The organism is Plantactinospora endophytica (genome assembly GCF_016862915.1).
GTDB lineage: Bacteria > Actinomycetota > Actinomycetes > Mycobacteriales > Micromonosporaceae > Plantactinospora > Plantactinospora endophytica.
In genome coordinates this window covers 57,250-112,885 of the sequence record NZ_BONW01000041.1, presented here as the reverse complement: position 1 = coordinate 112,885, position 55,636 = coordinate 57,250, and the positions used below count along the sequence as shown (strand labels likewise).

Here is a 55,636-nt window from a genome sequence, read left to right as displayed (position 1 = left end):
CGACTACTTCAAGGCGGACGCCGTCGCGTACGCCTGGGAGCTGCTGACCCGGCACTACCAGCTCGACCCGGACCGACTGTGGATCACCGTGTTCACGGACGACGACGAGGCGGTCGAGCTGTGGCGCCGGACCGGGGTGCGGGACTCCCGGATCCAGCGCCTCGGCCGGGCCGACAACTACTGGTCGATGGGGGTACCCGGGCCGTCCGGACCGTCCTCCGAACTCTGCTACGACCGGGGTCCGGCGTTCGGCGCCGAGGGCGGTCCGGCGGTGGACGGCGAACGCTACGTCGAACTGTGGAACCTGGTGTTCATGCAGCACCTCCGGGGCGAGGGCGACGGGAAGGAGGACTTCCCGATCCTCGGCGACCTGCCGACCCGCAACATCGACACCGGGCTCGGCCTGGACCGGCTCGCCATGGTCCTCCAGGACGTCGAGACGATCTGCCAGACCGACCTGCTCGCCCCCACCCTGGCGCTGGTGCAGGAGTTGGCCGGGCGCCCGTTCCCCGGCCGGGACGGCAGCCCGGAGTCGGTCTCGTTCCAGGTGGTCACCGAGCACGCCCGGACCGCCGCGTTCCTGATCGCGGACGGCGTACTGCCCGGGAACGAGGGGCGGGGCTACGTGCTGCGCCGGATCCTGCGCCGGGCGATCCGGCACGCCCGGACGCTGGGCATCGACGCGCCGGTGCTGGGTGCGGTGACCGGCAGCGTACTGGCGAACCTCGGCGACGCGTGGCCGGAACTCACCGCGCAACGCGAGCTGGTCGAGGCGGTCACCGCACACGAGGAGGAAACCTTCGGCGGTACCCTCCGGCACGGCGGCCGGCTGCTCGACGCGGCGATCGGCCGGGCCCGCGCGACAGGATCCGGCCGGCTTCCCGGCGAGACCGCGTTCGAACTGCACGACACGTACGGATTCCCGATCGACCTCACCGTCGAGGCGGCGCGGGCGGCCGGGCTCGACGTCGACCGGGACCGCTACGCGACCCTGCTCGACGAGCAACGTCGCCGGGCCCGGGGCGGTGACCGGGGCCGGAACGCGACGGCGCTGCGCCGGACCGAGACGTATCGGGACCTGCTGACCCGGCACGGCCGGACCGAGTTCGTCGGCTACACCGACCAACGGGCCGAGACCGAGCTGCTCGCGGTGCTGCGGGACGGCCGGCCGGTGGACTCGGCCGGCGAGGACGACCGGGTCGAGCTGGTGCTGCGGCACAGCCCGTTCTACGCCGAGTCCGGCGGCCAGGTCGGCGACGGCGGGCGGGTCCGCACCGCCGACGGCACGCTCGTCGAGATCACCGACACCCGGTACGGGCTGACCGGCCTGCACGTGCACGAGGGTCGCGTCGGGCACGGCGAACTGCGGCCCGGCACGCGGGTCAGCGCCGAGGTCGACGGTGCGCGCCGGGCGGCGACCGAGCGGTCCCACTCGGCGACGCACGTACTGCACGCGATGCTGCGCCGGGTGCTGGGCGAACACGCCCGGCAGCAGGGCTCGCTGGTCGCGCCCGGTCGGCTGCGGTTCGACTTCGCGCACTTCGCGCCGGTCGACGAGACCGGACTCGACACCATCGGCACGCTTGTCAACGACTACCTGCTCGACGACCCGGAGGTACGGGTCTGGCAGGCGAGCCGGGCCGAGGCGGAGGCGGCCGGCGCCACCGCGTTCTTCGGCGACCGGTACGACGAACAGGTCCGGATCGTCGACATCGGCGACGCCTCCCGCGAGCTGTGCGGTGGTACACACGTCGGCCACGGCACCCAGGCCGGCCCGGTACGCCTCCTCGGCGAGTCCTCCGTCGGTGCCGGCGTACGCCGGATCGAGGCCCTCACCGGCCGGGACGCCCTCCGGTACGCCGACACCGAACGGCGGCTGCTCGCCGAGGTCGGCCGGCTGGTCGGCGCCCGCCCCGACGACCTGCTGTCCACCCTGGCCAAGCGACTCGGCGCGCTCGGCGAGGCCGAGGCGGCACTGCGCCGGCACCGGCAGGCCGAACTCGACTCGATCGTCGACACGCTGCTCGGACAGCGCCGGGCGATCGGCTCCGGCTGGCTGGTCAGCGCGCTGCGCGACGACCTGACCCCGGCCGAACTGCGGACCGTGGCCGGCGGCGTACTGGCCCGGGGTCCGGCCGGCGCGCCGACGGTGGTGCTGCTGGCCACCTCGGACGGCGGGCGGGCGCAGCTCGTCGCCGGGCTGGACCGGACCCTGCTGGACCGGGGCGGTCAGGCCCGTGACCTGCTCACCGAGGCGGGCCGGCTGATCGGCGGCGGTGCCGGCGGGACCGGTGGCCTGGCCAACGCGGGCGGCCGGCGGGCGGACCGGATCGGCGAGGCGCTGTCCCGGGCCGAGGCGGCGGCCGGCGACCTGCTCACCCGGCACCCCGGTTAGCGGTACGCAGCGGTCCCTTCCGGTCGTGCCCCGGACCGATCGGAAGGGACCGCGGCTCCGGAACTAGCGGCGGGCGTGTCGGAGGGTGCCGAACAGGAGCGCGATGCCGAGCAGGGCAAGGGCGCAGCCGCAGACCAGCAGTGGTCCCGGGCCCGCCGGGCGGCCGTCGAGGCGTACCGCGCCCATGGTGTCGAGCGCGGCGATGCCGTTCAGCGCCGAGTACCAGAGCGCCAGGTAGCCGACCTGGAAGAGCCGGTGCGTCCGGCTCGACACCCCCGCCGCCAGGGCGAGCGAGGGCACGAAGAGCGCCCCGGCGACCCCGGCCGCCAATCCGGGGACATCCAGGTCGATCAGCATCCGGAGCATCGGTACCAGGCCGGTCAGCCCGGCCAGCGCCACTCCGGCGAGCCACTCCGCGAGCATCCGGCGCCGGAGCCCCGGGTACGCGCCGAGCAGCCCGGTCAGGCCGTACTCGTGGCTCCGGCTGCCCAGCCGGGACCAGAGCAGCACCGGCCAGATCCAGGCCAGCGGCAGGGCCACCGCCGGTACGGCCTCGATCGGTGCCACCGCGCCGACCAGCGCCAGCAGCCCGGCGCCGAGCCACCACCAGCGGGACGCGGAGCGGCAGAGTACCCGCAACTCGCCCGCGAACAGCCGACCGAACCCGGCCGACGCACCGCGCCCGGCCGGCCGTACCGGTGCGACCCCCGAAGCCGCGTCGGCGGTTGGTGGGCCGGCGGACCGCAACCAGGACGGTGCCGCGCCCAGGAGCCGCATCCCGGCCGGCGCGGAGAGGTCGGGGCCGGCCAGCGACAGATCCGGCCCGGTGTCCGAGACCAGTCCCGCCGGGCGCAACCCGTCGCCGATCGGCGGCCACGACACGCCCGGATACGGCACCGTCGGAACGGGTGCATTCGGATACGGCACCGCCGGAACGGCCGCATTCGGATACGGCGCCGGAACGGCCGTATTCGGATACGGCGCCGGAACGGCCGCATTCGGATACGGCGCCGGAACGGGCGGGGTCGGAACGGGTCGGGCGGGGCGTCGGCGTCGGGCGGTGCGGGACGGGTCGAACCGGCCGAACCAGAGCGCCGGCAGTACCGCGATCCCGGCCGCGACCAGGAACAGCAGCAGCCGCTGGGCGACGAAGCCGGCATCCGGGTCGAGCCCGGACCACTCGAACGTCCGCAGTGGATCGTCGAGGTACATCAGCCCCAGGCCGAACTCGCCGGCCGGCCGCAGCCCCGCGTCGGCCAGCCCGGCCCGCAGCGACCGGGCCACCTCGGCCACGCCGAGCCCGCCCAACGGAGCGTCCGGGCCCTGCCCGACGACCGCCCCGACCATCGCCGCGAAGAACCAGACGACGTTGCCGAAGCCGCCGCGCAGCGGCCGGACCGTCTCGAACAGCACCGCCAGCGCGGCGGTCACCGCCAGCACCGGCAGCGCGAGCAGCCCGAACGGCAGCAGCAGCGCGATCGGGTCCACCGCCCGGTCCTCGCCCCGGGCCAGCTGCATCAGCACGGCGGTGCCGGCGAGCACGCCGAGCATCGAGGTCAGCACCAGCAGATTGCTGAGGAACTTCCCGGCCAGGTAGCCCCGGCCGGAGAGCGGGGTGGCGGCGAGCAGTTGCCCGACCCCGCCGCGCGCGTCCCGGACGATGGCGCCGCGTACCACGTAGAAGCCGGCGATGGTCAGCCAGAGCGCTCCGGCGAGCGCGGTGACGGTACCGACGTAGGCGCTGTCGTAGACCCCCCGGTACGTACCGGCGTTCACGATCACCCAGCGGCCGTCGACCTCCGGCACCGCCAGGTAGCCCAGGCCGACGGCGGCGGCCAGCACCACCGCGTACGCCGGTCGGCGTACCCGCTCCCGGAAGTCGGCGACGGCGATCGCGACGGGTGCGCGTACCGCCGTGGCGCCCGGGGCGGTCATCGGGGCACCGGCCACGGACCGTTGCCGGCCGACCGGATCGGCTGGTGGATCGCGTCCAGGTAGGCGTCCTCCAGGTCGGGCGGTACCCGGCTGGCGGCCGGGCCGGGCGACTCCGGCGACAGCAGCCGGACCCGTACGCCGGAGGTGGTCCGGACCAGGCGGCTGAGCACGTACCGGGTCTGCAGCCGGGGTACCTCGGCCGGGTCGGCGAGCAGCTCCCACACCCGCCCCTCGGCCGCCCGAAGCAGTTCCTCCGGCGTACCCCGGCGGCGGATCCGGCCCTGCGCGACGACGGCGATGTCGCCGGCCACCGACTCGACGTCCGAGACGATGTGCGTGGAGAGCACCACCACCCGGTCGACCGCCAACTCGCCGAGCAGGTTGCGGAACCGGACCCGTTCCCCGGGGTCCAGCCCGGCGGTCGGCTCGTCGACCACCAGAACCCGGGGATCGGCCAGCAGGGTCTGCGCGATGCCGACCCGGCGCAGCATCCCGCCGGAGTACCCGCCCAGCGGGCGTTTGCCGGCGCCGGTCAGGTTGACCAGCTCCAGCAGTTCGTCGATCCGGCTGCGGGCAATCCGCGCCGGCAGCCCCTTGGCGGCGGCGAGACAGCCCAGGAACTCCCGGGCGGTCAGGTTCGGGTAGACCCCGAAGTCCTGCGGCAGGTAGCCGAGGGTCCGGCGCAGCAGGTCCGGCCGGGCCACCACGTCGGCGCCGTCGAACAGTACCTGTCCGCTGGTCGGCCGGGTGACGGTGGCGGCGATCCGGATCAGTGAGGACTTGCCGGCCCCGTTCGGGCCGAGCAGGCCCAGCACCCCGGCGCCGAGGCGCAGGCTCACGCCGTCGACCGCCCGGTGGCCGCCCCGGTAGACCTTCACGATGTCACGCAGTTCGTACACGTCCCTCTCCCCTACTTTCCGGTCCGGACCTGGGCCCGGCCGTTGTCGGCGACGGCCCGGACGACCCGCTCGCTGGCCGGGTCGCTGACCGGCCCGGAGCCACCCGACCCGGCCTGCCCCACGGTGCTGATCCGGTACGTCTCCGGCCCCGCCGGCAGCGCCACGTCCACCGAGCCGAGTTCGGCGGTCGCGGTCACCCGGCGCGGCGCGACCGCGAAGGAGAGCCGGACGTCTCCGCCGGACGACCGGGCCGTGACGTCGGTCGAACGCGCCTCGGTGACCTCCAGTGCGAGTCCGGCGGTCAGCCGGAGCAGTCCGGCCGGCCGTTCGACCCGCAGCCAGCCGTGCCGGACCTCGGCGGTCAGGTCACCGGTCAGCCCGACGGTGCGGACGGCACCGTCCCGACTCGTCACCCGGACGTCCGTGCCGGCCGGTACGCCGACGACGTGGCTGCCGCCGCAGTCCGGCACGAAGCCGCTGCACGTGACGGCCAGCCGCAGGGTGTCGCCGGTCAGCTCCCAGCCGGCGTTCTCCGGCAGGGTCGCCTTACCGGTCAGCGACCGCCGCACCTCGACCTCGGGACCGTCGCCGGCCACGACCCGCAGGTCGGCGCCGTGAGTGTCGATGGTGAGCGCCGGCCCGGCCAGCGTGAACCTGCGCTCGTCGGTACGGGCCGAGTCGACCGCGCGCAGGTCGGCGCAGCCGGTCACGCCGGCCAGGACGGCCGCGCCGAGCAGCACGGCGGCTCCGTGGCGGGGGCGGACGAGTCGCCGCCAGCGGTGCGGTGCGGACGGGTGGGCATGCACAGGGGCCTCCAGAGGGGTCGACTGCGGCCGGAAACGGTGATCGGCGGGCGGTCGTCGGCGCCGCCCCGCCTGCTCACGGATCTCCTCGGCGGCGAGCAGCCGGTGTCGTGCCGCCGCCGGTCGAGCAGACCATCGGGACGGGGTCGCCGGCACGGGCAGCACGCCCCGGATTCGGGGTAGGGCTGGGCATACCCGGGAACTATCGCCAGCCGCCTGGGTTGGCCGGGGCAGGCGCACTAGCGTGGTGGCCGTGTCCCGGCCAAGCCCTCGTACGCTGCTGGAAGCGTGGAGCCGGCGGCGGTTTCCGCTGACCGGCTGGCCGTGGCGGGCGCTGGCGTACCTCGGCAGCACCCCGCCGGTGGCGCTCGCCGCCGCGGCCCCGCTCGGGCTGCTCGGGCTGCCCTGGCTCTACCTGCTCACCCGGGGCACCGGCATCACCGAGCTGTCGCCCGGCACGCTGGCGTTCCTGCTGCTGCTCGGTGCGGTACTGCTCGCCGGGTTCGGGCCGCTGGTCGCACTGCCGGTGGCCGGGGTGGAGCGGCTCCGGCTGCGCCTGGTCGACAGCCGGCCGGTCCGCTCCGGGCACCGCCCTCTCCCGGCCCCCGACCCGTGGTCCTGGCTCCGGACCCGGTACGCCGAGCCGGCCACCTGGCTGGCGCTGCTGCACACCGTCCTGCTGGCCACGGTCGGGCTGCTCCTCTCGACCGCCGCCCTGGTGCTGCTGCTCCTGGTCGGGGTGCTGATCGCCAGCCCGCTGCTGGTCCCCGCCGACGGCACCCCGATCTCGATAGGGCTGGCCGAGATCACCACCGCCGCGCAGGCGGTGCCGTACGCGCTGCTCGGGCTGGTGCTGCTGGCCGTCTCGCCATACCCGCTGGCGCTGCTGGCGGCCGGGCAGGGCGCGCTGACCCGGGCACTGCTCGGCGGCGGCAGCGGGGAGCGGCTGCGTACCGAACTGGTCGAGGTCGCCCGGTCCCGGGCCCGGCTGGTGGACGCCTTCGAGGCCGAGCGGCGCCGCATCGAACGCGACCTGCACGACGGGGCGCAGCAGCGGTTGGTCAGCCTCACCCTGCAACTCGGGCTGGCCCGGCTGGAGATCCCACCGGAGAGCCCCGGGGCGACGGCGGTGGCGGACGCCCACGAGCAGGCGAAACTCTTCATGACCGAGCTGCGGGAGCTGATCCGGAACATCCATCCGAAGGTGTTGACCGATCGCGGACTGCCGGCGGCGGTGGCCGACCTCGCCGACCAGTCGGCGGTGCCGGTGACCGTCGAGGTGGCGCTGCCGGGCCGGCTGCCGAACCCGGTGGAGGGTACGGCGTACTTCGTCGTCGCCGAGGCGCTGACCAACGTCGCCAAACACAGCGGCGCGACGGCGGCGACGGTCGCACTGGGGCTGGAGGACGGCCGGTTGACGGTCGAGGTCCGGGACGACGGCCGGGGCGGCGCCGATCCCGCCCTCGGCTCCGGGCTGACCGGGCTGGCCGACCGGGTGGCGGTGGTCGACGGGAGAATGCTGCTGTCCAGCCCGCCCGGCGGGCCGACCCTGCTACGTGTGGAGTTGCCGTGCGGCCCGACCGACACCTGACCAGGGTGGTCCTCGCCGAGGACGGCGTACTGCTCCGGGAGGGGTTGGCCGGGCTGCTCGGCCGGTTCGGCTTCGAGGTGGTCGCCGCCGTCGGTGACGCGGAGGCGCTCGGGGCGGCGGTCGAGGCGTACCGGCCGGAGCTGGTGCTGACCGACATCCGGATGCCGCCGGACTTCACCGACGAGGGGCTGCGGGCCGCCGTACGGCTGCGCCGGGCCCACCCCGGGCTGGCCGTGGTGGCGCTCAGCCAGTACGTCGAGCAGAGCTACGCCGCCGACCTGCTCGACTCCGACGGCGGTCGTGGGGTCGGCTACCTGCTCAAGGACCGGGTGGTGGACGTGGCGGAGTTCGTCGACGCGCTCCGCCAGGTGGTGGCCGGCGGCACCGTCGTCGACCCCGAGGTGGTACGCCAACTGCTGCGCCGTCGCCGGGATCCGCTGGCCCGGCTCTCCGCCCGGGAACGGGAGGTGCTGGCGCTCGTCGCGCAGGGACGCTCCAACGCCGCCATCGCCCGGGTGCTGGTGGTCTCCGAGGCGGCCGTCGGCAAGCACGTCGGCAACATCCTGGCCAAGTTGGACCTGCCGCCGACCGAGGACTCCAACCGCCGGGTCCTGGCGGTACTCGCCTATCTCACCGGCCGGACCTGACCGGAGTTGTTCCAGTGCACGGCCCGCTCAGACCTGGCCGGGGTAGAAGCCGTGCCGGGCGAGCGGGCCGATCAACTGCGACTCCTCGTACGCGAAATGCGACAGCAGGGTGTCGGTGAGCAGGTCGATCGCCTCGGTGATCGGGCCGTAGTCGGTGGGGTTACGGGCCAGGTGCACCAGCGCCTCGTCGATCCCCTCCAGCACCTCGTGGATCGCCAGGTGCTCCTCGTGCAGCCGGTCCAGCACGGTCGCCAGGTCCGGCTGGCTGCGCCGCAGGTGCGGGAAGATGCCCTGGCTCTCCATCGTGTGGTGGGTCGCCACCGATCGGCACTGCGCCTGGCAGACCCCGCCGAGGGTCCAGTCGTTGGCCCGGATGGTCATCATGTTGAGCTGGTCGCGGGCGTCGCCGACCCCGGAGGTGCCCTCCTTGACCTGCCGGAGGATGTCGCGGACCTGACGCAGCTCCGCCCGGTACGCGTCGTGCACGTCGACCAGGTGCCGGCCGGCGTGCCGGCCCTGATGGGTGAAGGTGACCTCCGGCGGCGGCTCGGGTGCGGTCGGTCGGGTCGTCTCGTCCAGCACGCTCTTCGGGCTGAGCCGCTCGGTCGGCGGGGCGGTCGGCAGCACACCGGTCCGCCGGGTCAGCCAGTCGTTCTCGGTGGTCATGACCTGCCTTCGCGATCTTCCGGGACGTGTCGATTATCCGGCACGCCGACAACGGTGATCATCGGCAGGGTCGTCAGATCATGATCGGCGGCCTGGTCGGCCCCGGAGCGTCCGAACGGCGGCAGTTTGGGGTTGCCGACGAGGCCCACCTCGACCGGCCCGGACCCGGGAGGATCGTGTGGCGAGCTGGCGCGAGATCGAGGCGGACGCTCCGGACTTCGCGGCGCGGGTCCGCGAGCGGTTCTCGGCCGGCATCCACAAGACCATCGCCACGCTGCGCCGGGACGGCTCGCCCCGGATCAGCGGCTCGGAACTCGACTTCGCCGACGGTGAGGTCACGCTCGGCATGATGGGCGGCTCGATGAAGCTGCGCGACGTCCGGCGCGATCCTCGGATCGCGGTGCACAGTCCGACAATCGAGCCGCCGGAGGGCGCTCCGGAGAACTGGACGGGCGACGCCAAGCTGGCCGGCCGGGCGGTCGCGATCCCGCCACCGGCGGACACCCCGCACGAGGGCGCCGGGTTCTTCCGGATCGACCTCACCGAGCTGGTACTGACGTACGTCGGCACTCCCGCCGACCATCTCGTGATCGAGTCCTGGCACCCCGGCCGGGGTTGGCGGCGCCGCACCCGGGCCTGACCCGGCCGGGTCCGCCCCGACCCACCCGACCGGGGTACGCCGAGCGCGTTCAGGCCGGTTGCCGGGCGACCGCCGTCCGGACCGCCTCGACCAGGCCGGCCACCCGGGGATCCGGGGCCAGCGTGACGCGGAGACCGTTCGTCACGTACCCGAAGGTGATGCCGGTCGCCGGATCGGCGTAGCCGAGCGAGCCGCCGTAGCCGGGGAAGCCGAAGGCGGTCGGCGAGCACCACGGCTGGTCCGGCAGCGGCAGGCCGAAACCGAGCGCCGGCCGGGTCGGCACCATCAGCACCCGGTCGATCCCGCTGGCCTGCTCACGGGTGGCGGCGGCGAGGGTGGTCGCGTCGAGGATCCGGACGCCGTCGACCTCCCCGATCAGTCCGGCGTAGAAGCGGGCCAGTGCGGAGGCGGTGCAGATGCCGTTGCCTGAGGGGATCTCCGCCGTCCAGGTACGTGGATCGGTGAGGTCGAGCGGCGGGTCGGTCACGTTCACCGACCGGACCATCAGCGACGTCGGATCGGTGTACGTGGCAAGGACCTCCCGCAGCACCTCCGGCATCGCCTCGGCTGCGGGCGGAGTGGTCGGCTGCTCCACGCTCCGGGCCACCCGGTGTGCCTCGCTGGTGGGCAGGCCGATCCAGAAGTCCAGGCCGAGCGGTTTCGCTATCTCGTCGGCGAAGTACGTGCCGAGGCTACGGCCGGAGACCCGACGTACCACCTCGCCGACCAGCCAGCCGTAGGTGATGCCGTGGTAGCCGTGCGCGGTGCCCGGCTGCCAGACGGGTGCCTGTGCGGCCAGCGCGGCGACGACCGGCTCCCAGGCCAACGCCTGCTCCAACGGCACCGGACGGTCGAGCACCGGCAGCCCTGCCTGGTGGGACAGGAGCCAGCGGACGGGGATGTCGGCCTTGCCGGCGGCGGCGAACTCCGGCCAGTACTCGGCGACGGGTGCGGCCAGGTCGAGTTGCCCGCGCTGGACCAGCAGGTGCGCGCAGGCGGCCGGCATGCTCTTGGTGGTCGAGTAGACCACCGAAAGGGTCTCCTCCCGCCAGGGCCGGCCGGTGGCCGGGTCGGCGATGCCGCCCCAGAGGCGTACCACCTCCCGGCCGTGCCGGTAGACGCTGACGGCCGCGCCGATCTCGGACCGCGTCTCGAAGTTCGCCAGGAACGCCTCCCGGACCGGCTCGTAGCCGGCCGCCACGGTGCCGCTGACCACAGACAATGCGCTCGCCTCCCGATGGGTCGCCCCGGACGTCGACCCGCCCGGAGCCGTGTTGTGTCAGGGTATCCTGACATCAGTCGTCAGGGAACCCTGACAGACATATGCTTGCGGCATGGCGGAGGAACTGGTCGCGGGGCACGGGAACCTGGTCGGGTTCCGGTTGCCGGACGGGACGTTGAGCACCGACGCCACGGCACCCGCCGACACCGTCGGCTACCGGGCCCGCTGCACCTGTGGCTGGGTCGGCGCCAGCGACTATCCCGCCGCCGACGAGGGGCGCTGGATGGCCACCTCCGAGTGGGGCGGACACGTCAAGCCGATCCTGGCCGCGACCCCGCCCGGCTGGCTACTGAACCGCTCCGACACCCTCCGGGACAACGTCGCCGAACTGGCCACCACCTGGCCGTTGCAGGCGCTCGGCATCCTCGCCGAGGTGGAACGCTGGCAACGGCCGTTGATCGAACGCGCCGTGACGGCGGCCCGGGAGGCCGGACTCTCCTGGGCCGAGATCGGCAACGCGCTCGGCATCAGCCGGCAGTCGGCCCACGAGCGGTTCCGGGGCGCCGCGGCGCCCAAGCCGCCGACCTGACCGGCCGGGCCGGCGAGCGGCAACCCGCCGGGCATCAGCCGGCAGACAGACCGGGCCGGCAAGCGGCAGCCGGGTGCGGACCGGCAGCGGCCGGTACGGTGAGGCGATGCCGTACTCCGACGCACCCGGCACCGGAACCCGGCGCTCCGACGTGGACGGCGCCGGCGGGTCGTATGTGGTGACCGGCGGCGGCCGGGGCGTCGGCCGGGCGGTGGTGCACCGCCTGCTCGGCACGGCCGACCGGGTCGTCGTGATCGAGCGCGACCCGTCGTACCCACCGACCCGGACTGCCGATTCCCGGCTGGTCACGGTCTCCGGCGACGCCGCCGACGAGTCCGTCGCCGAACGCGCGGCCGACGAGGCGACCACCGCCGCACCGTTACGGGGCTGGGTGAACAACGCCGCCGTCTTCCGGGACGCCTCGCTGCACGACACCCCGGCCCGGGAGGTGCTGGCTCTGATCGCGGACAACCTCGACGGCACGGTTGTCGGCTGTGGTACCGCGATCCGCCGCTTCCTCGCCGCCGGCACCCCGGGCGCGATCGTCAACGTCTCCTCGCACCAGGCCCAGCGGCCGGTGCCGGGCTGCCTGCCGTACGCGACCGCGAAGGCCGCCGTGGAGGGACTGACCCGGGCCCTCGCCGTCGAGTACGGCCGGTACGGCATCCGGGTCAACGCGGTCGCCCTCGGCTCGATCGGCACCGAGCGCTACGCCGACCTGCTCGCCGGACAGGATCCGCCCGGTGCCGAGCGGATCGACCGGGACATGCGGCGGCTGCACCCGATCGGCCGGGTGGGCCGGCCCGACGAGGTCGCCGCGACCGTCGCGTACCTGCTCTCCGACGGGGCGAGCTTCCTCACCGGAGTGGTGCTGCCGGTCGACGGTGGACGGTCCGCCCTCGGCCAGGACCCCGAGGCACCCTAGGCTCCGGGTACGCGTGGTTGCGTGAGCTGCGCCACCGACAGCCCGCGCTACCGGTGGCGCGAACCGCCGACCTTCCGATTTTCAGTCGGACGTCAGCCCGCGCGGGCCGTCCGCCAGCGTCGGGCCGGCCGGTGCTGCCGGGTCCGGTCGCTCGCCGCCCCCTGCGGCCGGCCGCTCGCGGTGGGCAGCCAGCGCCGGACCTGCTCGGTACGGCTGGCTGCGGCGAACGCCTCCTCGCGCAGGCTCCGGGCCGCTGCGGCGGCGACCTCGGCGTCCCGCCAGGCGATCCGCTCCCGCTCCTCCGCCGCCCGGTGCGCGGCCAGCAGACTGTCCCGGGCGGCCCGCCGGAGCACGATCTCCTGCTCGGCCGGGTGCCGCCGGGGGTCCCAGCCGTTGCGGTTGGCCAACGCGTCGCTCAGTTGCAGTACCGACAGTTCCTGCCGGGTGCAGGCGGCCATCGCGGCACGGTGCAGGAAACGCTCCCGGTCGGCGTACTCGGCCGGGGTGCGCGGGGTACGCGGCTCGGGGAGTACGGCGGCGGCACCGAACCGGCGGGCGGCGGCATCCGCCGTCTCGTACGCCTGCCAGGTCGCCTCGACCTCCTCCTGCGCCGCCAGCCACTCGTCCCGGCGCCGCTGGGCGGTGACGGCCGACCGCTCGGCGGCCACCGCGACCTCCTCGGCGTAGCGGTGCAGCTCGGCGGCCCGGGTCACCAGCCGCTCCCGGCGGCCCTCGGCATCCCGGACCGCGACGTCGTAGCCGGTCCCGTCGGCGCGCTCGGGTGCGCCTTCGCGTGGGCGCACGACCAGCCAGATGCCGCCGAGCAGCGCGAGCCCGAGCAGCACGAGCCAGAGTGTGGTGGAGCGGGTCACCTCGATCACGAAATCGAACAGCACGTTTTCCATTACGGCACCTCACGGGGTGAAAACTGGGAACGGGAGTCGACGGGGCCGGACCGGACGCGGTCGGGGGCGACCGGTCCTCAGCCGAGCGGCGGTGCGCGCGGCCCGACCACCCGGGCGTACGCGTTGCCGGCCGGCCATGCCCCGGCCATCGACCCGACCACCGGCCGGTCCGGCTCTCCGCCGAACAGGTCGGCCCGGACCAGCACCGTCGGCGGCACCGAACCGACCGGTTCCGGCCGGTCGTCCGTCGCGGCAGACTCCTCCAGCACGACCGAGGGACGCTGGACCACCACGGCGGGCGGCTCGTCGGCCGCACCCGCCGTGCCGTCGACCGCACGGGACCGCTCGTCGTTCGCGTCCAGCGGCCGCTCGACCGCACCGGACCTCTTGTCGATCGCGTCCACCGGCCAGTCGACCGCACGGGACCGCTCGTCGGCCGTCGGGTCCGGTCCGGTCCGCAAGGCCGGAGCGGTGACGGGCACCTCGGCCAGGTCGGCCCGGGGATCCTGCACAGTGGACCGTGCGGCGGCGGGTCGCGGATCGGACCCCGCGACGGCGGGACCGGGCAGGCCGGCCCGGGCGGCACCGGCGCCCAGCAGCAGACCCATCAGCACCAGGGCGGTAACGAACCGCACCGACCGGCACGCTATCCACCACACGGGGCGGACCAGCGCGACGGAGGACATGAACCCCAAACTACCTCGCGTACCCCGGAACCGCTCGGCAAGCCGAAGCGGCGCTGCTCACCGCAGTCCGCCACCCAAGCACCAATCGACCGTCACCGATCACCACCCAAGCCCTCCGTGAGCACGTAGAGTTCGGCCGGCCAGAACCGGCCAGACTTTACGTGCTATTCCGAGTGGGCGGTCGTGGTCGTGCGTTGGGTTTCGGCGGTCAGGGGAGCAGGGCTTCGAGTCGGGGTACCAGGTCGGCCGGTGACGGCATCGCGGCCATCTCCTGGTGTACCTCGGTGGCGGCCGATGCGACGGCCGGATCGGTGACGAGTCGGTGCAGTTCCGCTGCGGTGATGGCCCGTTCCGGCACGGCCAGCCCGGCACCCCGGGTCGCCACCAGCTCGGCGTTGTGCCGGCGGTCGCCGGGGCCGGGCACCACCAGTTGCGGTACGCCGGCAGCCAGCGCGCCGAGCACCGAACCCGCGCCGCCGTGGTGCACCACCCCGGCGCAGTGCGGCAGGGCCGCGTTGATCGGTATCCAGTCGACGGTACGGACGTTCTCCGGCAACGGCCCCTGCCGCAGTACCCGTCGATCGGGCCGGACCAGCACGAACTCCGCGTCCACCCCGGCGGCGGCCCGGACCACGGCGCTCATCAACGCTCCGCCGCCCGGACCCGGCACCGTACTGCGGCTGACCAGGATCCTCGGCCGCGCACCCGGCTCTCGCAGCCAGTCCGGCAGCTCGCCGACCCCGGTCGGCGGGACACCGCGCAACGGCCAGCCGGCCCGGGCGCCGACCACGCTGGGCGGGGCGATGGTGAGCGTGGCGGCACTCGGCCGCAGGCTGCCGATCCCGCTGCGCTGCTGAGCCCGGACCAGTCGAGCCGCGGTCACCCGGACCAGTTCGGCACCGTCGAAGAGCGAGTTCTCGTGCAGCACCGCCGGTACGGCCCGGCGGGCGGCGGCGAGCGCCCCGGCCACTGCCAGCGGCTCGTACACGACGAGGTCCGGCTGCCAGCGGTCGGCCAGGCTCACCAGTCCGTCGGTCATCTGCTCGTTGGCCGCGCCGAACAGCAGCGCCACGCCCCGGGTACCGCCCCGGCCGGCCAACTCGGCGCGAGCCACCAGCGGATGCCGCAGCATGGTCCGGCGGGCGATCCGGTCGAACCGGAACCCGGGGGCGATGTCCTCGACCGGCAGCCCGGTCCGGCCTACCGCGAGCCCGTCGCCGCCGGTGGCGAAGAGCACCTGGTGACCGGCGTCCCGAAGTGCCTCGGCGAGCGGCACCATCGGGAACGCGTGTCCGAGCAACGGCGCTGACGCGAAGATCACCCGCATCCCGTCAGCCTAGTCATTGCGCGCTGCTCCGCCGATCCCTGCCGGCTTGGTCAGTGCGCGCCGCTCCGTCGATCCCTGCCGGCCTGGTCAATACGCGCCGCTCCGCCGAATCCCGCCGGCCTGGTCAATGCGCACCGTTTCGCCGAATGCCGCCGGCCACCAGGACGAAGCCGGCCAGCCCGAGCAGCGCCGCGAGCGCCTGCACCGGGAGCCAGCCGGCCGGATCGCCGGCACCGATCGCCAGCAGCGTGGGCAGGGTAGCCAGCAGTCCGAGGTCCACTCCGGTGACCAGCCGGTGCAGCGGGCCGGTCGGCACCATGCCCATCGGGGTGACCAGGGGCGGCAGGTCGTGCCGGACCGCACCCCGCCGGGCCGCCCGGAGGGCGCCGACGGCCAGCGCGGGACCGGCCACGGCACCGAGCAGCGGCCAGGTCGGGCCACCGGGCAGCGCCCCGGCGACCAGCGCCAGCGATCCGGCGCCCCAGGCACAGCCGACCAGCACCGGCAGTACCAGCCGGGCGGTCAGCAGCACCCGGCCGGGCAGGCCGAGCAGCCGGGCCAGGGCGGGCAGGTCACGGTCCCGACGGGCGTTGCCGGTCACCGCCCCGACGGCGGCGAACCCGCAGAGCAGCCAGCCGACGGCCACCACCGGACCGGGGCCGGCGACCTCGGCGAGCAGGACCGGCGGCAGCAGGGCACCGGCCGCCAGGGCCAGCCGTCCCGGCGACCGGCGCAGTGCCGTGACGTCGTGGGCGAGTACGGCGAGCGGGCCCGGCAGCCGGGGCAGGCCGGTACGCCGGGGCGACCGGGCGGCCCACCGGCGCTCCTCGACGGTCCGGGCGGCGGTGCCGAGGTCGAGCGTGACGACACCGGTCGAGACCGTCTCGGCGAAGGTGCCACCGGCGGCCAGGCTGGTCAGGCGTACCCGGTCGAGCCGGAGCAGGGCGAGGCCGGCGACGCCGACGGCCACGACTCCGGCGGCGGCCAGCGCGCCGGGCGGGGCGTCGACCACCGCCTGCGGCCAGCCCCACGGGCCGAGACCGGCGACCACGGCGAGCCGTCCCGGAGGGGCGAGCACGGTCAGCGCCGCCGCGACGGCGCCGAGCAGCAGCGCGGCGCGCTCCAGCAGCACCGCCGGCCCGTCGGTGAAGGTCTGTGCCAGGGTGGCGAGCCCGCCGACGAAGAGGCCACCGATCCCGCCGGCCAGCAGCACGAGCAGTTCCGTCGGGGCCACCACGGCCCAGGAGACGAAGGCGCCGTGCAGCAGCCCGGCGATCGTGGCCACGCCGAGCACCGCCAGTGCGGTCGGCCGGAGCAGGCCGCGTCGATCGGTCGGGCTGGGCAGCAGCCAGGACAGTCGGGCCGGTACGGCGGCCAGCGGGCCGAGCCGGGCCGCCCCGAGCAGTACGGCGGCGTACCAGAGCACGCCGATGGCGAGCAGGATGCCCGGCGGTGGGGTGACCGGTCGGCCCTGGCTGAACACGGCGACGACCCGGGGTGCGTTGCCGGCCAGTACGGCGCCGCCGATCAGTATCCCGAGCAGCCAGACGTACGCCCGCTCGGCGTGTGCGCCGGGCCGCGATCCGGCGCGGCGCCGCTCCCGCAGCCAACTCCGGACCGGAGCGACGGAACCAGCGGCGGCCGGACCAGTGCCGGCGGTACCGGTGGCGGCCGGGCTAGGCATGCCGGGCCGGTACGGTCAGCGGCTCGGCACCGGCCGCCGCGATCAGCACCGGGTCGTGGCTGGCCAGCACGACTGCCGCGGCCCGCCGGGCGTACTCGCGGAGCAGGCCGCCGAGCGCCGTCCGACCCGACTCGTCGAGATGTCGCTCCGGCTCGTCGAGCAGCAGCAGTCGACTCGGCCGGGCCAGTACGAGGGCGAGGGCCAACCGCTGGCGCTGGCCGGTGGAGAGCCGACCCGGCAGCACGGACGCGAAGCGGGCGACGCCGAGCCGGGCGGCCAGTTCGTCGGCGGGAAACCAGCCGGGCGGTACCGGCCGGTTGGCGAGCCGGACCAGTTCGAGGTGCTCTCCGGCGGTCAGGTTCGGGTACCAGGCGGCGGTGTCCAGCAGGCTCGCCACCGTACGCCGGAACGCCGGGGACCGTTCGTCGGCTGGTAAGCCCTCGACCAGGACCCGTCCGCCGAGCGGCCGGAGCAGCCCGGCGAGGCAGCGCAGCAGGGTGGACTTGCCGACGCCGTTCGGTCCGGTGACCGCGAGCACGTCTCCGGCGTCGACGGCGAGTCGCAGCCCGCGCAGTAACACCCGGTCGCGGTAGCCGATGTCGAGTTCCTCGGTCCGCAGGATCATCTCGGTGTCCCCCCGTTCCGGCACCTGTGCGACCTCGGGCAGCGTACCGCCGCGCGACACTAGATTGCCGCGCCAGCTAGCTGACTGTGCTACCTTCTTCGCCGTGGATCAGGAACGCCGTGGCCAGTGGCTGCGCGGGGTGCTCGACCTGTGCGTTCTCGCCCTGCTGCACCGCCGGGAGTCGTACGGGTACGAACTGGCCCAGTCGCTCGACGCGACCGGGATCGGCCCGATCCAGGGCGGCACCCTCTATCCGGTGCTGCTCCGGCTGCAACGCACCGGCCTGGTCACCGCGCAGTGGCGGGAGGGGGCCGCCGGCCCGGCCCGCAAGTACTACCGGATCACTCCGAGCGGCGCCGACACGCTGCGCCGGACCGCCGTCGACTGGGACGCCTTCACCGCCGGAGTGGGGATGGTCCTGCGGGAGGAGCGGACACGATGAACTCCGACGGATGGCTGCACGCGCTCACCGGTGAACTGCACCGGCGCGGCGTCGACGCGGACCTGTCCCGGCACGTGGTCGCCGAGGCTGCCACGCACCTGCGGGACAGCGGCGAGCCGCCGTTGCAGGTCTTCGGCCTGCCGGCCAACTACGCGGCGGCCGTGGCGGAGAGCGTCGGCACCCCGCGCCCCGGTGCCGGGGTCGCCCGGGTCGCCGCGCCGGCCGGACCGCCGCCCGCGCCCGGCCCGGTCCGGCTGGACGTACGCGGGATCACCAAGCGCTACCGCCGCCGGACCGTACTGTCCGATGTGGACCTGACGGTACGGGCCGGCGAGATCGCCGCCGTGGTGGGCGCGAACGGCGCCGGCAAGAGCACCTTCCTGCGGATCTGCGCCGGCCTGCTCAGCCCGGACTCCGGACAGGTCCGGGTGTACGGCAAGCTCGGCTACTGCCCGCAGTCCGGCGGCACCAACGACTACCTCTATCCCGAGGAGCACTTCGCGCTGGTCGGCGCCGGGCGAGGGCTGGACCGCGCCGAGGCGCGGGCGGCGGGTCGGAGCCACGCCGCCGCACTGGACTGGGATCCGGCGGGCCGGACGCAGGCCCGGCACCTCTCCGGCGGCACCCGGCAGAAGCTCAACCTGGTGATGGCCGCGCTCGGCGAGCCCGACGTACTGCTGCTGGACGAGCCCTACCAGGGTTTCGACCGGGGCACCTATCTCGACTTCTGGCAGCAGCTCTGGCGGTGGCGCGCGGACGGTCGGGCGATCGTCGTGGTGACCCACCTGCTCAACCAACTCGACCGGGTCGACACCGTGCTCGACCTGACCCCGGCCCGGGAGACGTCGGCATGACCAAGATCTGGACCGTGGCGGAACTGGCGCTGCGCGAGGTGCTCCGCCGCCGGGGCGTACTGCTGATCCTGCTGGTGTTCCCGCTGGCCTTCTACGCCAGCCGTCGGGGCGACCACGCCGGCCAGTCGATCCGGTTCGTCTGTCTCGGGCTGAGCTGGGCGCTGAGCACCGCCGCGCTCTTCGCCGGGAGCGCCGCCCGGGACATCGAACCCCGGCTGCGACTCTCCGGCTACCGGGCACACCACCTGCACCTCGGCCGACTGCTCGCACTCTGGACGGTCGGCGCCGTGCTGTCGGTGCCGTACTTCCTGCTGGTCCGCTTCGACCAGACCGACGTCCGGTACGGCGCGATCGCGCTGATCATGGCGTTGACGGTGGCCACCGCCGTGCCCTTCGGGCTGGCGCTGAGCGCGATCCTGCCCAAGGAGCTGGAGGGCACCCTGGTGCTGTTGATCGTGGTCGGCCTGCAGATGGTGATGGACCCGGCCGACACCGCCTCCCGGGTACTGCCGTTCTGGTTCAGCCGCGAGATCGGCACGTACGCGATCGACCACACCGACAGCGGTTACCTGGTCCGGGGCCTGGTGCACGGGGTGACGCTGACCCTGGCGCTCACCGCCCTGGTGGCGACCGCCTCCGGCATCCGGCTGCGGCAGCGCCGGCATCTGCGGTTCGAGTGAGGCTTCCGGCACGGTAGAGCGGCGCCGTAGAGTTGTCCGGGTGATCCCGCTGGAGGCGGCCGCTGCCGCGTACGCGACCTGGATCACGCCTGACCTGCCGCTCTACGGCAACGACCACGAGCGCACCGACTTCGCTCCCTGACCGGCCGGTTCCACCCACCGCCAACCGGCCCGTCACCCTCCACCCCTTCCCGGGAGCGATCCGCCATGTCGTCGACCGTCGACACCTCTGCCCTCACCGTCCTGAAAACCCCACAAACCGCCCGGGTACTCGCGGCCAGCCTGCTCGGCCGGATCCCGCTCGGCGCGGCACCGCTGGCCCTGCTGGTCTTCGCCCGCGAAACGATGACGCTGACCCTGGCCGGGCTGCTGGTCGGGGCGTACACCGCCGGGATGGCGGTCGGGCAGCCGATGCTGGCCCGGCTCGCCGACCGCTGGCGGCAACCGCCGGTGCTGTGGCTGGCGGTCGGCGGTTCCACCGCCGGCTTCGCGCTGGTCGCGGCGTCGTTGTCCACTCCGCTGACCATCGGCGCCGCCGTGCTGGCCGGGCTCGGGGCACCGCCGTTCGAGGCGTGCCTGCGGGTGCTGTGGCGGGACCTGCTGCCGGAACGGCAGATACACACCGCGTACACCCTGGACACCGCGACCCAGGAACTGATCTTCGTGGTCGGGCCGGTGTTGACCCTCGGCGCCGTCGCCGCGTGGGGCCCGGCCGGCGGGCTGGCCGCCGCCGCGCTCTGCCAGGCCGCCGGTACCGCCTGGTTCGCCACCGCCCCGGTGGTCCGCCGTTGGCGCGGTGTGCCGGCGGTACGGCACTGGGCCGGCCCGCTCCGCTCCGGCCCGCTGCGGGTGATCCTCGGCGCGCTGGTGCTGATCGGTGCCGGCGTCGGCAGCGTCACGGTGGCGGCGACCGGTTACGCCGAGGAGTCCGGTGGGCGGTCCTGGGCCGGCTGGCTGATCGCCGCCCAGGCGGTCGGGGCACTGGCCGGCGGCCTGCTCTACGTCCGCTCCGGCACCGCCCGCCGGTACGGCACGCTGCCGCGTGCGGCGGCGGCGCTGGCGCTCGGCTACCTGCCGCTGCTGCTGACCCCGGAGCCGCCGGTCATGCTGGCCCTGATGGCGGTCAGCGGGCTGGCCCTGCCGCCGCTGCTGACCATCACCTTCGTCGGCATCGACGGGGTGGCGCCGGCCGGCACCGCCGCCGAGGCGTTCGCCTGGGCCGCCACCGCCTTCGCGGTGGGCAGTGCGCTGGGCGCGGCGACCACCGGTCCGCTGCTGGACGGCACCGGCAGCGCCACCGCCGGCTTCGCCATCGCGCCGCTGACGATCGGACTGGCCTGGGCGATCCTCGCCCTGGCCGCCGGCCGCCGCCCGACGGCACCCGCCCCGGCCGAATACCAGACCGACGCCCCGGCCGGACACCAGACCACCGACGTCCCGGCTGGACACTAGAACACCGATGCGCCCGGCCGGGCGGTCGACGCCAGCCCGGCCGGGCGAGTGAACCGTCGGTGCCCGCCTGCGGTGCGATCGCGCACGCCATGACCGGTGGCTCTGGCCGGGCGGTAGTCCGTGGGTGCCGCTCCGGTCAGTGCTTCGGCTCCGGTGCGGGCGGATCGAGCAGCCCGGCCAGCCGGTCGACGCTCAGCGCGCTGGTCAGCAGCCGCTCCTTGCGGTTGCCCAGCAGCCGGCGGGTCCAGTCGACGAAGCCGCCGTCGCCGAGTTCGATCCGCTCGCCGTCGACCACCACTCCGATCTTGAAGCACCAACCGGTGTAGTAGCCCCGGCCGCCGGACCGGTCGGGGTCGTCGCGTACGACGACCTGCGGCAGGTCGGCGAGTGCGGCTCGGGCCGCCTCGGCGATCGGTCCCGCTGCCGGATCCAGCACGGTCAGGGCGACCTCGACCGTACCCACGCCGGCCGCCTCCAGCGCCGCGCAGAGGATCCGCAACTGCTCCCCGCAGCTACGCCGCTCGAACGCCTGGCTGCCGGTGTCCCGACCGGCGGTGACCAGGGCGAGGAGACTGAAGTGGGCAAACCGGCCGGCACCGGCGAAGCGCTGGGCCCGGATCACCCGTTGCAGGGTGGCCAGCCGCACCGGCGGTGCCGACCGGCCGTGCCGGACGAGCAGTTCACGGCGCCGGACCGCCGCCTCCAGCGCCAACCCGTTGGTCGGGTCGGCGGCCACCTCGCTGCCCCGGACGGTGGCGAGCACGTTGTTCTGGTTCACCCCGGCGACCACGGAGTGGGTGCCCAGCGGTGCGACCGGGGCGAGGGTGAGCAGTTCGTACCGGTCCGGAAGAGCGGAGAGCAGCACGTCCTCGGCCCGGCGCAGCCTGCGGAACCCGGCCTGCGCCGGCGCGACGAACCGGTCCTCGGCGTACCGGCGCAGCACGTCGGCCGGGCTGAGGAAGCCGGCCCGGGTCCGGAACGCGGCCAGCAGCAGGGTGACCAGCTCCGAGCCGGACAGCCGTACGCCGAGGGTGTTCAGGATCTCGGCGCCGCCGGCCTGGCGCAGCACCCGGGCCAGCGCGGCCCCCTCGACCGTGTCAGGATCCGCCATCGGATATCGCTATCACGACCGATCGCCGTCCACCACCCGCATTTCCACCCCGTCGGTCCCGGACCCGGCCGACCGGAGTCACTCGGGATCGAGCGACACCCGGCCCCGGCCGAACGCGTCGGTCCGGCCCCACCGGCCGGGGATGCCGATCAGTTCGATCCGGCCGAGGGCCTCCGGGATCGCCGGGTCGATCGTCAGGTGGTCGTGGTGCGGCCGCAGCCCGAGCAGGGTACGCAGCAGCATCAGCGGCGTACCCGCCGACGAGCAGTGCGGGCTGCACGCCCGGGGGTACTGCACCGGGTACTTGGTGAGCCGGCGATCGTATCCGGCGAACGCCTCCGGCATCCGGCCGCCGAAGTAGCGGGACGCCTCGACCATGGTCACCGCCAGCCGGGCCGCCTGCTCGGCGAAGCCGTACCGGCGCAGCCCCAACGCGATGATCGAGTTGTCCCACGGCCAGATCGCCCCGGTGTGGTAGCCGATCGGGTTGTACCAGGCCTGGTCGTCGGCGAGGGTACGGACGCCCCAGCCGGAGAAGAGCGGCCGGCTGAGCAGGTGGTCGGCGACCTGTCCGGCCCGGGACTCCTCCACGATGCCGCTCCAGAGCAGGTGCCCCATGTTCGAGGCGAGCGCGTCGACCTGGCCACCCTCGGCGTCCAGGGCGAGCGCGTAGTAGCCCCGGTCCGGCATCCAGAAGTCCCGGTTGAACCGGGTACGCAGGTCGGCCGCCTCCCGCTCCAACTGGTCCGCGTACGCCGGGTCGTTCCAGAACCTCCGGGCCAGCCGGGCGGCCCGCATCTTCGCGTCGTACGCGTAGCCCTGTAGTTCGCAGCTCGCCCGGGGCTTGCCGGGCAGCCGGCCGTCGGAGTAGGAGATGGCGTTCCAGGAGTCCTTCCAGCCCTGGTTCTCCAGCCCGCCGGGACTTCGGCACTCGTACCAGACGTAGCCGTCGTCCATCAGGTTGCCGTAGGTGTCGAGCCAGCGCAGCGCCGAGCGGGCCTCGTACTCCATCAGCCGCACCGTGTCGGCGTCCCCGGTCCACCGCTCGTACTCGTCGAGCAGCACCACGAACAGCGGCGTGGCATCCGCCGTGCCGTAGTAGGTGGTGTAGGGGGTGTCCTCGAAGCCGCCCGGTTCGCCGTACCGGATCTCGTGCAGGATCTTGCCCGGTTCCTCGTCCCGGAAGTCGTCGATCCGCCCGCCCTGGAGCAGGGCGAGCACCCAGAGCGCGTTGCGGGCGATCTCCGGCATGAACGGCAGCGTCTGGAAGCCGGTGATCAGGCTGTGCCGGCCGAACACCGTCATGTACCAGGGCAGCCCGGTCGCCAACAACCGCACCTGACTGGTCAGCCCGGTGTACTGCAACGCGGCGAGGTCGATCAGGCTGCGCCGGTACGCGTCCTCCAACGTCTCGGAGTCGCAGGTCAGCTTCGGCGCCCGGCCCAGCCATTCGCGCAGTTCCCGCTGCTTCTCCGGCCTGACCTGCTCGTAGCCGTGCAGGTTCTCCCGGACGTCCCGGCCACCCGCGCCCTGGATCGTACCGATCGCCCGGATGGTGGTGGACCAGTTCGCGTGGGCGTCGAGTTCGATCCGGAAGGTGAGCCCATCGGTGTCGAACTCGGCCGGCTCGGTGCTGGTGACGATCGTCTCCGAGACGTGCCGGTCCCGTTGGTGGCAGAGCCGCAGCCGGCCCGGCTCGACGAACTTCGCCGCCCGGCCGGGCAGGGACCGGGCCTCCCGGGCGTCGAAGACGTCCGCGAAGTCAGAGTCGATCTCCATCCGCAGGGTCAGCACCACCGGCTCGTCCCGGTGGTTGAGCACCGTCAGCCGCTCCTCGAACGCGCCACCGAGCGAACGGTGCCGGATCACCGAGGTCTTCGCGTCGACGTAGTGCGTCGGCTCGCCGGGCACCAGGAAGAACCGGGACTCGAAGTACTGGAGGTCGTCCGTCGAGAGAGCGTGCAGCCGCTCGCCGTCGATGGTGAGTACCCACTTGGAGAGGAAACGGGTGTCCCAGGCGAAGAGGCCGGCCGGATAGTCCGGCGACGGGTCGACGTCGCCACGGGAGTCGCTGAGCATGAACGTGTTGCCGTCCAGGATGCCGAGGAGTTCCTTCACCGCTGCCGCTCCCGTTCCCGTTCCCTACCCCGGCCGGCGAACCGTTCCCGGATCCGCTCCCGGGGGTCCCGGGTGCCGGGCGGCGACGGGAAGGCCCGCCGGAACATCAGCAGCAGCGGCAGGTTGCCCTGCACCGTCACGTCGTTCCGGTTGTAGGCGGCGACCACCTGTGCCTCGCCGAGCGCACACCTGTCGAACAGCGCCTTGTCGGTGGCGACCACACAGTCCGCGTCCCGCAACTCGTGCGAGACCAGCACGTTGCCCCGGTTGATCGCGACGAACCAGTGGTCGACCTCGCCGTCCCGGCGCAGGTCGAACCGGAGCGTTCCCCTGGCCTTGGTCGGCAGCAGGTCCGGCCCGCGCTGCTCGACCCGGGCGAAGAACTCGGCGGTCGGATCCGCCATCGGTTGGTGCCTCCCTTCCCGGCTCGTCCCTTCCCGGCTCGTCCCTTCCCGGCTCGTCCCTTCCCGGCTCGTCTCTTCCGGCGCGTCCCGCGCGTCCCCTCCGGCTCGTCCGTTCCATCCGGCGCGTCCGGCTCGTCCCGCCTGTCCCGCCCCGGTCCGGTGTCGCCGTGCCCCGGCCACCGCTGGTATCCCGGCTACTCCGTCAGGTGCGGCGGCGTCCGGCTGTGCTCCGCCCGTCCCCGGCCGAAGGCGTCGATCAGGCCCCACCGACCCGGAATGTCCAGCAGTTCCATCCGGCCCATCCCCTCCGGCAGGGCCGGATCCACCACCAGGTGCTCACCGTGCGGATCGAGGCCCAGCAGGGTCCGGATCAGCAGCATCGGCGTACCGGTCGACCACGCCTGCGGGCTGCACGCCGTCGGGTACTGCACCGGGTACTTCGTCAGCGCCCGGTCGTAGCCGGCGAACGCCTCCGGCAGCCGGCCGTCGAAGTACCGCCCCGCGTCGATCATCGCTTCGGCGATCTGGCCCGCCTCGTGCCGGAAGCCGTACCGGCGCAGACCCCAGGCGATCAGCGAGTTGTCGAACGGCCAGACCGTGCCGACGTGGTAGCCGATCGGGTTGTACCGGCCCTCCCCCTCGGCCAGGGTCCGCACCCCCCAGCCGGAGAAGAGCCGGGGCCCGAGCAGGTGCTCGGCGACCTTCGCGGCCCGGTCGTCGTCGACGATCCCGCTCCACAGCAGATGTCCCATGTTCGACGAGAGCGCGTCCACCTGGCCGCCCTCGGTGTCCAGGGCCAGCGCGTAGTACTCGCCGTCGGAGACCCAGAAGTCGCGGTTGAACCGCTCCTTCAGGTCCGCCGCCTCCCGCTCCAGTTGCTCGGCGTAGACCAGGTCCTGCCAGCAGAGCCGGGCCAGCCGGGCGCCGCGGATCTTCGCGTCGTACGCGTAGCCCTGTAGTTCGCAGGTGGCCCGGGGGAACGCCGGCAGCCGGCCGTCGGAGTACGAGATGGCGTCCCAGGAGTCCTTCCAGCACTGGTTCTCCAGGCCGTTGCGCAGGTTGCGCCGTTCGAACCAGACGTACCCGTTGCCCATCAGGTCCGCGTACCGGTCGATCCAGTGCAGCGCGGCCCGGGCCTCGTGCTCCAGCGTCTGGACCAGTTCCCGGTCCCCGCTCCACCGCTCGTACTCGTCGAGCAGGATCACGAACAGCGGGGTGGAGTCGGCCGAGCCGTAGTAGGGCGAGTGCGGCTGCTCCTCGAAGGCCGTCGACTCGCCGTACCGGACCTCGTGCAGGATCTTCCCGGGCTCGCGTTCCCGGAAGTCGTCCAGGCTGACCCCCTGGGCGAGGGCCAGGTAACGCAGCGTCGGCCCGGCGAGTTCCGGGGTGAACGGCAGGGACTGGAGGCAGGTGATCAGGCTGTCCCGGCCGAACATGGTCATGAACCAGGGCAGCCCGGCGGCCGGCAACGGCGGCCCGGAGACCAGTGGCGTGTACCGCAGTGCGGCCAGGTCGATCAGGCTCCGCTCATACGTCTCCGTCAGCGGCTCGCTGTCGCTGCTGAGCTTCGGCGCCCGGTCCAGCCAGGCGTCCAGGTCCTGGCGCAGTTCCTCGGGCGAGCGGCTGTGGTGCCGCTGGATGCTCAGCCGGATGTCCCGGCCGCCGGCCCCCTCCACCAGGGTTTCCACCCGCAGCCGGGTCTGCCACTGCTGGTGCGGCCCGATCCGCAGCGCGAAGCTCACGCCGCCCTGGTCGAACTGGGCCGGCGCGGTGGAGGTGACGATCGCCTCGCGCCGGAAGGTCTCCCGCTGGTAGCAGAGCCGCAGCCGGTCCGCCTCGACCAGTACGGTGGTGCCGCCCACCTTCTCCTTCACGTCCTTGATCTCGAACAGGTCGGCGAAGTCGCTCTCCACGTTCAACCGGACGGTCAGTTCGACCGCCTCGTCCCGGTGGTTGAGGACGGTGAGTTCCTCCTGGAAGCTGCCGCCGATCGTCCGGTGCCGGATCACCGACAGCTTGGCGTCCACATAGTGCGTCGGCTCGCCCGGGACCAGGAAGAACTGCGACTCGAAGTACTGCAGGTCGTCCACGGAGAGCACGCTGAGCCGTTTCCCGTCGACGGTCAGCTCCCACTTCGACAGGAACCGGGTGTCGAACGAGAACAGCCCGGTCGGGAAGGTCGGGGACGGGTCGATGTCGCCACGGTTGTCGCTCACCACGAAGGTGTTTCCGTCCAGGATGCTGACCAGTGGTTTCATTACCGCTGCCCCCGCTGCCGCACCCAGTCCCGGGGTTCGTGCGCGCCGGGCGGCCCCGGCACCAGGTGGTTCAGGTAGCTGTACAGCGTCAGCTTCCCCTGCACGGTGACCCGGTTACGCAGCAGCGCCGCGAACGGGTTCGCCTCGCCGGCCGCGATCCGGTTGAAGTAGTCCCGGTCGGTCCGGACCGTGCAGTCCGCCGCCCGGTCCGTCTGGGTCGCGCTCACGCTGCCGGCGCTGAGCACCAGCAACCAGGTGTCGACGTCCGTGTCCGATTCCAGTTCGAACCGGACCGTGCCCCGGATCCGGCCCAGCAGCGGGTCCGGCGGCCGGTGGTTGAGCCCCTCGAAGAACTCGGTGGTCGGATCCATCGCCCCGCCTCCCCCTCGCCCGCTCGCCGACGTCTCCCCGATCCCGGGTCGGTCGTGTCGCCGGAGCCGATCTGCGATACCGGCTGCCGCGTCGACGTGTGCCGTCGTCCGGAACCTGCCTCACCATCGGGTGCCCAGGGGTCACCCTCGTGGGGTGAGTTCGACGGCGGCACCGCCTGGACTCCGCCGCGCTCCACCGAGTCCACGAGACGAGGCGCCTAGCCCGACGAGCCCGGGGACGCCGTTGTCGCCCGGGCTCGTCGGGCCGCTCTCAGTTGTTCGGTTCATCGGCACTGATGTCGGCGAGCACGGACTGCGGCTCCCGCTCGACCGCGAGGTCGCCGAGGGAGACCAGGCCGATCAGCCGGCCCTCCTCGACCACCGGCAACCGCCGTACGCCGTACGTACGCATCAGGTCGGCGGCGGCCACCGCGTCGTCGTACTGCGTCACGGTGATCACGTCCTGGGTGAGGATCTGGCTCAACGTGGCACTCGACGGGTTCAACTGTTCGGCCACGCCCCGGACGGTGATGTCGCGGTCGGTGACGATACCGATCACGTCGTCCCCGTTGGTCACGATTACGTCGCCGATCGCACTGTCCCGCATCTCCTGGGCGGCAGCGGTGAGCGTGTCGCCGCCGTCCATGGTCACCAAGCGGGTCGTCATGAACTCTCCGACGGTCGTCATGCGGCTCCCCTCTCAATGTCGGCCGCCCCGGTCTACCCGGGCAGACCTCGACGTAACGCCGCTTGGGGGAGCAGACAGGCGTCAGGCGGCTCCGGGGACGTGGTCGCGCCAGGAGTGCTTCGGGGCGAAGCCGAGCAGTTCCCGGGCCTGGTCGATGGCGAGCAGTGTCTCGAACTCGCCGACCTCCCGGCTCAGCGGTACGCCGGGGAAGACCTCGCCGAGCAGTTCGACCGAGGGCCGGTCCATGATGGTGTCGGCCGCCGCGACGATGACGTTCCGGGAGCCGCTGACCGCTGCCTCCAGCCCGAGCCGGCACGCCTCGGCCACGTCCCGCACGTCGACGTAGCCCCAGAGGTTCCACTTCCGGGCGTACGGGTCGGCCCAGAAGGTGGGCACCCGCTGGTAGTCCTCGGGCAGGAAGATGTTGGAGAGCCGCAGCCCGACGAAGGGGATGCCGGACCAGCCGGCGACGTGCTCGGCGAGGCTCTCGCTGACCACCTTCGACAGCGCGTACGTCGTCGTCGGCACCGGGAAGTGCTCCTCGTCCACCGGCGCGTACCGGGGCGGGGTGTCGAACGGCAGTCCGAGGGTGGTCTCGCTGGACGCCCAGACCACCCGGGACAGCCCGAGTTGGGCCGCGCCGAGGAAGACGTTCGAGTTCATCGTGGTGTTGGCGGTCAGCGTCACCGCCGGGGTACGCAGGCCGGGGGCGGGGATGTTCGCCAGGTGCACCACCGCCTCGGTGTCGTGCAGCACCTCGACCGCCTGCCCGTAGTCGGTCAGGTCGGCCCGGAGCAGCGGCACCCCGAGGTCGACGGCTGCCGGCTCCACGTCGGTGGCGACCACCTCGTGGCCGTACGCCAGCAGGTGCGCGACGGTGGCCCGGCCGGCCTTGCCACTGGCTCCGGTGACACAGATCCTCATCGAAATCTCCTCGAAGTGCCGGGCCGGGGCGGCCCGTCGACGCCGAACCTGCCCGGGCGGAAAGCGGGAAGCGGGGCGACTGGCCACCACCACGCTCAGGCAGTCGGCCACCCGGCCCGGTCGCGCGGGTCGGTCGGCCGGGTCAGCCGCGCGGTGGCGCGCCGTACACCCGGTTGACGGGAAGTCGCAGTACCAGCCGGCGGTCGGCGACCATCGCCCGGCGGTAGTCGTCCCAGTCCGGGTGCTCGCCCTGGATCAGCCGGAACACGTCGACCAGTTCCTCGACGGTCGGGTCGGTCGGCTCGGCCGCCACCGGGGTCAGCTCGGCCCGGCCCTCGACGACCGCGTACGCCCAGCCGTCCGGGGTGCTGACCTGGAAGCTCGCCCGGGGGTCGCGGCGCAGGTTGGCGGTCTTGGCCCGGCCGTCGGTGATGGAGACCCGGATCAGTCGGCGTTCCGGGTCGAAGGTGTAGTTGACGTTGGACAGTTGTGGCCGCCCGTCCCGCTTGATCGTCGCCAGCACGCCGAGCGACCCGTCCCGGACGATGCCGAGCAGCGCCTGTTCCGTCCGGCCGTCCGTCACGTTCGCCTCCCAGCCAACAAAGATCACCCCAACCTACCGTCCGACGGCCCGGTTCGGCGAGAATCGGCCGGTCGGCCCGGGGCCTGCGCCGGAGCCGGTACGCCGGGCATCGGCCCGGCATCGACCCGGGGGGCCAGGTCGGTGAGCAGCCGCTCGACGAGCCCGCAGAGGACCCTGATCTCGTCCTCGCGCAGCGCGCCGAACCAGTCGGCCACGGCAGCGTGGTCGGCGTCGTCGCGGTCGCGCCAGTACTCCGTGTTCGCCTCGGTGGCGACCAGCCGGCGGCGGCGCCGGTCCGCCGGGTCGGGCTCGACCCGGAGCAGGCCCTTGCGGGTGAGCGCGGTGACCAGTTGGGCGACGTTCTGGTGGGTGCTGCCCAGGGCGGCGGCGGCCTCGGACAGCGCCGGAGCGCCGAGCGCGAGGACGACGGTGAGCAGCGCGGCCTGCTGGGTGGTGAGGCCGTCCGGGCGGAGCCGTTCGTCCATCAGGTAGCGCAGTCGCTGGGCGAGCAGCAGCACCAGCCGGAATGCCCGGACCGGTGGCTCCAGCCCGGCTCCGGTTGCTCCGGTCTCGAACAGGGGCTTCCCGGAGGACGACATGAGCAATATATTACCCATCAAGAGAAGCCCAATATATTGCCTATCCCCGGGACGCCTACATGATCTGTCTGATCCCGCACTGCGCGTACCTCTCCCAGACCTCCCGGATGCTGGAGATCCACCGGGCGCTCACCGCCCGGGGCGTACCGGTCCGGGTGGCCACGCACGGCGGCACCTATGAGCACCTGCTGGCCTCGGCCGGCGTGTCGTACGACGTGCTCGGCCCGCCGATGACTCCGGAGCGGTGTGCCCGGTTCCTGCGCGACCAGCCCAGCACCGGGTCGGTGCGACAGAGCGCCTACACCGACGACGAACTCCGGGCGTACGTCCGGGCCGAGGTCGACTACTTCCGGGCGCACGGGATCACGGTCGCGGTCACCGGGTTCACCCTCAGCACCGTGCTCTCCACCCAGGTCGCCGGAATCGGCCTGGTCACCGAGCACTCCGCGAGCTGGGTGCCGCCGGTCTTCGAACGCGGCCTGCTGCCGGTGCCGACCCGGCCGGTCGTACCGGCGCTGCGGTTCCTGCCCGACCGGCTCGTCCGGCGGCTGCTCAACGCCGCCCCGCCCCGGGTCGACTTCTACTGTGCCGGGTTCAACCGGGTCGCCGCCGAACTGGGTGTACCGCCGGTGCCGAGCCTGGCCGCGCTGCTCCTCGGCGACCTGACCCTGGTCACCGAGCTGCCCGAGGTGCTCGGCGTACCGGCGGCGGAGATCGCGGCCTGGTCTCCGGCCGGCCGCCGGGGCTACCGGCCGGAGACCCGGCTGTGCTGCACCGGCCCGCTCTTCGCCCACCTGGACGTGCCGGTGCCGGAGCGGGTGGACCGGTTCCTCGACCAGCCCGGCCCGGTGGTCTACGTCGCCGTCACGTCCAGCCCGCCGGAGCTGGTCCGTGCGGCGGTCCGGTCACTGGCGGCGCTGGACGCCCGGGTGCTGGTCGCCGCGACCGTGCACGACCTCGGCGACCTCGAAAGCGCCCGGGTGATGGTCGGCGGCGTGCTGCCCAGCCACCTGGTCATGCCCCGGGTGGACCTGGCGGTCACCGCCGGCGGGCAGGGCAGCGTACAGACCGCGATGGCCGCCGGCACGCCCCTGCTCGGCCTGCCGTTGCAGGTCGAGCAGGAACTGAACCTGGCCCTGTTGGAACGCCTCGGCGCAGCCCGTCGGATCGCACTGCGACACGCCGGCACCACCGCACTGGCCACCGCCGCCCGGGAGATGCTGGCCGACCCCGGCCACCGTCGCGCGGCGGAGCGGATCCGCGACCACTACGCCGCCGTCGACGGCGCGGCCAACGCCGCCGACGCCGTCATCGGGTACGCCGACAGCCGCTGACCCCGGCGCTCAACCCCGCTCGCCCGCCACCAGCTCGGCGATCTGTACGGCGTTCAGCGCCGCACCCTTGCGCAGGTTGTCGTTCGAGCAGAAGAACGCGAGCCCGTGCGCGACGGTCTCGTCCACCCGGATCCGCCCGACGTACGTCGGGTCCTGGCCGGCCGCCAGCAGCGGGGTGGGCACGTCGGCCAGCGCCACCCCGGGCGCCCCGGTCAGCAGCTCGACCGCCCGCTGCGGGCTCAGCGGCTCGGCGAAGCTGGCGTTGACCTGCAACGAGTGGCCGGTGAATACCGGCACCCGGACACAGGTGCCGGAGACCTTCAGCCCGGGAATCTCCAGGATCTTGCGGCTCTCGTTGCGGAGCTTCTGCTCCTCGTCGGTCTCCGCCGACCCGTCGTCGACGATCGCGCCGGCCAGCGGCAGCACGTTGAAGGCGATCGGCTGGGCGTACTGCCGGGGGGTCGGGAACTCGACGGCCCGGCCGTCGTGGGTGAGCGCCACGGCGCCGTCGGCCACCTTGCGGACCTGCTCGTCCAGCTCGGCGACCCCGGCCAGCCCGGAGCCGGAGACCGCCTGGTAGGTCGAGACCACCAGGCCGACCAGTCCCGCCTCGGCGTGCAGCGGGCGCAGCACCGGCATCGCCGCCATGGTGGTGCAGTTCGGGTTGGCGATGATCCCGCGCGGGCGTACGGCGGCGGCGTGCGGGTTGACCTCGGCGACCACCAGCGGCACCTCGGGGTCCATCCGCCAGGCCGACGAGTTGTCGATCACCACCGCGCCGGACTCGGCGACCCGGGGGGCGAGCGCCCTGCTCGTGCCCTTTCCGGCGGAGAAGAGCGCGATGTCCAGCCCGGTGTAGTCGGCGGTCTCCGCGTCCTCAACGGGAATCTCGACGTCCCGCCAGGACAGGGTGCGCCCCGCCGACCGGGCCGAGGCGAAGAGCCGCAGCTCGTCCACCGGGAACTGGCGTTCGGCGAGTATCCGCCGCATCACGCCACCGACCTGGCCGGTGGCCCCCACAATGCCGATCCTCATACCGCGAGGCTACTCAGCCACCGGGGCGGCCCGGCATCCGATTACCGCGCCGCCCACCATCCGGGCAGCTCAGCCCGGCCGGTGCCCGGTCAGCCGGCGGCGTCGACCAGCTCGCCGAGCCCGCTGGCGACCAACTCGTCCCGGATCAGCGCCGCGTCGCCCTCGATCACCAGGGTCAGGCCCTGCGGGTGCAGGTGCGTCGCCGCCGCCGCCGACACCGTCGGCTCGTCGGTCGAGAGCAGCCGCTCGCGCAGCGTCGCGTGGTAGTCGTCCGGCAGGTCGTGCACCACAAGCGTGGCCAGCGCGCTGGCGATGGCCCGGGGAGTCTGCAACTCCACCGAAAGCTGCCCGGCCCGCCAGGCCCGGGCGACCGCCAGCTCCGACTCGGTCACCCCGGCGTCCCGGGTACGGGTGATCTCGCCGATCGCGTCCACCAGGGCCGGGGCGGTCACCGCGGTCTGTACCCCGGAGCTGACCACGAACCGCCCGAACCGCCGGGAGTGGCCGAACTCGGACCTGATCCCGTACGTGTAGCCGCGTACCTCCCGGATCAGGTGGTTCAGCCGGGAGGTGAACGCCCCGCCGAGCACCGTGGCGGCCAGCGTCATCGGCACGTAGTCCGGGTGTGCCCGGTGCGGGGCGGGGTGCCCGAGCCGCAGCGTGGACTGCACCGAGCCGGGCCGGTCGACCAGGATGATCCGCCGCTCGGTGCGTACCGGCACGTCGAGCGGGGGGCCGGGCGGCTCGGCGGCACCGGAGGCACCGGCGAACGCGGTGGTGCCGAGTTCGTCGAGGTCGATCCGGTCCAGGTCGCCGACGACCAGCAGGGTGCCGAGCCGGGTCAGCCAGTCGGCGTGGAACGAGGTCACGTCGTCCACGGTGACCGCCGCCACCGACTCGGGATCGCCGTCCATCGGGCGGCCGGGCCGCTGGTCCGCCCCGAACAGGTCGGCCCGGAGCGCGGCATCGGCCCGGGGGCCCGGGTTCGCCCAGTACATCCGCAGCGCGGTGACCTCGTCGTCGCGTACCCGGGTGATGTCCGCCGGGTCGAGGCGCGGGGTCCGGACGGCCTCGGCCAGCAGTTCCACCGCAGCCGGCAGCCGGTCCACCTGCACCTGCACGCTGACCTGGAACGCGTCCCAGTCGCTGGCGATCGAAAGTTCGGTGCCGAGCCCCTCCAACGCGAGCGCGTACGCCGTCGAGTCGCGCCGGGTGGTCCCCTCCTCCAACGCCTTGGCGAGTACCCCGGAAAGCCCCTCGCGGCCGACCGGCTCGCGCCCGGCGCCGCCGTCGAGCAGCAGCACCGCGACCGCGAGGTTGTGTCCGGGCAGGTGGGCGGCGACCACGTTGCCGCCGGCCACCGTCTTGCGGACCACCCGGGGGAAGGTGTACGGACGCGCCGTCCCGGTCGGCGGCCGTTCCGTGATCAGGATGGGGCCGGGCTCGGTCATGACGCCTCTTCCTGGGTCTCCGGCAGATAGGTCAGGGTCGCCCGGTCCTCGGGCCGGAGCAGTTCGGCGGCGAGCGCGGTCACCTGCTCGGCGGTGACCGCGAGCCAGCCCGGCAGCCGGTCGGCCGCCCGGGCCGGGTCGCCGAGCTGGGTGGCGTGCCGGCCGAGGATGTCGGCCCGGCCGTCCACGCTGGCGAGCTGCCGCCACCAGCCGGTGGTGAGCAGCGCCTTGGCCCGGTCGAGTTCGGCCCCGGTCACCCCGTCGGCCAGCCCGTCCAGCACCTCGACGAGTCCCGCCTCCAACTGCTCGGCGGTCACCCCGTCCCGGGCGGTGGCGGTGACGATCAGCGGAGCCGGCGCGTACGCCAGGTCGACGCCGAACGCGCCCACGCTGTCCGGCTGGGCGAGCCGGGCACCGTCGGCGAGCCGCTGGTAGAGCCGGCTGCCCCGGCCGCTGCCGAGCAGCGTGGCCAGCACGGTCAGGGTGTCGTAGCCGGGGCCGCCGAACGGATGGGTCCGGTGCGTCAGATAGACCCTCGGCGCCGGCACGTCGGCGGTGACGGTCTCCCGGACCGGGCTGCCGGTGGCCGGCACCACCCGGCCGTCCGGGGCCGGCGGGATGTCCGGCTGCGGTACCAGTTTGCCGAAGTAGCGCTCGGCCAGCGCGAAAACCTCGTCGGCCGAGGCATCCCCGGCCACCGTGAGCACCGCGTTGTTCGGCGCGTAGTAGGTGGTGTGGAACGCCTGGAAGGTGGCCAGGTCGGCGGCGTTCAGGTCGGCCATCGAGCCGATCGTCGCGTGGTGGTAGGGGTGTCCGGGCGGATAGAGCAGCGGCAACAGACGCAGCCAGGCGTCGCCGTACGGCACGTTCTCGTAGCGCTGCCGCCGCTCGTTCTTCACCACCTCGCGCTGGTTGTCCAGCGTCTCCTGGGTGAGTGCCGGCACCAGGCCGCCCATCCGGTCCGCCTCCAGCCAGAGCGCCAGTGCCAGGTGCTCGGACGGCAGCGTCTCGAAGTAGTTCGTCCGGTCCGGGTTGGTGGTCGCGTTCAGCGAACCGCCGGAACCCTGCACCAACTTCATGTGCTCGGTCTTGGCCACGTTCACCGAACCCTCGAACATGAGGTGTTCGAACAGGTGGGCGAAGCCGGTCTGGCCGTCGGGCTCGTGCCGGGAGCCGACGTCGTACCAGAGGTTCACCGCGACGACGGGGGCGCTGCGATCCTCGCTGACCACCACGCGCAGGCCGTTGTCCAGCCGGGTGGTCTCGATCGGCCAGGGATAACCGGTCTCGGGCATGGCCACGACGCTATCCGATCGACCCGGTCCGGCGGGTACAACCCCGCCGGGAGGGGCCACAGTGGTCGGCTCCGCTTCCGGCCGCCCGGAGGCTGTTCACGGCCCGGTCCCGACGCCTATCGTGCGATCACCCCCGCAACCGGTCGATGAGTTGGCCGGGTGGCAGGAACACCCGCGCGACCGACCGGCGCTCGGAGTAGTCCCAAGGAGACAGACGTGACGACCCCCTCGTTACCCGCCGCCACCCGCGGTCGGGCGGCACCCCGCCGACGCCTGGCCGCCCTCGTGGTGGCCACCCTCGCCGCCGGCGTCCTGCCGGTGCTGAGCACCCCGGCCACCGCCGCGCCGAGCCAGCCGGCGAACCCGTGGACCAGACTCGCCGAAGGTTCCGCCGCCGCCCGCTCCGCCGGGCCGGCCGACGTCCGGGCCGAGCGGTTCACCGGGTACGCCCTGGACCGGGCGAGCCTCGCCGCCACCCTGGACCGGGCACCCGAGGAGCGCGTCGGCGCCGCCCCGGCCCGGTCGCTGGAGGTGGCGCTGCCCGCCCCGGACGGCACGTTCCAGCGGTTCGCGCTGGTCGACTCGCCGGTGATGGCGCCCGGCCTGGCCGCCCGGCATCCGGAGATCCGGACGTACGCCGGCCGGGGACTGGACGATCCGACCGCGACGGTCCGGGCCGACCTCACCCCGCTGGGCTTCCACGCCTCGGTCCGCTCCGAGCACGGCGTCTGGTACGTCGACCCGTACAGCCGGCAGGACCAGGGCCGGTACGCCAGCTACTACGTCAAGGACACCGTCAACCCGGACGAGCCGTTCGTCGAGCGGGAGGACGTGGCGCACGCCGCCGAGGCGCTCGCCGACTCCGTCGGTGCGGCACCGGGCGCGGCCGGCGGCGACGTGACGCTGCGGACGTACCGGTTGGCCCTGGTCACCGACCCGTCCTACGCCACCTACTTCGGTGCCGCCAACGTCACCGCCGCCAAGGTGACGCTGGTGAACCGGGTGAACCAGATCTACGAGGACGAGACCGCGATCCGGCTGGTGCTGGTCGACGAGACCGAGAAGACCAACCTGAACACCCCGGCCGAGGCGACCGGGGCGAACGGGCCGTGCGGTGCGGCGCCCTGCTACACGGCGGCGCAGCTCTCCTCCTGCGGCAGCGGCACGCTGACCCGCAACAACATCGTGCTGGGCCAGCTCGTCGGGGCGTCCAACTACGACGTCGGGCACATCGGGCTCGGCGTGAACGGCGGCGGGATCGCCGGCCTGGGCGTGGTCGGCGGGGCGAACAAGGCCCGCGGCTGCACCGGCCTGCCGACCCCGGTCGGCGACTTCTTCGCGGTCGACTACGTCTCGCACGAGATCGGCCACCAGTTCGCCGGCAACCACACCTTCAACGGCACCCAGTGGAACTGCTCCGGCGGCAACCGCAGCGCCGCCAACTCGTACGAGCCGGGCAGCGGCTCCTCGATCATGGCGTACGCCGGCATCTGCCAGCAGGACAACCTGCAACCGCACAGCGACCCGTACTGGTCGCAGCGCAGCTACACCGAGATCACCACGTACGTCACCTCGGCCCGGCCGGCCGTCAACGAGGTGCAGAACGTCTCGCTGCGCGAGTTCGACACCGCCGGTGACTCGTTCACGCTCAGCTACGGCGGCGCGGAGTCGGCGCCGATCGTCCGGGGCGGCAACTACACGGCGGCCGGGATCAGGGCGGCGATCGAGGGGATTCCCGGCTGGCCGGCCGGGGCCACCGTCGCGGTCGCGCCGTTCGGCGGTAGCGGCCTGCTGGACGACACCGGCTTCCAGGTCACCTTCGCCGGTGGCCCGGTGGCGGGCGTCAACGTCGGGGCGCTCGGCGTCACCGGCGCCAGCGGCGCGGACGGGTTCGTCGGCGAGACGGTCAAGGGCGGCCCGATCGACAACGGCGGCTGGCAGGTCGAGCAGACCGACAACACCGCCCCGGTGGTCACCGTGCCGACCGGGTACACGATTCCGGTGCGTACCCCGTTCGCGCTCACCGGCAGCGCCACCGACGCGGACGGCGACACGGTGACGTACCTCTGGGAGCAGAACGACCGGGGCGGGGTGAGCGGCGGCAGCACCGCCGGCACCGCGCTGGTCAGCAACACCAAGACCAACGGTCCACTCTTCCGGCAGTTCGGTACGGCGGCGATCGTCAGCCCGACCGACACCCTGGAATACCACTCTCCCGGGCTGAACGCCGTGACCACCAACCCGACCCGGGTCTTCCCGGACCTGGCGCAGATCGCCGGGAACAACACCAACGCGAAGACCGGCACCTGCCCGGCCGCGCCGGCACCGCCGGTGAGCGGCGGGGCGAGCAACGTGCCGCCGGAGATCATCGACTGCTACTCGGAGTTCCTGCCCACCACCGACTGGGTTGGCTTCAACGGTGACCGGACCCTGCACTTCCGGCTCACCGCCCGGGACGGCAACCCGGGCGCGGGCGGGATCGGCAGCGCCGACACCGCGCTGACCCTGGCCCCGGCCGCCGGACCGTTCCTGGTCACCTCGCAGGCCACCGCCGAACCCCTGGTCGGCGGCACGGCCGTGCCGGTGACCTGGGACGTCGCCGGCACCGACGCCGCGCCGATCGGGGTGACCGAGGTGAAGATCTCGCTCTCCGTCGACGGCGGCAACACCTTCCCGCACGTCCTGGCGGAGCGGACCGCCAACGACGGCACCGAGTCGGTGACCCTGCCGAACGTCGGCGCCAAGGCGGCCCGGATCAAGATCGAGGCGGTCGGCAACGTCTTCTTCGACCTGAACGACGCCAACTTCGCACTCCGGGCCACCCCGACTGTGACCTCCACCGGTGGTGAACTGGTCACGGTCCAGTACAGCGACCCGATCCTGCCGGAGGTCCACGTCACGGCCACCGACCCGGACGGCGGTCCGGGGCAGCTCACCGCCACCGCCACCGGGCTCCCCGCCGGCCTGCTGCTCGGCACCAAGAGCCCGGAGGAGCCGGACACCAACGGGAAACCGGCCGTCTGGGGCGTCGTCGGCAACAACCGGGCGACCCCGGGCGACTACCCGGTGACGGTGACCGTCACCGACCAGCACGGGCTGGTCGGCACGGTCTCGTTCACCATCCGGGTGCTGCCGGAGTCGGCAGAGGTGGCCTACACCGGGGACACGCTGGTCTCGGCGGCCGGCTCGGGCCGGAACGCGGAGGTGCTGCTCCAGGCCAACCTGCGGGAAATCTCCCCGTACACCGGGGCCGAACCGTGGCCGGGTGACGTCTCGACCGCGACGGTGACCTTCACCGCCGGTGGCCGGACGCTCTGCACGGACGTACCGGCACCGCTCGGTACCGACGAGTTCGCGTCGGTGGCGAGCTGCACGGCGAGCCTGCCGACCGGCAGCCACGAGGTGACCGCCACCCTCGGCGGCAACTACGCCGGCAGCGCCAAGGGCCGGGTCGAGGTGAGCCGGTCGGGTACCTCGGTGGTGCTCGGCGGCGGCTCGCTGACCCCGACGAGGTCGGCCGGGGCGTACCGGGTGGACCCGAACTCCAAGGTCGACTTCACCGTGCTGGTCGCGCAGACCCGGCTCGGCGGCACCGGTACGTCGATCGTGTCCTTCCGGTCCGAGGGCCGGAAGTACGAGATCAGGGGCGTCGGGCTCGACTCGTTCGGCGTACGGTCCAGCGGCGGCACCGACCGCCTCGACCTGCGCACCCGGGCCGGCCTGTACGACGTCACCGACCCCCGCCGCCCGGTCGCGGTGGCCACCGGACTCACCCTCCGGATCACCGGCACCGACCGTGGCCTGCTCGGCGGTAGGGACGGCATCGCGGTCACCCTGGCCGAGGGCGACCGGCTGCTCCTCTCCTCGGCCTGGACCGGGCTGGCCAGCCAGGAGGTCAACCTGACCAGCGGAACGCTGCTCGTCCTCTGAGGTCCGGCGAGGGCCCTTCCCGTCGCGTCCGCGTGGGAAGGGCCCTCGTCCGCCTACCAGGACAGCGTGCCCCGGCCTGCGGCGCGGCACGCCCTGTGTGCCCCTGGCGACGCCGGCTGCACGTACGATCGAGGTCAGGAGGTGGAGGCATGGTCCGAGGTGACGGCGACGGTGCACCGCCTGGCTCACGTTACGTGGACCAGCGGCACTTCGTGGTCGCGGCGAACCTCTCCGACCTGCGCGGCCCGGTCGACTCCGTGGTGACCCTCGACCGGTCGCTCGACTGGTCCGGCGACCGCCGCTACGACCTGGACGACCCCGGCGACCTGCAACTGATGTACCAGACGGTGCTGAACCAGGCCAATTCCGTCGCAGACCTGTGTCGCTGGTTGGACGGGCCGACGTTGCGCCGACTGTGGCCGAGCCTGTGGCTTCCGGCCCGCCTGCGGGCGTTGTGGCAGGCACGATTCCCCGAACTCGCCACGCCGCCGCAGGCCATGGCCGGGTAGGGGTGGATCCGGTTCACCTCCGGCTGGCGGAGATCGGACTGCGGGTCGCTGCCCGCTACGGGTTCGCGCTGGCCGGCGGATTCGCCGTTCAGGCGCACGGCATCCTCGACCGCCCGAGTGAGGACATCGACCTTTTCACGGCGTGGGAGCGTCGGGACGACTTCGCCGCTGCCGTGGACGCGGTCATCGACGGTTACCGCGACGGCGGGTACTCGGTCGAGGTTACGCAGCGGTTCGACACCTTCGCCCGGCTCGCAGTCACCGATCCCACCCGGCCGGCGCAGCCGTACAAGGTCGAACTGGCGGCCAACTGGCGTGCGTTGCCACCGGTGATGATGGACGTGGGGCCGGTCCTGCACGCGGATGACGTCGTCGCGGGCAAGATGTCCGCTCTCTATACGCGCGCCAGCATATTCGCGGGATGCGCGAGCGCTTCGCGCAGTGGCGTGCGGAACTCGACGCCGGCCTGTAGCGCGGCATCGGCGGGTTGCCATCCGGATAGTGGGAAGACGGCCAACTTCGGGACCGGTCAGCCCTGGTTTAAACAGCGACGAAGATCGACCACCTTCCTGCCGGGCCGTCCGCTTCCCGACGTCGACCGGCGGTTTTGCCCGTACCAGGGGTTGGACACCCGGGCTTGCGCACCGACAGGTCGGGTATCGTTCTCCCCGTGGCGCGCTCGTATCGATGGTTTAGTCAGCCGGCTCCGGAGCCGGTGACTCAGCCATGACCTGACGTCACCAGATCCGCCAAGAGCCGGCCGAAGCAGGGACATCGTCCCTGCTTCTCGCATCTGAGCAGCCGGCTCGGCTCCCGGGCGCCGGCCCCGGGCGGCGGTCGGCAGAGAGGGAGCCTCGACGATGACCACCACCGGAATGGGTCGGGTCAGCGACCAGCGCATCGACCGGATCGTGCCGCTGACCACCCCGGCGCTGCTGCACCACGAACTTCCGCTGGACGAGCCGTTGGCCAGCGCCGTACTGCACGGTCGACGATCCGTCGCCAAGGTGCTCGACCGGGAGGACGATCGACTGCTGGTCGTCGTCGGCCCGTGCTCGGTGCATGACCCGGCGGCGGCCCTGGACTACGCGCACCGGCTGCGCGAGGCGGCGGCCCGGCACGCGGACGACCTGCTGGTGGTGATGCGGGTCTACTTCGAGAAGCCCCGCTCGACCGTCGGCTGGAAGGGCCTGATCAACGACCCGGGGCTGGACGGCTCCGGCGACGTGAACGCCGGGCTGCGGGCCGCCCGGGCGCTGCTGCTGGACGTACTCCGGCTGGGGTTGCCGGTCGGCTGCGAGTTCCTGGACCCGATCACCCCGCAGTACATCGCGGACACGGTCGCCTGGGGTGCCATCGGCGCCCGTACGGTCGAGAGCCAGGTGCACCGGCAGCTCTCCTCCGGGCTCTCGATGCCGATCGGGATGAAGAACCGCCCCGACGGCAGCGTCGGTACGGCGGTCGACGCGATCCGGGCCGCCGGGGTGCCGCACGTCTTCCCCGGTATCGACATCTCCGGGGCTCCGGCGATCATGCACACCCGGGGTAACGCCGACTGCCACCTGGTGCTGCGCGGCGGCCGGGGCGAGCCCAACTACGACGCCGACTCGGTGGCGGAGTCGCTGGCGGTGCTCCGGGCGGCCGGGCTGCCCGAGCGGCTGGTGATCGACGCCAGCCACGACAACAGCGGCAAGGACCACCGTCGGCAGCCGGTGGTGGCCGCCGACGTGGCCCGGCAGATGGCCGACGGCCAGCGCGGCATCGTCGGGGTGATGCTGGAGTCCTTCCTGGTCCCGGGTCGGCAGGACCTCGACCCGACCCGGCCGCTGGAGTACGGGCAGTCGATCACCGACGCGTGCCTCGGCTGGCCGGAGACCGAGCAGGTGCTGGCGGACCTGTCGGCGGCGGTCCGGGCCCGGCGGGTGGCGGCACCGGCCGGTACCTCGCTGGGCTGAATGTCCGGGTTGGCGGCGGCCGTTCGGGGCCGCCGCCGACGCCCGGGTGTGACGTAGCAGTCAGTTGGCGGGTTCGTCGCCACGCAACCGTGCGGTTCGGTGCGGCGTCTGGATCAATAGGGCGAAAGGCGCGCGTACGGTTGTGCTCGCGCCGGCCGCCCCGCCCGCGACCTGTCCGCCACACCCAGAGGTTCACGCGATCATGCCGAAGCCCCGCCGACGCAGCCTGATCAAGGCCGCCACCCTGTTCACCTGTGCCCTGCTCGCCGGGGTGGTGGTCGCCGGGGCGGCGTTCCCGGCGGTGGCCATGTCCGGGCTGGCCGCGAAGGCCGGTGCCGACTCGTTCCAGGACCTGCCGACCGAGCTGACCGTGCCGCAGGTACCGGAGGCGACCCAGGTCTTCGCCGCCGACAACAAGACCCTGATGGCGACGTTCTACGACGAGAACCGGCAGGACGTCCCGTTGGCCGAGATCTCCCCGGCGATGCGGGACGCCATGATCGCCGCCGAGGACCACGCGTTCTACCGGCACAACGGGGTCGACGTGAAGGGCTTCATGCGGGCCCTGGTCTCGAACTTCACCGGCAACTCCCGGCAGGGCGCCTCGACGCTGACCATGCAGCTCGTCCGGATGTCGATCACCTACGGCGCGACCGACCCGAACGACGTGGTGGCGGCCAGCGAGGACACCAACGCCCGGAAGCTGCGCGAGATGCGCCTGGCGGCGGCGCTGGAGAACAAGCTCGACAAGGACCAGATCCTGGAGCGCTACCTGAACATGGCCCCGTTCGGGCACGGGACGTACGGGGTGGCGGCGGCGAGCCGGTTCTACTTCGGCAAGGAGCCGAAGGCGCTCACCGTGCCGGAGGCGGCGATGATCGCCGGCCTGGTCAAGTCGCCGAGCTACTACGACGCGCTGGACACCGAGGGCCCGGGTTACGACGAGACGGTGAAGCGCCGCGACTGGGTGATCGGGCAGATGAAGGAGATCGGCGCGATCACCGAGGCGGAGAAGACCGCGGCGCTCGCCACCAAACTCACGGTCAAGGGGCAGCGGCCGACCAACGGCTGCACCAGCTCGGTACACAACGACTGGGGCTTCTTCTGCGACTACTTCTACCGCTGGTGGATGGACCAGGACGCGTTCGGCAGCAGCTCGTACGACCGGGAGCGGCGGCTCAAGGGCGGCGGGTACCGGATCGTCACCACCCTCGATCCGGCGGTGCAGAAGGCCGCGCACAAGAACGTGGAGCAGTACCTCCCGACCGGGAAGAAGGACGCCCTGATGGTGGCCGCCGTCGAGCCGGGCACCGGCCGGGTACGGGCGCTCGCCACCAACCGGACGTTCGGGCTGGACGATCCGGCGAAGCCGAAGAACCCGCTCTCCAGCAACCCGAAGCAGAAGGACGCCGGGATGCGGGCAACCTATCCGACGACCACCAACCCGCTGCTCACCGGTGGCGGAGGCACCAACGGCTACCAGGCCGGCTCGACGTTCAAGATGTTCACCATGGTGGCTGCGCTGGAGCAGGGCTACCCGCTCAGCCACACCTACAACGCCCCCCAGCGGTACCCGTCGAAGTACTCCGCCGAGGCCGGCACCGAGTCGGCCTGCCCCGGCACGGAACGGTGGTGCCCGGGTAACGACAACGAGGGAATGGCCGGCGTACACGACATGTGGAGCGCGTTCGGCCGGTCCGTCAACACCTACTTCGTACCGCTGGAGGAGCGGGTCGGGGCCGCCAAGGTCGTCGACGTGGGCGAGCGGCTCGGCATCCGGTTCCGGGAGCCGGGCGAGGCGGCCGTCGCCGACGACCCGGCCCAGGCCGACGGCTGGGGTTCGTTCACCCTGGGCGTCTCGGCGACCACCCCGCTCGACCTGGCGAACGCGTACGCCACGCTGGCGGCGGACGGCAGGCACTGCGAACCGATCCCGGTGCAGGAGGTCAAGGACCACGCCGGCAAGGCCCTCGACATCGCCAAGCCGCACTGCGAGAAGGCGGTGGACCCGGAGGTCGCCCGCGCGGCGATCGACGCGGCCCGGTGCCCGGTCGGCGACCAGTCCGCGTATGGCAGGTGCCGGGGTGCGACCGAGGCGGACGCGCACCGCGTGGTGAACCACCCGGTGGCCGGCAAGACGGGTACCACGGACAGCGAGCGGACCGCGTCGCTGGTGACCATGACGACCACGCTCTCGGTCGCCGGGATCATGGCCAACCCGGACTGGCCGGAGACCACCACCGACATGGACCACGACAAGGTCAACCCGGCCGTGTACGAGACGCTGGCGGACGCGATGAAGGGCAAGCCGAAGAAGGACTTCCCGAAGCCGGGCGAGAAACTGGTCTACGGGGACCAGCGGTCGGTGCCCTCGGTGACCTGCCGCTCGGTCGACGACGCCACAAGCGCGCTGCGGAACGCCGGCTTCAAGGTCGAGGTCGACCCGAACCGGGTGGCCTCGAACTGCCCCGCCGGTACCGTCGCCGGCACCGACCCGGACGGCCGGACCGTCTCCGGCGGTGTGGTGATGCTGCGGGTCAGCAACGGCCAGGCCACGACGAACAGGCCCGGCGGGCAGGCCCCGACCGAGGGTGCCACCCCCGGGGGTCCGCCGGGCGACCGCCCGGGCCGGCGCAACTGACGGCGGGAAGTAATACGCCGCCCATGGCGAGGCCATGGGCGGCGTGGGTGTCGGTGTGCAGGTCGCCTCTCGGCGAGTGGCACGACGCGGCTCCAGCCGGACGGTATTCCGCGAAGGCAATTAGGTGAGGCCCGGGGACACTGGACACACCGACATCCGTAGTCAACTACAGATCCCGGTCCGGTGTTCCGACTCCCGTCGTGACGCACGTCACCCCTGCCCCGGGCCGTTCCATGGTCGCGGTCGAACCGGACGGCGGCCGGGATAGGGCCATGTTTGGCCGATTCGGCACGGGGTAGCCGATCTCCGTGACCGACCAACCGGCCCGGGACGTCTCGGCCAGCCCGGAACTCGACGCCCTGCTCGACGATCTCTACCACGGTCAGGAGCGGGTCACCCAGTCGGAGATCCAGCGGCGGGCGGTCGCCGCCGAGGTGCCGGCCGAGCTGCTGACCAGGATCACCGCACTACCGCAGGGCGAGTACGCGGTCGACGAGGTCGCCGAACTGCTCGGCGGCACGCCGGGCTGAGCCCCGGCGCGCCGCCGGAGGACCCCCGACGGCGCGGGCCTTGACCGGCGTACGGCGGCCATGACGGCGAGGAGGAACGCGGACATGACCAGGAAAGAGGCTGGCGGCCAGGATCGGCTGGCTCCGCTCGGCCGGGCACCCGGCGAGACGGATCCGCAGGACGATCCGGACTTCACCAACGAGCACGACAAGACGGCCGTGGACGAGGAGATCATCACCGGCGCGGACACCGACCGGGAGCCGGAGTCGCCCCGGGGCTGGTCCGGCATGCAGCGCTGAGCCGGGCAACCGGCCCCGACCAGGCGAGCTGACAGTTGTCGTACCGGACAGGCGCAACCAGCTCCGGCCACTGCTGAGCTGTGGTCCCGGGCCGCCGGAGCTGGTATCGGGTCGGAGGAACGGGTCCCGGGTCGGCTGCTACGGCCGGGAGGCGGCCCGCTGCGCGACGGCGTAGCCCATCTGGAGGAAGTCGGAGGCGGCCACGGCGGTGAACGCGGTCGCCACCAGCCGGGTCAACCGGGGAGCGAGCACCAGGCCGCCGGTCAGCCCGGTGGCCACCCAGACCGCCAGGCAGAACGGACAACTGAGCAGTTCACCGACGGCGTGCTTGGTGGAGCTGCCCTGGTCGCGTACCTGCTCCATCACCTCGCCGCTGCCGATCGGCCGGTCGTACCGGGTGAACGGTGCCCGCAACGGGCTGGTCACGGCGTCCTTGGAGAGCAGCCGGCTCAGCTTGTGGGTGGCCACCGACAGCAGTACGACGTCGGCGGTGCTCGGCCGGTCCGGGGCCCGTCGACCGGTGGTCTTCGCCGCGGTGGCCAGTGCCAGCGCCACCCCGGCGTACGTGCCCATCGCCGCCAGGTAGCCGCCCAGCGGGCGGTGTTCGTCCGGCGCGTACGCCTGCCGCAGTCGCGCCACCCTGTCCCGTACGTTCATCCCGCCTCGTTCCGCCCGTCCGTCGCTGGTTCCTTGCCCCTGGCCGCCGGCCCTCCCGTGGGCGCTGTTGACCCGTCGTGGCCCGCACCGCCGACCCGTCGTGGCCCGCGTCACCGGGCGGTGGGTCCGGCGCCGCCGGCCGGCTCAGCCCGGGGTGAGGTTGTCGTCGACCTCCCGTGCGAGGCTCGCCAGCGACTCGTCGGCGATCTCGCCCAGCCGCCGGTCCGGCGGGTCGGCCTCCAGTTCGAGTCGCACCGTGGCTCCGCCGGCCTCGACCGGTGCCACCTGCAACCGGGCCGACCAGTCGGGGCTGCCGGCGCTGCGCCACCGCGCCCGCAGGTCGTCGGCGACCAGTTCCGGTCCCGGCACATCCGGTTGGCGCAGCGGCGCCGGCAGCCAGGCGGAGACCCGCTCCGGGTCGGTGGCGGTGTTGAACACCACCTCCGGCGGGGCGGAGATGCCCCGCTCGGCGCGGGCCATCACCACGCGCCGTCCCGCAGGCGGCTCGGGTCGACCTCGCGGCCGGGGTGCCGGGTGAGGTACTCGGTCTCCAGATCGGCGGTGCGCCGCAGGTGGTTGCCGAGCGCCGTGTCGGCGGCGTGCCGGAGCGTGTCCAGCCGGGTCCGGTGCAGGCTGTGCATCTCCCGGATCAGGTCCTCGTCGCTCAGTTCGACCGGGTCGACGCCGAGGAGCTCCTCCTCGGCGACCGCGAAGTCGCTGGCCGTACCGCCGTGCCGGACCGGGTCACCGTCCCACTGGCCGACCCGCTGCTCGGGACTGCCGTCGACCGGCGTCCCGACGCCGGCCGGGAAGAACTCGTTGTGACGTACTGATTCGGACATCGTCGCCCCCGATAGCTCGTTTGGGTTGACGACTAGACGGTTGCCCAAAGCCGGTACCGCCAAACCCCGGGCAGGTCGGGCGACACTACGACGCCGCGTCGGAGACCGGACCGACCCGCCCGGTACGCTCGGGGGCATGAAACGGCTGTGCACACCGGCGTGGATCGTGCGCCACGTGCTCACCGTCGCGCTGGTCGTCGGCTTCCTGGCGCTCGGCTGGTGGCAGATCAGTCGGGCGCTCGACGGCAACACCCTGAGCTGGGCGTACGCCTTCGAGTGGCCGATCTTCGCCGGGTTCGTGGTCTTCCTCTGGGTGCGCGAGGCCCGGTACACGCTGCGCGGTGGCCGGCCGCCGTCGGCCGAGCCGCCCGCTCCGCCGGCCCGGTCGACCACCCCCGGGGTACGTCGACCGGTGCGCGCGGCCCGCCCCCGGCTGGCCGCCGAGGGACCGGACGACCCCGCGCTGACCGAATACAACCACTACCTGGCGTGGCTGAACGCCAATCCGGGTGCTCGGCCCGCCGACTATCCCGGCCTCGGCCGGCAGCAGGAAGGATGAACCGTGAGCGCAGCCCTGACCCGCTACCGTGTGGTCGCTTACGTCGTCGGCGTCGTGTTGATCGCGCTCGTCGTGGTGGGCATGCCGCTCAAGTACATCGGGAACGACCCGGTGGTCGTCGAGACGATCGGTCCGGCGCACGGCTTCCTCTACATGGTCTACCTGGTGGCCACCTTCGACCTGGGTCGCCGGGCGCGCTGGCCGCTGGGCCGGATGGTGCTGGTCATGCTGGCCGGGACGATTCCGTTCGTCTCGTTCTTCGCCGAGCGGGCGGTCACCCGGCAGGTACGCGACCCGCAGCCGGTCGCCGGCTGAACAGCCCTCCGCGGCGGTCGCCGACGTGGACGGCCGTCCGCAGCCGGCCGCCGCCGCAGCCGTTGTCGGCATGGAGGCCGCAGCCGGCCGCCGGGATGGAGGCCCCAGCCGGCCGTCGGCGCAACGGCATCCGGGGCGGTCGCCGTTCGCGAACCGCCCCGGATGGTCATTCATTTGAATGTCTCGCAATATGCGAGGCCAACCGCCGTGCTCGGCGGAGCCGACCGGGCCGGACGTGAATGAATCACGTCACCGGGCCGGTTTTCACGCGGCGCGGAGACCGTCCACAAATGCCCGCCAGGCGCTCGCACCGAACAGCAGCGACCGCTCCGGGTCGACCGAGTCCCGGACGGCGGCGCCGTTGTCGACCTGAGCCACCTCGACACAATGCTGCGATTCGCATCGAGTGCTCTTCCGCCAGACGCGCTCGGCGGAACCAGTCTGTGACATGCGCCCTCCCCGGCACCTAATGCAGTTGCGGCAGATGCCGCACGAACGGACAGAGGCTACCCTTCGCTCCCGCATTCCGCACAGCCCGAAAAATAGCGATTATGATGTACCGTTCGACAATGGACACAACCCGTAGTGAGGCAGTCGCGGCAAGCATCGGCGCTGGTGGAACCCCGCCGGTCCGTGTAGCCTGCACAAAAGTCTGGCAATCTGGCAGGTGGCCGGTAGCCAGGTGGCATGTTGACGGGATCAGAATCAACCGAATTGACCCCTCGCTCGGCCGCCGGGGCGCCGTTTGAAGGGAGCGTTCCCGATGACTACGGCGTACGGCCCGACCGTGGGTCGCCGCAAGCTCCGCTCGGCGATCCGGCGGGCCCGGGAGGCCGCCGGGTTCACCCAGGAGCAGGTGGCCGTCGCGATGGACTGGTCGCTCTCCAAGCTCATCCGGATCGAGGCGGGATACGTCTCCATTTCCACCAACGACGTCAAGGCGTTGCTCAATCACTATCAGGTGCGCGACCCCGAACAGGTCGCCGAACTGGTGCAACTGGCCCGGGTCTCCCGGCAGCGTGCCTGGTGGTCGCAATACCGCGACGCGCTGCGTCCCGCGTACTATTCGTACATCGGGCTGGAGGCGGAGTCCTCCGAACTCTATTTCTACCAATCCGTGGGAATGCCGGGACTGCTCCAGACAGAGGCGTACGCGCAGGCGGTCCTGAAGACGGCAATTCCCAAGCTGGACGATCCCGACGAGGCACAGGCGTCGGTCGCGCTGCGCTTACGCCGTCAGCAGGAAATGCTCGGCCGGGCCGATCCGCCGAACATTGTCGTGGTGTTCGACGAGGCGGCGCTGCACCGGCAGACCGGTGGGCCGGCGGTCATCCGGGAACAGCTCCTGCATCTGGTCGGTCTCGCCGACTCCGGCCGGATCACCGTGCAGGTGCTGCCGTTCACGTCCACCGTCTACACCCCGCTCGGCCAGTTCGTGATCGTACGCTTCGCCGCCGCCGAGGACGCCGACGTCGTCTACCTGGAGAGCACCGGCCTGGAGGACGTGCTCGACGATCCCGACGCGGTGACCGCACACCTGCGTACCTTCACCGGGCTCCGGGATGCCGCGCTGACCCCGGCCGACTCGCTGCACCGGATCGCGGAGATCGCCGCCGACCTCGCCCGCTGACAGACAACCGAGGGCACGACAGAACGCAGGGGCAGGGGCTGGGGCAGGGACGGGTCGCGGGCGTCGGCGGTGGTCGACCGGCACCGCCGGACCCGGGTCACGGGTCCGGCGGGCCGCGCCGGGGTGCCGGCCGGCGCGACTAGGGCATCGGCTCGTACGGAGTTTCCGAGGCGGGCGGGAACGCGAGTCCACCCAGCCGACCGGCCTCCCGGGCCCGGATCAACGCCCGGGTCACCTGACCGAACTGCCGCTCGTGGTCGGAGCTGAACAGCAGCACCGTCTCCCCCTTGTACCGCCCCCACAACTCGTACGCCGGCGGTCGCCACCGGTGCCCCACCAGGGCCAGTCCGACCGGTACGAACGCGGCGAGCCCGAGCCCCGCGTACGTGGTGGCGGGCAGCCGGTGCAGGTCGCCGGTGTAGCCCAACGCGACTCCGATGCCGACCAGCACCGCCGCGGTGACCGCCACCGCGCGCAGGGTCAGCCGGTCGTGCGGCCCACGGGCGGTCTGTAGGTGGGTGAGGTCGGCGAGCGTGAACGTGCGGCCGGCGACGACGAACGCCTCACTGGTGACCCGTACGCCGGGTCGCCGGTAGAGGTCGACCGGCCGGGGGCGGGCCGGTCCAGATACCTCGAATGACGCGTCTGGCAGGTGGACGGTAGGACGAGTAGGCTCCATTCTTGCCTCCAACGGCTCCGTGAGGCGGGCTGGTGTGGATGGTTCGTAGAGATCGGCATCTGGTGGCAGCCGGATGCCGATCGTCTTGCGGGCGACTCGGGCGTGACGGCCCGGAACTACGACTGGTTCACGACAAGCGATTCCGCCCCCCTGTTGGCGACTACGCCGAGTACTGCTCTGCCGGTCCCCCCGAGCGGCCTCTTTCGGCCCTGCCTTCATTGTGCGAAGGGCACACCAGCAAGTGGAAGGCACGCAGACAGCCACCTGGCAGATTTCCAGGCGGCAGCCGGGTCACTCGCAGCCCTCTGTCCGATCTCGTGCTGATTTGCCCCTACTCAGCCCCGACCACCATCCGCGAAGACCGACCTATCGGGCGAAGGGTCGAGGAGTATCCGGAGAACACCCGCCTGGGCAGCCGACATCACCCTCGGAGCGGACCCCGGCACGTCTCGTGATCACGACATTCGGGCTATCGCTCGTCTCTACCGCATCTCGCCCTCCGGCCACTGTCGGTAGTCCCGGACCCGGGCTACGTTGAACCCTGGCCCGGTCGTCAGTCATCCCTCCGGGTGGCGCCGGTCCGGTGCCGCCGCACCCAACAGCGCGGCGGCGCAAGGAAGAAGGGTTCTGCACACGTTGTCTTCGGTGCGGATCCTGCTGCGGACCCTCGTCGCGGCCGGCCTGTCGGCGGCGCTACTCGCCCCGATGTCGGCAGCCCGGGCCGAACCGTCGGCCAGCGAACTCACGCAGCGGATCAACAAGGCCTCCGCCGAACTCGAGAAGGTCGTCGAGTCGTACAACAAGCTCAACGAGGAAATCAAGGAGAGCAGGGCCGCCGCGGCCACCCTGAGCGCCCGGATCGAACCGCTGCGACAGCAGGCGGACCAGAGCCGCGCCGAGGTGGCCGAACTCGCCACCCGGGCGTACAAGCTGGGTGGACTGAGCACGGCGAGCGCGCTGCTGAGCCGTGGCGACGGCAGCAGTCTGGTCAACCGGCTCGGTGCGCTGGAGCAGTTGGCCCGGGACCGGGACCGGCAGATCGCCGGCTTCGACGCGACCCAGCGCCAGTACGTCGACGAGAAGTCCCGGCTCGACGCCACGCTGGCCCGGCAGACCGCCCAGGCGAAGCAACTCGCCGACGGGAAGAAGAAGATCGAGGGCGAGCTGGAGAAGCTCTACGACATGCGCCGCGAGGCGTACGGGTCGGCAACGTCCTCGGGCAGCAAGTACACCGGCAGCGTCCCGGCGGTCTCCGGCCAGGCCGGCGTCGCCGTCCGGTACGCCTACGGCGCGATCGGCAAGCCGTACGTCTACGCGGCCGAGGGCCCGAACGGCTACGACTGCTCCGGCCTCACCCTGGCCGCGTGGCGGGCCGGCGGCAAGTCACTGCCGCACAACGCCGCGATGCAGTGGGACAAGGTCGCACACATCGGCCGGGGCGAGCTGAAACCCGGTGACCTGGTCTTCTACAACGGACTCGGCCACGTCGCCCTCTTCGTGGGCAGCGGGAAGGTGATCCACGCATCACGCGCCGGTGAGCCGGTCAAGCTTGCCAGCGTGGACATGATGCCCCCGTACGGCTACGGGCGGGTCCGCTAGCTACTCGCTCAGACCCGCGCCGCTCGCGCGCCGGACCGGTCGGTCCGGCGCGCGAGTGCGTTGCGGACCAGCACGTCCAGCAGCTCCGGATAGGCCAGCCCGGCGACCTGCCAGATCCGGGGGTACTGCGAGACCGGCGTGAACCCGGGGAACGTGTTCACCTCGTTCAGCACCGGTGCCACGCCGTCGCGGAGGAAGAAGTCGACCCGGGCCAGCCCGGCGCAGCCGAGCGCCCGGAACGCCCGCACCGCGAGGTCGGACAACTCGGCCGTGACCGTGTCGTCCAGCCGGGCCGGGATCTCGAAGACGGTCTCCGGATCGTCGTACTTGGCGTCGTAGTCGAAGAACGACCGGTCGTCGGTGACCCGGATCTCCAGCGGCGGGCCGACCTCCAGCCGACCGTCGGGATGTTCGAGTACCGCCATGTCGATCTCGCGGCCCGGTACCGCCGCCTCCACCAGTACCTTCGGGTCGCTCGACCGGGCCCACTCCAGCGCCGCCGGCAGTTCGGCCCAGTCCGCCACCCGGGTCACGCCGAGGCTGGAGCCGGCCCGGGCGGGCTTGACGAAGACAGGCAGGCCGAGCCGGCGCAGCTCCGCCTCGGGCGGTACCCCGTCCGGGTCGGTCGGCCGGGACAACACGGCGTCGGCCACCGGAATCCCGTCGGCGGCGAGCAGCTTCTTGGTGAACTCCTTGTCCATCCCGGCGGCGCTGGCCAGCACCCCGTTGCCGACGTACGGCACGCCGGTCAGTTCCAGCACCGCCTGGAGGGTGCCGTCCTCGCCGTACGGGCCGTGCAGGGTCGGGAAGACCACATCCACCGCGCGCAGCCGCTCGATCGCCGCGAAGACCGAGACCGGGGCGTCGGTGCCGAAGACCCACTGCCCGGTCCTGGTGATCAGCACCTCCTCCGGCTGGTAGCGCGCCGGGTCCAGGTTCGCCAGCACGCTCGCCGCCGATCGGCGGGAGACCTGGTGCTCGCCGCTGCGACCACCGGAGACGACCGCGACCCTGATCGGTGCCTCAGACATGTACCCGCTCCCGTCCGCTGTTCCGCTCGGCCCGCACCGGCAGGTAGCGCCGGCCCACCCGGGCACCGATGCCGGTGAAGATCTCGTGTGGGTTGGTGCCGGCCCAGCCGGCCCAGTCGACGACCGTCGGCTCGCCCCGGTCGCCGGGGCCGAAGAGCAGCACCTCGTCACCGGTACGTACCGGCAGGTCACCGACGTCGACGACGATCTGGTCCATGGTCACCCGACCGGCGATCGGGCACCGCCGGCCCTGGATCCAGACCTCTGCCGCCCCGGCGACGGCCCGGGGTACCCCGTCCGCGTAGCCGACCGGCACCAGCGCGAGGGTGCTCGGCGCGGCGGTCACGTAGTCGTGGCCGTAGGAGATCCCGGTACCCGCCGCGACCCGCTTGGTCAGGATGACCCGGGACCGCAGGGTCATCGCCGGTCGCAGCCCGACGGTCAGGTCCGGCCGGGGCTCGACCCCGTACACCGCGATGCCGGCCCGGACCAGGTCGAAGTGGGTCTCCGGCAGGCCGACCAGGGCGGCCGAGTTGGCCAGGTGCACCAGGTCGGGTGCGAGCCCGCCGGCCCGGGCCAGCGCCAGGGCCCGATCGAACCGGCGCAACTGCGCGGTGTCCCGGGGATCGCCCGGCGACTCCCCGCCGGCCAGGTGCGACCAGACCCCGCGTACCCGGATCCGGCCGACGGCCTCGAAGCGGCGGGCCAGGCGTACCAGTTCGGGCCACTCGTCGTCGGTCGCCCCGTTGCGGGACAGTCCGGTGTCGACCTTGAGGTGCACCTCGGCCCGTACGCCGGCCCGGGCGGCCCCGGCGGCGATCCCGCGCAGGTGCGCCGATGAGGCCGCGGACAGGTCGATCCGGGCCGCGACGACCGGGGCGAAGTCCTCGTCCTCGGCGTGCAGCCAGCTCAGCACCGGCGCCTCGACGCCGCCGGCACGCAGCGTCAGCGCCTCGGCCCGGGAGGTCACGCCGAGCCATCCCACGCCAGCCGCCAGCACCGTCCGGGCCACCGGCAGCAGGCCGTGCCCGAACCCGTCCGCCTTCACCACCGCCAGCAGCTCCGCCCCGGTCCGACCGGCCAGGGTACGGATGTTGTGGGCGATCGCGTCGAGGTCGACCACCGCCTCCGCGAGTGGCCGCAGGCCACCTGCTCCCCCGAGTTTGATCACATTGCGTGAGCCTAGGAGAGGGCTGTGCGGTTCTTGTGAAGGCGAGGTGCGGGACCGATGCGACCACTGCCGGCCCGCCTCGACAGGGCGGCCCGGCCGGCCAGGCGCTAACCTGCCGGGATGACTCCGCCTGCCGGGACGACTCCGCCTGCGGCCCGGGAGCTGGCCGCCGTGGTGCTCGACCGCCTCGCCCCGCATCTGCCCGAGGTGGCCTCGGCCGCCGACCCGGGCGGGGCACCGCCAGCCCGTCGGCTCTACGACCTGGTGGCGGAGCGGCTGCGTACTCTCGACGAGCAGGAGGCGCTGGCCGAGCTGGTCCGGGAGCCCCGGAACAACTCGCTCGTCAAGCGCCTGCTGGGCAGCGCCGCCGCCGAGGATCCCGGCTACGCGGCGAAGCTGGCCGCCGCCGTCGCCGCGCTGCCGGCGCAGGTCGGGAAGTCACCCGCCGGCCAGCCGACGCCCCGCGGCCGGACGGCGCCGTCGGAGGGTCGCGGGCCGGCCGGGGCGGTGGCCGACGACGTACCCGGATCGGCGGACGGTCGACGGCCGCGCCGCTACGGGCCCTGGATCGCGGTCGTCGCGGTCGTACTGCTGCTGGTGGTGGGCGGGCTGGTGGTCCGCGCGGTACAGGACGGGCTGTCCGGCGCCGGCGGGCTGACCTCCGACTCGACCTGTACGGAATACCAGCAGGCCCCGCCCGAGGAGCGGGTCGCCGCGATCCGGCAGATCGGGCTGGCCAAGGGCATCTCCGGCGCTGACAGTCCACTGGTGATGACGGCGGTGGACCAGCTCTGCGACGCCCAGCCGTCGGCGCGGATCGGCGACCTGGTCGCCCGCTTCGACGACTGAACGCCCCGACGCCGTCCGGTCGGCCGGGTCAACCGGGCAGCCGGCCGTCGGGGTCGAGGTCTGCGAGGAAGCTCACCCAGGCGGTCGGCGCGAACCGGAGTACGGGCCCGGCAGTGTTCTTCGAGTCACGTACGGCGACACCGGCGGCGAGCCGGGCCACCTCGACGCAGTTGCCGCCCTCGCCGCCAGAGCGACTGCTCTTTCGCCAGGTCAGCGTGCTTTCGTCCGGCCGCATAACGTCCGGCCCTCCCTCACGTCCAGAAGGCCGCCGTCTCCCTGAGCAGCCGCACCGATTCTTTCCGCGACAACGCTGCCGCAACCAGGTGGTCGAAGGCAAGCGCGAAGGAGGCGATCTGGGCCGGCTCGTCGATGTAGAGCGCGCCGGTCCGGTGTTCGGTGTAGACCAGCCCCGGATCGGTGGGTTCGGTGAAGCCGAGGATCGCGAACGGCCGGCCGAACGCGGTGTACGCCGGACTGCCGAACCGGACCAGCCGCAGCTCGACGTTGGAGCGCTCGGCCAGCAGGGCCAGGTGCCCGAGTTGGTCGCGCATGACGCTGTCGTCGCCGACCCGGCACCGCAGTACCGCCTCGCCGAGCACCACGCGCAGCCGCATCGGGTCGTGTTCGTACAGCCGCCGCTGCCGGGCCAGCCGGAGTTCGACCTGACGGGTCAGTTCCTCGGCCGGCGCGAGCGGCTGGGTGGCCCGGATCAGCGCGGCGGCGTACGCCTCGGTCTGCAACAGGCCGGGCACCAGATGCGTCTCCACGGTACGGATCTCGGTCGCCTCGGACTCCAACCCGACGTACACCTCGAACCAGTCCGGGATCGCGCCGCCGTAGGTGACCCACCAGCCGCGCTGGGTCGACTGTTTGGCCAGCGTCCCCAGCACCTCGCGGGTCCGCTCGTCGCCCACCCCGTAGATGTCGAGCAGGGCGAGGACGTCCCGGGTCCGGGTGGAGTGCTTGCCCGCCTCGATCCGGGAGATCTTGGCGTCCGAACACTTCATCCGCTGCGCCACCTGGAGGAGGGTGAGCTGCTCCCGTTCGCGTAGGCGGCGCAGCTCGATGCCGAGCCGGCGACGCCGGGCGGTCGGACTGATCGGCACGGAGCCCTCCCCCGGGACGCCTCTGGGTCGGTGGTGAACACGGCACCGCCCGTCGGCGCCGGTGCACTCCGACGCGAACGGAACTCACTGTCGTGCTGCCGGTCACCCTAGTGGTTGAGGTCCGTACGGCGGCCCGCAGGCACCCGTCGTACGCCCCCGGACACGGCAGCGGCCGGTGTCCCTGTCGGACACCGGCCGCTCATCGTGTTGCTCTCG

54 protein-coding genes and 2 pseudogenes (1 of these 56 cut by a window edge) are annotated in these 55,636 nt (G+C 72.9%); 23 read left to right on the top strand and 33 right to left on the bottom strand.

Features of this window, described 5'->3' with window-relative positions; genetic code table 11:
- Positions 1-2,395 carry the 3' portion of an alanine--tRNA ligase gene (gene alaS / locus Pen02_RS33995; protein WP_203870274.1) on the top strand. 278 nt of this gene lie to the left of the window's left edge, so 2,395 of the gene's 2,673 nt are visible here — the last part of the coding sequence; its start codon lies off the left edge, out of view; it ends in the stop codon at positions 2,393-2,395.
- A 63-nt stretch (positions 2,396-2,458) separates the two neighbouring features.
- On the opposite strand, the gene Pen02_RS33990 is transcribed toward alaS, so the two are convergent.
- From Pen02_RS33990 to Pen02_RS33980, 3 genes are read right to left on the bottom strand one after another with little or no spacing between them, the layout of a single operon-like run.
- Complete coding sequence (locus tag Pen02_RS33990) at positions 2,459-4,330, bottom strand: hypothetical protein (protein ID WP_203870273.1); 1,872 nt, start codon at positions 4,328-4,330, stop codon at positions 2,459-2,461.
- Positions 4,327-5,229 carry an ATP-binding cassette domain-containing protein gene (locus tag Pen02_RS33985; RefSeq protein ID WP_203870272.1) on the bottom strand — a complete coding sequence of 301 codons (903 nt, stop codon included), beginning with the start codon at positions 5,227-5,229 and terminating at the stop codon, positions 4,327-4,329. Before Pen02_RS33985 ends, Pen02_RS33990 begins: the two co-directional genes overlap by 4 nt.
- An 11-nt stretch (positions 5,230-5,240) precedes the next feature.
- On the bottom strand, positions 5,241-5,969 hold the full coding sequence (locus Pen02_RS33980) for a hypothetical protein (RefSeq protein ID WP_203870271.1): 729 nt from the start codon (positions 5,967-5,969) through the stop codon (positions 5,241-5,243).
- Between the two features lie 316 nt (positions 5,970-6,285).
- Between Pen02_RS33980 and Pen02_RS33975 the strand changes: the two genes are divergently transcribed.
- Positions 6,286-7,623 (top strand): sensor histidine kinase, encoded by a 1,338-nt coding sequence (locus Pen02_RS33975; RefSeq protein ID WP_203870270.1) that lies wholly within the window; start codon positions 6,286-6,288, stop codon positions 7,621-7,623.
- Positions 7,602-8,270 (top strand): response regulator transcription factor, encoded by a 669-nt coding sequence (locus Pen02_RS33970; protein ID WP_239141747.1) that lies wholly within the window; start codon positions 7,602-7,604, stop codon positions 8,268-8,270. The genes Pen02_RS33975 and Pen02_RS33970 overlap by 22 nt, the downstream gene beginning before the upstream one ends.
- A 27-nt stretch (positions 8,271-8,297) precedes the next feature.
- On the opposite strand, the gene Pen02_RS33965 is transcribed toward Pen02_RS33970, so the two are convergent.
- Complete coding sequence (locus Pen02_RS33965) at positions 8,298-8,936, bottom strand: hemerythrin domain-containing protein (protein WP_203870269.1); 639 nt, start codon at positions 8,934-8,936, stop codon at positions 8,298-8,300.
- Complete coding sequence (locus Pen02_RS33960; RefSeq protein WP_203870268.1) at positions 8,933-9,085, bottom strand: hypothetical protein; 153 nt, start codon at positions 9,083-9,085, stop codon at positions 8,933-8,935. Before Pen02_RS33960 ends, Pen02_RS33965 begins: the two co-directional genes overlap by 4 nt.
- Positions 9,086-9,114: 29 nt before the next feature.
- Here Pen02_RS33960 and Pen02_RS33955 point away from each other — a divergent pair, with 29 nt between their 5' ends.
- Positions 9,115-9,576, top strand: a complete 462-nt coding sequence (locus Pen02_RS33955; protein WP_203870267.1) for a pyridoxamine 5'-phosphate oxidase family protein — start codon at positions 9,115-9,117, stop codon at positions 9,574-9,576.
- A gap of 49 nt (positions 9,577-9,625) precedes the next feature.
- Here Pen02_RS33955 and Pen02_RS33950 read toward each other — a convergent pair whose 3' ends face one another.
- On the bottom strand, positions 9,626-10,798 hold the full coding sequence (locus Pen02_RS33950; protein WP_203870266.1) for a serine hydrolase domain-containing protein: 1,173 nt from the start codon (positions 10,796-10,798) through the stop codon (positions 9,626-9,628).
- Positions 10,799-10,910: 112 nt separating this feature from the next.
- On the opposite strand from Pen02_RS33950, the gene Pen02_RS33945 reads away from it, so the two are divergent.
- The gene (locus tag Pen02_RS33945; RefSeq protein WP_203870265.1) at positions 10,911-11,387 is read left to right on the top strand and encodes a hypothetical protein; all 477 of its coding nucleotides are present in this window, start codon (positions 10,911-10,913) and stop codon (positions 11,385-11,387) included.
- 106 nt (positions 11,388-11,493) lie between these two features.
- Positions 11,494-12,312, top strand: a complete 819-nt coding sequence (locus tag Pen02_RS33940) for an SDR family NAD(P)-dependent oxidoreductase (protein ID WP_203870264.1) — start codon at positions 11,494-11,496, stop codon at positions 12,310-12,312.
- Between the two features lie 92 nt (positions 12,313-12,404).
- On the opposite strand, the gene Pen02_RS33935 is transcribed toward Pen02_RS33940, so the two are convergent.
- From Pen02_RS33935 to Pen02_RS43265, 6 genes and pseudogenes are all read right to left on the bottom strand, one after another.
- The gene (locus Pen02_RS33935) at positions 12,405-13,217 is read right to left on the bottom strand and encodes a hypothetical protein (protein ID WP_203870263.1); all 813 of its coding nucleotides are present in this window, start codon (positions 13,215-13,217) and stop codon (positions 12,405-12,407) included.
- Between the two features lie 77 nt (positions 13,218-13,294).
- The gene (locus Pen02_RS33930; protein ID WP_203870262.1) at positions 13,295-13,852 is read right to left on the bottom strand and encodes a hypothetical protein; all 558 of its coding nucleotides are present in this window, start codon (positions 13,850-13,852) and stop codon (positions 13,295-13,297) included.
- 259 nt (positions 13,853-14,111) lie between these two features.
- On the bottom strand, positions 14,112-15,230 hold the full coding sequence (locus Pen02_RS33925) for a nucleotide disphospho-sugar-binding domain-containing protein (protein ID WP_203870261.1): 1,119 nt from the start codon (positions 15,228-15,230) through the stop codon (positions 14,112-14,114).
- A 124-nt stretch (positions 15,231-15,354) separates the two neighbouring features.
- On the bottom strand, positions 15,355-16,914 hold the full coding sequence (locus tag Pen02_RS33920; RefSeq protein WP_203870260.1) for a DUF6297 family protein: 1,560 nt from the start codon (positions 16,912-16,914) through the stop codon (positions 15,355-15,357).
- On the bottom strand, positions 16,907-17,119 hold the full coding sequence (locus Pen02_RS43270) for an AAA family ATPase (protein ID WP_443678491.1): 213 nt from the start codon (positions 17,117-17,119) through the stop codon (positions 16,907-16,909). The genes Pen02_RS33920 and Pen02_RS43270 overlap by 8 nt, the downstream gene beginning before the upstream one ends.
- A gap of 3 nt (positions 17,120-17,122) precedes the next feature.
- Positions 17,123-17,476: pseudogene (locus Pen02_RS43265) on the bottom strand (ABC transporter ATP-binding protein); the annotation flags it as partial.
- Positions 17,477-17,642: 166 nt separating this feature from the next.
- Between Pen02_RS43265 and Pen02_RS33910 the strand changes: the two are divergent.
- The 4 genes from Pen02_RS33910 (at position 17,643) to Pen02_RS33895 (ending at position 20,967) form a co-directional block, all read left to right on the top strand.
- Complete coding sequence (locus tag Pen02_RS33910) at positions 17,643-17,981, top strand: PadR family transcriptional regulator (protein WP_203870259.1); 339 nt, start codon at positions 17,643-17,645, stop codon at positions 17,979-17,981.
- Positions 17,978-18,835 (top strand): ABC transporter ATP-binding protein, encoded by an 858-nt coding sequence (locus Pen02_RS33905; RefSeq protein WP_203870258.1) that lies wholly within the window; start codon positions 17,978-17,980, stop codon positions 18,833-18,835. Before Pen02_RS33910 ends, Pen02_RS33905 begins: the two co-directional genes overlap by 4 nt.
- Positions 18,832-19,515, top strand: coding sequence for an ABC transporter permease (locus Pen02_RS33900; RefSeq protein ID WP_203870257.1), 684 nt, complete (start codon positions 18,832-18,834; stop codon positions 19,513-19,515). The genes Pen02_RS33905 and Pen02_RS33900 overlap by 4 nt, the downstream gene beginning before the upstream one ends.
- A gap of 207 nt (positions 19,516-19,722) precedes the next feature.
- The gene (locus Pen02_RS33895) at positions 19,723-20,967 is read left to right on the top strand and encodes an MFS transporter (RefSeq protein WP_203870256.1); all 1,245 of its coding nucleotides are present in this window, start codon (positions 19,723-19,725) and stop codon (positions 20,965-20,967) included.
- 136 nt (positions 20,968-21,103) lie between these two features.
- Here Pen02_RS33895 and Pen02_RS33890 read toward each other — a convergent pair whose 3' ends face one another.
- From Pen02_RS33890 to Pen02_RS33850, 9 genes are all read right to left on the bottom strand, one after another.
- Positions 21,104-22,078: a hypothetical protein gene (locus Pen02_RS33890; protein WP_203870255.1), complete on the bottom strand. Its 975-nt coding sequence runs from the start codon at positions 22,076-22,078 to the stop codon at positions 21,104-21,106.
- 78 nt (positions 22,079-22,156) lie between these two features.
- Positions 22,157-24,196 carry an amylo-alpha-1,6-glucosidase gene (locus tag Pen02_RS33885; RefSeq protein WP_203870254.1) on the bottom strand — a complete coding sequence of 680 codons (2,040 nt, stop codon included), beginning with the start codon at positions 24,194-24,196 and terminating at the stop codon, positions 22,157-22,159.
- A complete protein-coding gene (locus Pen02_RS33880) occupies positions 24,193-24,600 on the bottom strand; it encodes an SCP2 sterol-binding domain-containing protein (RefSeq protein ID WP_203870253.1) in 408 nt (135 codons plus the stop codon). Before Pen02_RS33880 ends, Pen02_RS33885 begins: the two co-directional genes overlap by 4 nt.
- A 194-nt stretch (positions 24,601-24,794) precedes the next feature.
- Positions 24,795-26,858, bottom strand: a complete 2,064-nt coding sequence (locus tag Pen02_RS33875; RefSeq protein WP_203870252.1) for an amylo-alpha-1,6-glucosidase — start codon at positions 26,856-26,858, stop codon at positions 24,795-24,797.
- The gene (locus Pen02_RS33870; RefSeq protein ID WP_203870251.1) at positions 26,858-27,229 is read right to left on the bottom strand and encodes an SCP2 sterol-binding domain-containing protein; all 372 of its coding nucleotides are present in this window, start codon (positions 27,227-27,229) and stop codon (positions 26,858-26,860) included. Before Pen02_RS33870 ends, Pen02_RS33875 begins: the two co-directional genes overlap by 1 nt.
- A gap of 271 nt (positions 27,230-27,500) precedes the next feature.
- Complete coding sequence (locus Pen02_RS33865; protein WP_203870250.1) at positions 27,501-27,917, bottom strand: CBS domain-containing protein; 417 nt, start codon at positions 27,915-27,917, stop codon at positions 27,501-27,503.
- A gap of 81 nt (positions 27,918-27,998) precedes the next feature.
- Entirely contained in the window at positions 27,999-28,841 is an 843-nt protein-coding gene (locus Pen02_RS33860; protein ID WP_203870249.1) for an NAD-dependent epimerase/dehydratase family protein, read from the bottom strand.
- Positions 28,842-28,983: 142 nt separating this feature from the next.
- Positions 28,984-29,424, bottom strand: coding sequence for a PPOX class F420-dependent oxidoreductase (locus Pen02_RS33855; RefSeq protein ID WP_203870462.1), 441 nt, complete (start codon positions 29,422-29,424; stop codon positions 28,984-28,986).
- Between the two features lie 23 nt (positions 29,425-29,447).
- A complete protein-coding gene (locus Pen02_RS33850) occupies positions 29,448-30,023 on the bottom strand; it encodes a MarR family winged helix-turn-helix transcriptional regulator (RefSeq protein ID WP_203870248.1) in 576 nt (191 codons plus the stop codon).
- A 59-nt stretch (positions 30,024-30,082) separates the two neighbouring features.
- Between Pen02_RS33850 and Pen02_RS33845 the strand changes: the two genes are divergently transcribed.
- Positions 30,083-31,357, top strand: a complete 1,275-nt coding sequence (locus tag Pen02_RS33845; RefSeq protein ID WP_203870247.1) for a glycosyltransferase — start codon at positions 30,083-30,085, stop codon at positions 31,355-31,357.
- 9 nt (positions 31,358-31,366) lie between these two features.
- Here Pen02_RS33845 and Pen02_RS33840 read toward each other — a convergent pair whose 3' ends face one another.
- The 3 genes from Pen02_RS33840 to Pen02_RS33830 form a co-directional block, all read right to left on the bottom strand.
- Positions 31,367-32,392: an aspartate-semialdehyde dehydrogenase gene (locus Pen02_RS33840; RefSeq protein ID WP_203870246.1), complete on the bottom strand. Its 1,026-nt coding sequence runs from the start codon at positions 32,390-32,392 to the stop codon at positions 31,367-31,369.
- 89 nt (positions 32,393-32,481) lie between these two features.
- Entirely contained in the window at positions 32,482-33,843 is a 1,362-nt protein-coding gene (locus Pen02_RS33835; RefSeq protein WP_203870245.1) for a M16 family metallopeptidase, read from the bottom strand.
- Positions 33,840-35,138: a M16 family metallopeptidase gene (locus Pen02_RS33830; RefSeq protein ID WP_203870244.1), complete on the bottom strand. Its 1,299-nt coding sequence runs from the start codon at positions 35,136-35,138 to the stop codon at positions 33,840-33,842. Before Pen02_RS33830 ends, Pen02_RS33835 begins: the two co-directional genes overlap by 4 nt.
- 216 nt (positions 35,139-35,354) lie before the next feature.
- Here Pen02_RS33830 and Pen02_RS33825 point away from each other — a divergent pair, with 216 nt between their 5' ends.
- From Pen02_RS33825 to Pen02_RS33795, 7 genes and pseudogenes are all read left to right on the top strand, one after another.
- The gene (locus tag Pen02_RS33825) at positions 35,355-39,068 is read left to right on the top strand and encodes a reprolysin-like metallopeptidase (protein WP_239141743.1); all 3,714 of its coding nucleotides are present in this window, start codon (positions 35,355-35,357) and stop codon (positions 39,066-39,068) included.
- A 149-nt stretch (positions 39,069-39,217) separates the two neighbouring features.
- A complete protein-coding gene (locus Pen02_RS33820; RefSeq protein ID WP_203870243.1) occupies positions 39,218-39,577 on the top strand; it encodes a hypothetical protein in 360 nt (119 codons plus the stop codon).
- Positions 39,578-39,579: 2 nt separating this feature from the next.
- Positions 39,580-39,984, top strand: a pseudogene (locus Pen02_RS42875) (nucleotidyl transferase AbiEii/AbiGii toxin family protein); the annotation flags it as partial.
- Positions 39,985-40,437: 453 nt separating this feature from the next.
- Complete coding sequence (locus Pen02_RS33810; RefSeq protein WP_203870242.1) at positions 40,438-41,532, top strand: 3-deoxy-7-phosphoheptulonate synthase; 1,095 nt, start codon at positions 40,438-40,440, stop codon at positions 41,530-41,532.
- A gap of 202 nt (positions 41,533-41,734) precedes the next feature.
- Complete coding sequence (locus Pen02_RS33805) at positions 41,735-44,173, top strand: penicillin-binding protein (RefSeq protein ID WP_203870241.1); 2,439 nt, start codon at positions 41,735-41,737, stop codon at positions 44,171-44,173.
- A 302-nt stretch (positions 44,174-44,475) separates the two neighbouring features.
- Entirely contained in the window at positions 44,476-44,703 is a 228-nt protein-coding gene (locus Pen02_RS33800; RefSeq protein ID WP_372445727.1) for a hypothetical protein, read from the top strand.
- 84 nt (positions 44,704-44,787) lie between these two features.
- A complete protein-coding gene (locus tag Pen02_RS33795) occupies positions 44,788-44,982 on the top strand; it encodes a hypothetical protein (RefSeq protein ID WP_203870239.1) in 195 nt (64 codons plus the stop codon).
- Positions 44,983-45,120: 138 nt separating this feature from the next.
- Here the strand turns inward: Pen02_RS33795 and Pen02_RS33790 are convergent, their stop codons facing one another.
- The 3 genes from Pen02_RS33790 to Pen02_RS33780 all read right to left on the bottom strand — a co-directional run bounded on the left by Pen02_RS33790 (position 45,121) and on the right by Pen02_RS33780 (position 46,481).
- Complete coding sequence (locus Pen02_RS33790) at positions 45,121-45,639, bottom strand: DUF1360 domain-containing protein (protein ID WP_203870238.1); 519 nt, start codon at positions 45,637-45,639, stop codon at positions 45,121-45,123.
- Positions 45,640-45,783: 144 nt separating this feature from the next.
- Positions 45,784-46,119, bottom strand: a complete 336-nt coding sequence (locus Pen02_RS33785; RefSeq protein ID WP_203870460.1) for an SRPBCC family protein — start codon at positions 46,117-46,119, stop codon at positions 45,784-45,786.
- The gene (locus Pen02_RS33780; protein WP_203870237.1) at positions 46,119-46,481 is read right to left on the bottom strand and encodes a DUF6158 family protein; all 363 of its coding nucleotides are present in this window, start codon (positions 46,479-46,481) and stop codon (positions 46,119-46,121) included. Before Pen02_RS33780 ends, Pen02_RS33785 begins: the two co-directional genes overlap by 1 nt.
- Positions 46,482-46,617: 136 nt before the next feature.
- On the opposite strand from Pen02_RS33780, the gene Pen02_RS33775 reads away from it, so the two are divergent.
- Complete coding sequence (locus Pen02_RS33775) at positions 46,618-47,040, top strand: hypothetical protein (RefSeq protein WP_203870236.1); 423 nt, start codon at positions 46,618-46,620, stop codon at positions 47,038-47,040.
- Positions 47,041-47,043: 3 nt separating this feature from the next.
- Positions 47,044-47,355, top strand: a complete 312-nt coding sequence (locus Pen02_RS33770) for a DUF3817 domain-containing protein (RefSeq protein ID WP_203870235.1) — start codon at positions 47,044-47,046, stop codon at positions 47,353-47,355.
- Positions 47,356-47,619: 264 nt separating this feature from the next.
- Here the strand turns inward: Pen02_RS33770 and Pen02_RS42690 are convergent, their stop codons facing one another.
- Positions 47,620-47,805, bottom strand: coding sequence for a DUF397 domain-containing protein (locus Pen02_RS42690; protein ID WP_203870234.1), 186 nt, complete (start codon positions 47,803-47,805; stop codon positions 47,620-47,622).
- Between the two features lie 313 nt (positions 47,806-48,118).
- Between Pen02_RS42690 and Pen02_RS33760 the strand changes: the two genes are divergently transcribed.
- Positions 48,119-48,985 carry a helix-turn-helix domain-containing protein gene (locus Pen02_RS33760; protein WP_203870233.1) on the top strand — a complete coding sequence of 289 codons (867 nt, stop codon included), beginning with the start codon at positions 48,119-48,121 and terminating at the stop codon, positions 48,983-48,985.
- A gap of 139 nt (positions 48,986-49,124) precedes the next feature.
- Here the strand turns inward: Pen02_RS33760 and Pen02_RS33755 are convergent, their stop codons facing one another.
- Positions 49,125-49,664, bottom strand: a complete 540-nt coding sequence (locus Pen02_RS33755) for a DUF6232 family protein (RefSeq protein WP_203870232.1) — start codon at positions 49,662-49,664, stop codon at positions 49,125-49,127.
- A 636-nt stretch (positions 49,665-50,300) separates the two neighbouring features.
- On the opposite strand from Pen02_RS33755, the gene Pen02_RS33750 reads away from it, so the two are divergent.
- Entirely contained in the window at positions 50,301-51,263 is a 963-nt protein-coding gene (locus tag Pen02_RS33750) for a C40 family peptidase (RefSeq protein ID WP_239141737.1), read from the top strand.
- Between the two features lie 8 nt (positions 51,264-51,271).
- Here the strand turns inward: Pen02_RS33750 and Pen02_RS33745 are convergent, their stop codons facing one another.
- Together Pen02_RS33745 and alr are read right to left on the bottom strand one after the other, a co-directional pair.
- Positions 51,272-52,294, bottom strand: coding sequence for a D-alanine--D-alanine ligase family protein (locus tag Pen02_RS33745; RefSeq protein ID WP_203870231.1), 1,023 nt, complete (start codon positions 52,292-52,294; stop codon positions 51,272-51,274).
- Positions 52,287-53,465 (bottom strand): alanine racemase, encoded by a 1,179-nt coding sequence (gene alr, locus Pen02_RS33740; protein ID WP_239141735.1) that lies wholly within the window; start codon positions 53,463-53,465, stop codon positions 52,287-52,289. Before alr ends, Pen02_RS33745 begins: the two co-directional genes overlap by 8 nt.
- Before the next feature lie 120 nt (positions 53,466-53,585).
- Between alr and Pen02_RS33735 the strand changes: the two genes are divergently transcribed.
- Entirely contained in the window at positions 53,586-54,314 is a 729-nt protein-coding gene (locus Pen02_RS33735; protein ID WP_203870488.1) for a hypothetical protein, read from the top strand.
- Between the two features lie 28 nt (positions 54,315-54,342).
- Here the strand turns inward: Pen02_RS33735 and Pen02_RS33730 are convergent, their stop codons facing one another.
- Together Pen02_RS33730 and Pen02_RS33725 are read right to left on the bottom strand one after the other, a co-directional pair.
- Positions 54,343-54,549, bottom strand: coding sequence for a DUF397 domain-containing protein (locus tag Pen02_RS33730; RefSeq protein ID WP_203870229.1), 207 nt, complete (start codon positions 54,547-54,549; stop codon positions 54,343-54,345).
- 16 nt (positions 54,550-54,565) lie between these two features.
- Complete coding sequence (locus Pen02_RS33725) at positions 54,566-55,420, bottom strand: helix-turn-helix domain-containing protein (protein WP_203870228.1); 855 nt, start codon at positions 55,418-55,420, stop codon at positions 54,566-54,568.
- Positions 55,421-55,636 lie beyond the last annotated feature (216 nt).

Excerpts from the sequence above, each read along its gene's own strand:
- Pen02_RS33990 (WP_203870273.1), bottom strand. The coding sequence starts at position 4,330 with ATGACCGCCCCGGGCGCCACGGCGGTACGCGCACCCGTCGCGATCGCC.
- Pen02_RS33965 (WP_203870269.1), bottom strand. The coding sequence starts at position 8,936 with ATGACCACCGAGAACGACTGGCTGACCCGGCGGACCGGTGTGCTGCCG.
- Pen02_RS33945 (WP_203870265.1), top strand. The coding sequence starts at position 10,911 with ATGGCGGAGGAACTGGTCGCGGGGCACGGGAACCTGGTCGGGTTCCGG.
- Pen02_RS33940 (WP_203870264.1), top strand. The coding sequence starts at position 11,494 with ATGCCGTACTCCGACGCACCCGGCACCGGAACCCGGCGCTCCGACGTG.
- Pen02_RS33935 (WP_203870263.1), bottom strand. The coding sequence starts at position 13,217 with ATGGAAAACGTGCTGTTCGATTTCGTGATCGAGGTGACCCGCTCCACC.
- Pen02_RS33925 (WP_203870261.1), bottom strand. The coding sequence starts at position 15,230 with ATGCGGGTGATCTTCGCGTCAGCGCCGTTGCTCGGACACGCGTTCCCG.
- Pen02_RS33920 (WP_203870260.1), bottom strand. The coding sequence starts at position 16,914 with ATGCCTAGCCCGGCCGCCACCGGTACCGCCGGCACTGGTCCGGCCGCC.
- Pen02_RS33905 (WP_203870258.1), top strand. The coding sequence starts at position 17,978 with ATGAACTCCGACGGATGGCTGCACGCGCTCACCGGTGAACTGCACCGG.
- Pen02_RS33900 (WP_203870257.1), top strand. The coding sequence starts at position 18,832 with ATGACCAAGATCTGGACCGTGGCGGAACTGGCGCTGCGCGAGGTGCTC.
- Pen02_RS33895 (WP_203870256.1), top strand. The coding sequence starts at position 19,723 with ATGTCGTCGACCGTCGACACCTCTGCCCTCACCGTCCTGAAAACCCCA.
- Pen02_RS33890 (WP_203870255.1), bottom strand. The coding sequence starts at position 22,078 with ATGGCGGATCCTGACACGGTCGAGGGGGCCGCGCTGGCCCGGGTGCTG.
- Pen02_RS33880 (WP_203870253.1), bottom strand. The coding sequence starts at position 24,600 with ATGGCGGATCCGACCGCCGAGTTCTTCGCCCGGGTCGAGCAGCGCGGG.
- Pen02_RS33875 (WP_203870252.1), bottom strand. The coding sequence starts at position 26,858 with ATGAAACCACTGGTCAGCATCCTGGACGGAAACACCTTCGTGGTGAGC.
- Pen02_RS33870 (WP_203870251.1), bottom strand. The coding sequence starts at position 27,229 with ATGGATCCGACCACCGAGTTCTTCGAGGGGCTCAACCACCGGCCGCCG.
- Pen02_RS33865 (WP_203870250.1), bottom strand. The coding sequence starts at position 27,917 with ATGACGACCGTCGGAGAGTTCATGACGACCCGCTTGGTGACCATGGAC.
- Pen02_RS33860 (WP_203870249.1), bottom strand. The coding sequence starts at position 28,841 with ATGAGGATCTGTGTCACCGGAGCCAGTGGCAAGGCCGGCCGGGCCACC.
- Pen02_RS33850 (WP_203870248.1), bottom strand. The coding sequence starts at position 30,023 with ATGTCGTCCTCCGGGAAGCCCCTGTTCGAGACCGGAGCAACCGGAGCC.
- Pen02_RS33845 (WP_203870247.1), top strand. The coding sequence starts at position 30,083 with ATGATCTGTCTGATCCCGCACTGCGCGTACCTCTCCCAGACCTCCCGG.
- Pen02_RS33840 (WP_203870246.1), bottom strand. The coding sequence starts at position 32,392 with ATGAGGATCGGCATTGTGGGGGCCACCGGCCAGGTCGGTGGCGTGATG.
- Pen02_RS33835 (WP_203870245.1), bottom strand. The coding sequence starts at position 33,843 with ATGACCGAGCCCGGCCCCATCCTGATCACGGAACGGCCGCCGACCGGG.
- Pen02_RS33830 (WP_203870244.1), bottom strand. The coding sequence starts at position 35,138 with ATGCCCGAGACCGGTTATCCCTGGCCGATCGAGACCACCCGGCTGGAC.
- Pen02_RS33820 (WP_203870243.1), top strand. The coding sequence starts at position 39,218 with ATGGTCCGAGGTGACGGCGACGGTGCACCGCCTGGCTCACGTTACGTG.
- Pen02_RS33810 (WP_203870242.1), top strand. The coding sequence starts at position 40,438 with ATGACCACCACCGGAATGGGTCGGGTCAGCGACCAGCGCATCGACCGG.
- Pen02_RS33805 (WP_203870241.1), top strand. The coding sequence starts at position 41,735 with ATGCCGAAGCCCCGCCGACGCAGCCTGATCAAGGCCGCCACCCTGTTC.
- Pen02_RS33795 (WP_203870239.1), top strand. The coding sequence starts at position 44,788 with ATGACCAGGAAAGAGGCTGGCGGCCAGGATCGGCTGGCTCCGCTCGGC.
- Pen02_RS33790 (WP_203870238.1), bottom strand. The coding sequence starts at position 45,639 with ATGAACGTACGGGACAGGGTGGCGCGACTGCGGCAGGCGTACGCGCCG.
- Pen02_RS33785 (WP_203870460.1), bottom strand. The coding sequence starts at position 46,119 with ATGGCCCGCGCCGAGCGGGGCATCTCCGCCCCGCCGGAGGTGGTGTTC.
- Pen02_RS33780 (WP_203870237.1), bottom strand. The coding sequence starts at position 46,481 with ATGTCCGAATCAGTACGTCACAACGAGTTCTTCCCGGCCGGCGTCGGG.
- Pen02_RS33775 (WP_203870236.1), top strand. The coding sequence starts at position 46,618 with ATGAAACGGCTGTGCACACCGGCGTGGATCGTGCGCCACGTGCTCACC.
- Pen02_RS42690 (WP_203870234.1), bottom strand. The coding sequence starts at position 47,805 with ATGTCACAGACTGGTTCCGCCGAGCGCGTCTGGCGGAAGAGCACTCGA.
- Pen02_RS33760 (WP_203870233.1), top strand. The coding sequence starts at position 48,119 with ATGACTACGGCGTACGGCCCGACCGTGGGTCGCCGCAAGCTCCGCTCG.
- Pen02_RS33755 (WP_203870232.1), bottom strand. The coding sequence starts at position 49,664 with ATGGAGCCTACTCGTCCTACCGTCCACCTGCCAGACGCGTCATTCGAG.
- Pen02_RS33745 (WP_203870231.1), bottom strand. The coding sequence starts at position 52,294 with ATGTCTGAGGCACCGATCAGGGTCGCGGTCGTCTCCGGTGGTCGCAGC.
- Pen02_RS33735 (WP_203870488.1), top strand. The coding sequence starts at position 53,586 with ATGACTCCGCCTGCCGGGACGACTCCGCCTGCGGCCCGGGAGCTGGCC.
- Pen02_RS33730 (WP_203870229.1), bottom strand. The coding sequence starts at position 54,549 with ATGCGGCCGGACGAAAGCACGCTGACCTGGCGAAAGAGCAGTCGCTCT.